We start from the raw sequence: 56463 nt of genomic DNA, 5'->3' as shown, positions 1-56463 counted from the left end.
GCCGTGGCGCCGCGAGGTGTGCGGTGACTTGACCGGCGTCTTCAATTTCGACGCCGCGGGCACGCCGCCGGTCTTGGACCACCCGGGTCCGGTTCCCGCCAAGATTTCCCGCTGGCGGCCGAACCCGCCGGCCGTGCAGGTGGCACCCATCCAGGAATCCGGAAGCCGCCCGGCCCGCCCGCTCCCCTACCGGCCACGAACATCCGCTGCGGTGACGGCCAGCGGCCTCACACTGTCGCTGGACAACAACGGCACGCAGTCTGCCCACTTCACCGTTTACGGCTACGCGGGCGAGGTCACCGAACCGCGGCACGTTGACGTGAAAGGCCCTGTCGGCCTGCAATTGCCACTTGCCGGAGGCTCTTTCGACCTGATCGTCACCGGCCCCAACCGCTACCAGTATGAGCTGAAGGGCACGACGGCGGGTGCCGCGGCCGGCGTCGACGTCACCGTCAACGGCCCGCGCGGCCAGAAGGCCGTGGAAATCGAATTGCGCAACAACGGAAGCAAGACCGTTCAGCTGAACATCGCAGCGCTGCAGTATGTCGGGGATGCGGACCAGCAGGTCTTGAAGCCGGGCCAGAAGAAGAAGATCGGGTGGCAGACCCTCCAGGGCTGGTACGACGTCGAAATCACCTCGCCGGACGATCCCTCCTTCCGTCGCCGCCTCACTGGGCGCGAAGAAGATGGCCAGGTGGGCATCTCCGGCTAGGGAAACTCCACTCCTGACCATGTTTGAACGAGGATCGGCCGGGACACGCCGCTGTGATGGCGTGTCCCGGCCGATCCGTTCACCAAAGAAGGTCAGGAATGGATGGGCTTTCAGTCGGTGATGTTGCCGATCGCCTGCTCGAGGTCCGCGATCAAGTCCTCGACGTCCTCGATGCCGCAGGAAAGCCGGATCAGGTTGACCGGCACGGCCAGCTCGGTGCCCTTGACCGAAGCGTGCGTCATCTCCGAGGGGTAGTTCATGAGGGACTCGATGCCGCCCAGGGACTCGGCCAGCGTGAAGACTTGGGTGGATTCGGCGACTTTGCGGGCCGCAGCTTCGCCGCCCTTGAACTGCACGGAAATCATGCCGCCGAACTTCTTCATTTGCTTGGCCGCGAGTTCGTGGCCCGGGTGGGAAGGCAGTCCCGGATACAGCACGGCTTCAACTTCGGGACGCTCCAGCAGCCACTCGGCCACGGCCTGGGCGTTCTCGCTGTGGCGGTCCATGCGCACGCCGAGCGTCTTGAGGCCACGCGTGGTCAGGAACGCATCCATGGGTCCGGACACGGCGCCGACAGCGAACTGCACGAAGCCGATCTTCTCTGCCAGTTCGGCGTCCTTGACCACGATCGCGCCGCCCACCACATCCGAGTGGCCACCGATGTACTTGGTGGTCGAGTGGACCACGACGTCGGCACCCAGGGCGAGCGGGGTCTGCAAGTAGGGAGACGCAAAGGTGTTGTCGACCACGAGGAGGGCACCGGCGTCGTGCGCTACTTTGGCGAGCGCCTCGATATCGGTGATCTTCATCATCGGGTTGGACGGAGTCTCCACCCAGACGACGCGGGTCTTGTTCGCCCCGACGGCTGCGGCAACGGCGTCAAGGTTGGACATGTCCACTGGTGTGTTGCCGATGCCCCACTCGCCGAGCACGCGGTTGATGAGCCGGTACGTTCCGCCGTAGGCGTCGTTCCCGAGGACGATATGGTCGCCGGGGCGGGCAACGGCGCGGATCAGGGAGTCCTCCGCGGCAAGCCCCGAGCTGAAGCTGTAGGCGTGGGTTCCGCCCTCGAGCGCGGCGAGCTGCTCCTGCAGCGCATCGCGGGTGGGGTTTCCGCCGCGTCCATATTCGTAACCGTCGCGCAAACCGCCTATGCCGTCCTGGGCATACGTCGAGCTGAAGTGCAGCGGCGGAACCACGGCGCCGGTGCGCGGTTCGAAGGCCTGGCCGGCGTGGACAGCGCGCGTGTTGAATCCTGCTTCGTTTGCAGACATATGAACTCCTAGTGTCAGTTGCTCAGGTAGGCGAGAAGGTCGTGGCGGGTGAGGATGCCCACGGGGGCTCCGACGAACGTCACCATGACGGTGTCGACGTCGGACAGCAGCTCTCGTGCGGCGGAGATGGTCTCCAGGGATCCGATCACCGGCAGGCGCTCCCCCATGTGCTCGGAGATCTTGTCGGTCAATTTGGCCTCGCCACGGAACAGCTTGGTGGTCAGCGTGCGCTCGTCGACTGCGCCAAGGACCTCGCCCATGACCACGGGCGGTTCCTGCGACAGGACCGGGATGTGCGAGACCCCGAATTCGTTCATGATGTTGATGACATCGCGCACGGTCTCGTTGGGATGGATGTGGACGAGGTCCGGCATCTCACCGGTCTTGGACTTCAATACCTCGCCCACGGAGGCTTCCTCGCCACCTGAGAGGAAGCCGTAGGAGCGCATCCACTTGTCGTTGAAGATCTTCGCCAGGTACCCGCGGCCGGAGTCCGGCAGGATTACGACGACGACGGCTTCCTCGCCAAGGTCTTTGGCCACTTGCAACGCGGCAACCACTGCCATGCCGGAGGAGCCACCCACCAGGAGGCCTTCCTCGCGGGCCAGGCGCCGGGTCATCTCGAAGGAGTCTGCGTCGCTGACGGCAATGACGTCGTCCGGCACGGTCTTGTCGTAGTTGGCCGGCCACATGTCCTCGCCAACGCCCTCCACGAAGTAGGGCCGCCCCGTGCCGCCAGAGTAGACCGAGCCTGCCGGGTCCGCGCCGATGACCTTGACGCGGCCGCCGTCGGACTCTGACCGGTTGGCGGACACATCCTTGAGGTACCTGCCCGTGCCGGTGATGGTGCCGCCCGTACCGGCGCCGATCACGACATGGGTGATTTTCCCGTCGGTGTCGCGCCATATTTCGGGCCCGGTGGTTTCGTAATGGCTGCCGGGGGCTGCGGGATTGGAGAACTGGTCCGGCTTGAAGGCTCCCGGGATCTCGGACACGAGCCGGTCGGAGACGCTGTAGTAGCTTTGCGGGCTGTCCGGGGCCACGGAGGTGGGAGTCACCACAACTTCGGCGCCATACGCCTGGAGTACGGCACGCTTGTCCTCGCCCACTTTGTCCGGGACAACGAAGATGCACTTGTAGCCCTTTTGCTGGGCCACGAGGGCGAGTCCTACGCCCGTGTTGCCCGAGGTGGGTTCCACTATGGTTCCGCCCGGCTTGAGCTTCCCGTCCCGTTCTGCTTCCTCGATCATCTTCACCGCGATGCGGTCCTTGATGGAGCCGCCGGGATTCACATATTCGAGCTTCACCAGAATGGTGGCTTTGATGTCCCCGGTCACGTGGTTGAGCTTGATGAGCGGTGTATTGCCAATGAGGTCCAGGACGGACTGGGCGTACTTCATAGGTACCAAGTTACCGCTTGGTCGGGACTGCTCCGGTGCAGCGGAGGCTCAGACCGGTGGCGGGCCGCATCTGCTTCGCTTCTAGCCAAAGGATGGCCTCGCGGGGCAAGCTAGCCGTGACACCCTCCAAGGAAAGGACATGCACCATGGATTGGACCCTCGAAGTGGTTGTGCTCCCTGTGAGTGACATTGACCGTGCCATCGAGTTCTACCGCGACAAGGTGGGCTTCAACCTTGACCACAACACCACCAACGAGCACATGCATGTGGCGCAGCTGACCCCTCCGGGCTCCGGATGTTCGATCGTCGTCGGAGACCTGCCGGCGCAGAATGAGATGGCGCCGGGTTCCATGCGGGGCCTTCAACTTGTGGTCGCGGATGCGCGCGCCGCACGCGAGGAATTGCTGGGCCGCGGCGTCGAGGCCAGCGAAATCACCGTCTTCGACGAGCGCGACGGCGGCACGTTCTTCGGCTTCAGCGATCCGGACGGCAACACGTGGGCGGTGCAGGAACTCAAGGTCCGCGCTGAGAAGCCGCTGATTCCAGCGGAGGCCCGCGGGCGCTTCGGGGAGTAGTTTCGGGGAAAGGGCCGGCCCCGCGTAAAGGGCCGGCCCGGGCAACCCACTCACTCAGCCGGTGCAGTGCCTGCCGCCGAAGAGTCGGTCTGCCAGAGGCCCAGGATGTTGCCTTCGGTGTCCTTGAAATACGCGTAGTATCCCATGCCCGGAACAGCATCCTTGCCTTTGACCACTGAACCGCCCGCACTCTCGATTTGGCCAAGCGAAGCCTCGATGTCTTCGACATCCACCGTGATGATGGGCGTCTTCAGCTCCTCTGTGCGCGGGAACAATGCACCATTGATGGCCCCGGGCGCGCTCGGCATACCCGTCTGCGGGTCCGAAGGCGTGGTGATTGCGATCGTGTAGTCCATCTCCTGCATGGGGTTGAGCATCCAGCCGAAGGCACCCTGGTAGAAAGTGTTGGCCCGCTCCTTGTCGTCCGCGGGGATTTCAAAATGCACTACACCGGCCATTGGTTCTCCTGAGATTGTCATGGAAGGCGCAGACGCCCCGCGCCACACGTGGAGTCTAGTCGGGTGGGTTTCGCGGCGTAAGGGCTTGAACGCGGCTCTTTTCGAGTGTTGTCAGGTGAGCGTGCGACCATGAATGAATGACCATCGTCGATGTCCCGCCAGCAGCAGCGGCTGCGGCCGACGCGTCCGTGCGATGGCACGCCGGCGGCCCCTTCGACCTTCTCCAGACCCTGGGGATCCTCATGCGCGGCAATGGCGACCCCTCCTTCGCGGCGCGGCAGGACGGCGTGTGGATGGCCTTCACGACGCCGGATGGCCCGGTCACATTGCGACTCACCGCCGCGGGAAACGGCCAGGACAGGCACGTCGATACCCAGGCTTGGGGCGTCGGTGCCGGCTCCGCCATCGCCTCCGTGCCTGCGCTGTTGGGGAGCGGGGACGACTGGTCCGGCTTCGACGAGGCTGCCTTTCACGCCACCCTTCCGCGCATGGTCAGGGAAGCCCGACGCCGGAACCTCGCCGTCCGTTTGCCTACCACCGGCCGTGTGGTGGACTCCCTCGTGCCCACGATTCTTGAGCAAAAGGTCACCACTATCGAGGCCCGTCGGGGCTACCGCTACCTGATGTACCGTTACGGGACCGCAGCGCCAAGCGCGGGCCGCCTTTCGACGTCGGGCCTGCCGTCGGGCCTCCTCGTCCCGCCAACCGCCTCCCAATGGTTGGCCGTTCCTTCATGGGAATGGCACAAGGCCGGCGTGGGTCCCCAGCGTTCGGCGACCGTCATGCGGGCGCTGCGATCCGCCGTCGCGCTTGAACGGCTCGCATCGCTCAGCGCAGCGGAAGCCGGGGCCAAGATGCAGACCATCCCGGGCATTGGTGTCTGGACGGCCGCCGAGGTGGTCCAGCGGACTCATGGCTGCCCGGATTCGATCGCGGTGGGCGACTACCATTTGGCCTCGTACGTCGGCTATGCGCTCACCGGCAGGAAAACGGACGACGCCGGAATGATCGCTCTCCTGGAACCGTGGAGTGGGCACCGGCAGCGGGTAGTCCGGATGCTGGGGCTCAGCGGCTTCCGCAAACCGACATTCGGTCCGCGGATGACCATCCAGGACCACCGAGGGCACTAACGCCACCAACGCGGGGTCACTTACGGCCCATGTTGCTGCCCGACATGGGCCGTAGGTGACCCCGCGTTGGGAGTTTCGCCCGCTTGATCCGGACAATAAGGCCGGCGAACCCTTCGGCCAGGTCATGGGCGTTGGCCTTGAAGTAGGACCAGCCGGCGCTCGTGAAAGCTTCGTCCCTCCGGTTGTCCCGTGTCTGCTGTTCCCGCGTGAGATGCGGTGCGCCGTCGTACTGCACGGCGATCCGGAACCGCCGGTACCCCAGGTCCGCGGACGGCGACCACGGATCGTCCGGATCGAAGCGGAGCTGCAATTCCGGTTCAGGCAATCGCGCATCCAACATTGCGAGCCGCAGGAATGTCTCCGGAAACGAGTCTGCTCCGACCCTCATGTCTTCGAGGGCAAGCCGGGCCTTCTCCACGCCCTTCATATTCGGATGCTGGCGGATCAGGAGGCGCAGCCCTTCCTTGTTCGCGTAGGGCTCCGTCCTTCCTTCAAGGCCCGGCCGGGGCATGCGGATCAACTGGTCGCCCATGGCAATCACGTACCGCAGCGGCAACTGATGCGCCAGGTCAAGCCACGTCCGGGACGGGGAGGACACCGGGATACCGTCTATCTCCGTGACTTCGCCCTGGAGGACACGGACTCGGTGCCCCGTCACTCCGGTCCGGCGGACCCGGGGAAGCTCATGGGGCTTGCTGAGGTGGACCGTCTCTTCGCCGCCCAGCCACGGAGGAAGGCCGAGCCGGGTCAATACCGCGGCGCTCTCGTGGGAGACCCAGGCACCCGGTGTTGCCGCGGCAAGGACCCGCGCCCGTTCGGCAAACGCAAACTCACGACCCGCGGGCAAATAGATCAGCCGGCCGCCGTCGGACACGTCCCTGGCCCGGAGCCGCTTCGGAGCGACGCCAAGCACACGGGATTCATAGACGGTGAAAGGACGGCTACTGATTTCCTTCGGCAGCGGATTGATGCGGACCATGGGATCCAGTTTGTCCGCAATTTGACCCCGGCAAGGAGTTATCCACAGGCTGACTTCCAAGCAAGCCAACGCGGGGTCACTTACGGCCCATGTCGGGCAGCAACATGGGCCGTAAGTGACCCCGCGTTGGAGTTAGAGTCCGAGGCGGGCGATCGCTTCTTCGCGCATGTCGATCTTGCGCACTTTGCCGGAGACTGTCATGGGGAAGCTCTCCCGGATGTCCACGTAGCGGGGGATCTTGTAGTGGGCCAATTTGCCGCGGCAGAACTCCTGAACTCCGTCCAAGTCCAACGCTGCTCCCGGTTTGAGGATGATGCAGGCCATCAGTTCCTCGCCGTACTTGGCGTCAGGCACCCCGATGACCTGGACATCCTGGATCGCGGGATGCCGGTACAGGAACTCCTCGATTTCACGGGGATAGATGTTCTCTCCTCCGCGGATGACCATGTCCTTCATGCGGCCTTCGATCACGATAAAGCCGTCGGGGTCCATCCGGGCGAGGTCCCCCGTGTGCATCCAGCCGTCGTCGTCGATTGCCTCGGCTGTCTTCTCCGGCTGGCCCCAATACCCGTCCATCACGGCGTAGCCGCGCGTGCACAGCTCGCCGATTCCTCCGCGTTCCAGGGTTTCGCCGGTGCCCGGATCCACGATCTTGGACTCGAGCCGGGGCATGGTGCGACCAACTGTCGTGGTCCTCTGCTCAATGGTGTCCGCCGCGAGGGTCATGGTGGACACGGGCGAAGTCTCGGTCATTCCGTAGCAAATGGCCACGTCCCGCATGTTCATCTCCCCGATGACACGCTCCATGACCTCGATGGGGCACAGTGAGCCGGCCATGACGCCGGTACGCAGCGTGGAGAGGTCATAGGACGCGAAATCGGGCAAAGCCAACTCGGCGATGAACATGGTGGGTACTCCGTACAGTGAGGTTCCGCCAAAATCCTGAACCGCTTCCAGGGCGGCGGCCGGGGTGAATCCGCGGCCCGGAATGATGGTGGCCGCGCCGAAGCTCAACGCGTTCAGGTTCCCGATCACCATGCCGAAACAGTGGTAGAACGGCACCGGCAAGACCACGCGGTCGCGTTCCGTGTACCCCAACAGCCTGCCGATCTGGTTGCCGTTGTTGAGGATGTTGTGGTGGGTCAACGTGGCGCCCTTGGGGAATCCCGTGGTGCCGGAAGTGTATTGCAGATTGATGGGATCGTGCGGGTCCAGTTCCGCCATGCGCGCCTTGAGCGCTGAGGGCGCGACGTCGTCCGCCCGCTTGAGTAGCTCGGCGAACGTCAGCTCGGCGTCAGTTTGCGGCTCGCCTGCGTTGAGCATGTCCAGTCCCAGATCGGGAAGAAACACGAGCTCCCGAAGCTCCGGGCAGCCGGCCAAGGCCTCCCGGGCCATGGCCACATAGTCGCTGTTCTTATCCGATGGCGCAGCCACCAGCATCCGCATGCCGTTCTGGCGGACCACGAATTCGAGTTCGTGGCTGCGATACGCCGGGTTAACGTTGACCAGGATCGCCCCCACCTTAGCCGTCGCGTATTGCAGGATGGTCCACTCGGCGCAGTTCGGGCTCCAGATGCCCACCCTGTCACCCTTGGCGACGCCCACGGCGAGGAGCGCACGCGCGAGGCGATCGACGTCGTCGTTCAGTTTTTCGTAGCTCCAGCGCCGGGCCTCATCGCCGGGCACCACGGCGGCTTCGATGAGCGCGTCCCGCAACGGAAACCGCGCCGCGACGCGTTCAAAGTTGGCGCCGATGGTCTCTTCAAGCAGCGGGACGTCAGTGTCCCCGGCTGTGTAGGAAAGCATGAACGCACGCTACCAACTCCGCCGGTCCAAGAGAAGACTTTTGCTTGGAAGTCCTACAAAATATTTCAGGGGCTTGTCGGGCCAGCCGGTAATGTGAATCCCATGAGTGCACCCATTGACCTGCAGGCCACGTTCATTCCCAACGACGGCGAATTCTTCCGCGTGAAACTCGCGTTGGAAATCGCGATCGACGAAGTAGTGAACGAACCCGGCTGCATCCGCTACGAGCTCACCGAAGCCAACGAGGACAAGCTGGTCCTGACTGAACAGTGGGCCTCGGAGGAACACCTCGACATCCATTCCAAGGGCATCGCCGTTCAGGACCTCAACGAATCCCTCAGTGCGCTGCTGGCGGAGCCGGTGAAGCTCGAGCGCCTCTAACTAGCATCGGCTGTTGCCCACTGGAAAGTGGGCAACAGCCGATGGCGTTTGCTAGGAGTTTTCGGCGCGCTGCTTTGCGATGTGCGCGTGAACCTCGTCCATGTCGAGCCCCTTGACGGCCTCGATGACCTGCTCGAGCTGGGGTCCGTTCAGTGCGCCCGGCTGGGAGAACACGAGGACCTTTTCGCGGAAGGCCATGAGCGTGGGGATCGAGGAGATGCCGGCTTCGGCGGCGAGCTGCTGCTCGGCCTCGGTGTCCACCTTGGCGAAGAAGACATCGTCATGCTTCTCGGAAGCGGCTTGGTATGTGGGGGCAAACTGCCTGCAAGGGCCGCACCACGCAGCCCAGAAGTCCACGAGGACAATGTCATTGCCCTCGATGGTCGATGCGAACTGCTCGCCGGTGATGTCAACTGTAGCCATGCTTCCACGGTACGCGACGGCGCCGCCTAAGTCGCCCTTGTTCGCTACCCGGCAAACCGGGAATAAAGCACGACGGCGGCCGGCTGGCTTGGGCCCGACCGGCACCTTCGGCTAGTGCCAGAGGTGAGGGGCGGCCTTCCGGGCGCCGGGGAGGGCGTTGTTCTCACGCCACTCGTGGATCCATTCCGGAAGCTCGAGGTCTGCGGGCGGCTCGCCGAACTCGGCCAGGATTTCCTCCTGGCTCACCGGCCGGCCGTTGGCGACAAGCCGGGTGGCAATGTGCGCGCGGGCGTAGATCTCGCCGTCCACCACCATTCGTTGTTCAAAGTAGATCGCTTTGGAATCGAGCCCGATGATCCTAGACTCGATGGTGTACTGCTGCCAGAGCTGCAACGACTTCCGGAACGCGATCGTCTCGCCGGCGGCCACGGGGCTCCAGCGGCGTCTGCGCATCTTTTGCCAGATCCCCGCGCGCACCATGAGGTCGAAGCGCCCAAGGTCCATCAGCGAGAAATACATGCCGTTGTTGACATGCATTGCAATGTCGATGTCCGTGGGCAGTACACGCATGGGCAAGGAGGACGTGCCCCAAACGTTGAGCCGGCTCCGCCTGGACGAGGTGAACAAGAGCAAGAGGGTTCGGAGAAGCAAATGCATAACCGCCATGTTACTCCGCAGTAACATCCTGGGACAGCTTCGTTTTGTGTGTCGCTACATGGCATGTCGTTTACCGCCGGTTCACATGCCGCGGGAAGAATGTCTGAAAACAAATTGCAGGAAGCACCAAGGAGATCCCGTGAGCACCACCCAAACCATCAGGGCACACGCAGATGTGTGGCCGGAACTTCCGCTCCACCAGGAGCTGGTGTTGCAGGACACCCGCGGCAACAGGATCGTAGGCACCTTGGACGGCATGACGGACGATCGCAGCACGCTCTGGATCCAGTTGTCCGGAGGCCTGGGCCGGCAACTCGTGCACCACCAGGACGGATACTGGCTGGAGCCGGGCAGCGCGAGCTAAGCCGGGCCTGGCGTGGCGCCGCCGGTGAGCACGCGCCGTCGTGGTCATCGCCGCTCAAGCGCAGCCGCAACTGCCGCGAACGATCATCCTGACGGGGAGGACAACGGACTCGCTGCCAGTGGTCTCACCCGAGCTCCGCGCAATGAGCATGTCGGCTGCCAATCGACCGATGTCGCTCATTGGCTGCCGAATGGTAGTGATGCTTGGTTGAGAAACGGCGCCGGCGACGACGCCATCGAACCCCGTGACCGCAACGTGGGCCGGAACGGAGACGCCCAAGGTGGCCAATGCGTCCACGACTTCAAGCGCGACCAGATCCGAGGCACAGACGAACGCTTGTGGAAGGGAACCGGCGTCGCTCAAGCCTGCGAGATCCTCGGTGATCGTGGCGAGGGAATGGCTCAACGGAGGCCGGGCGGCGATTCCCCTCCCCCGGAGTTCCTCGTTGAAGGAAAGCCGGCGTTCTTCGCTGTCGGCATTCGTCACCGACGAGACGAAGATGAAATCTGTCATGTTGTGCACGGAAATCAAATGATCGGCGATCATGGCCATGCCGCCTGCATTGTCCGCGGTGATGTGGCAGTAGTCGTCGGTGGTCCCGGCGGAGGCGAATTCAACCACCGGTATTCTCCTTGAGACGTGCGACAAGGTCTCCGGTGCGAGCCGTCGCGGGAAAACCGCGAGGCCATCCACGCGTCCGGCCATCTCGTTGATGATGTTCTCGCCGATTTCATCCTGTCGGCCGCCGAGGATGAGCTCGAATCCGCGCCGCCAACATTGCAATTCGAAGCCGCGCTGCACCTCGTCTAAGTACACAGGAAACAGCCGGAAATCGTCGTATGGCTCACCCTGTAACAGGTGGCTCCCGGGCAGGGACTGCCCAGGGGCGACCCGACGGTCCGGGGCATTCCACATGAAGTCATAGGCGAACAATCCCAAGGCACCCGTACGGCCCCGCGCCAGGCTCCTTGCGCTGGCGTTGGGTACGTATCCAAGCCGTTTTGCGGCTGCCAGCACAATTTCCCGGGTGGATTCCTTGACGCGGTCAGGGTTCCGGAAGGTGAAGGAAACCGTGGCAGTCGAAACACCCGCGGCGGATGCAACGTCGTAAACAGTCGGGCTTTTGGCCATTGATGAGGGCTCCATTGTGATGACGAATTTCGCTTATCCGGTCACGCGTCGCTGTGGTATTCGGCGGATTTCGCCTGTCCCTTCCAGCGCCGAAACATCGTACCCCGGCAGGATAGGCCCCGGCAGTACGCTTCACAGGCGGGCTCATAAGCGCGAGAGCACCGCGGCCACGCCGTCTTCATTAATCGAGGGAATGACCGCGGAAGCGATGGCGCGGACTTCCTCGGGGGCCTGCCCCAGGGCAAAACCCTGACCGGCCGCTCCGGCCCAGCGCAGCATTTCGATATCGTTCCGGCCGTCTCCGAAAGCGACGACGTCTGCGCGGTCGACCCCGAGAAGCCGCCGCACCTTCTCCAAGGCAATAGCCTTGTTGACCCCCTGGGGAGCCATATCAAGCCATGCTGTCTGTCCGATGGAGTAAGTGACGTGGTGCAGGCCGAGGGTTTTCATGATGTCGAAGAATTCCGCGGTCCCGGCGTCGGGAGCAACAACCACCACCCTTGTTGCCCGCCCACCAAGGAGCTCGTCGAAACGGACTCGCCGTGAGTTCGGGTCATCACCGTTTTCACCAGGAAGAATTTCCGTGTACAGGAAAGTTCCGTGCTCGTCCTCCACCGCATAGAGGGCACCGGGCAAGTGTGAGCGCAGAGTGTGGAGCGCGGACGTGGGATCGAAGGTCGCGACGAACTCCTTGCGGTAATTCTGCTCCACCGATTCGTCCCGCCGGATGATGATGGCCCCGTTGGAGCAAACGACGTACTCGGGCGAGATACCGAGGTGGCCCAGGACCCCGATCACGCTCGCAACGGGGCGGCCCGTCGCGAGCGTGATCTCGTCTCCCGAGGCGGCAATCCTCCGGACCTGTTCAACGACTGCCTCACTGATGCGTCCATCGTCGTGCATGATGGTGCCGTCGACATCGAGCGCGACAAGACGGCGTCGCGTTTCCGGACCTGTGGTGGTCATTGGAGGGTAACCGGAGCCTTTCTACTCGTGTGGTTGCAAACGCGGCCCAAGGGGTCTAGAGGGTGGTTTTGCCGTTGAAGGCCTTGGCGATGTAAGACAAGTCGACGATTCCCTTGACGTTTGCCGGCACGGGCGTCTGTCCTGCCGCCTTCATGGCAGGGAGCATTTTCGAGTCCAGCAGCGCGGTATCCATATTGAGGAGACCATGGGTCTTCGTGAAAGCGGACTGGATCAAGGGTGCCTGCAGCTCGTTCTGTCGGATCTGTTGCTTAAGATCGAGTCCGAGGTCGGCCCCATACTTTTCTACACACAGCTTGGCTGCGATGGACGGATCGGCAACGTTGTCCTGCCAGCCCCGGATGCTGGCACGCAGGAACTTGACGATCGCGTCCTCGTTCGCGCTGGCGAACTTGCCGGTGGTCACGATGACATCTGCGTAGGAGGGAAGTCCCAGCTCGCTGTAAGTAACGGTTACGTAGTCCTTGTCCTTGACGAGCCCGAACTGGGTCTCGAGGGTGGTGGGCTGGTTGGTGACGTAGCAGGTGTAGGCGTCGCCTTGGCCGTCCACGAGGGGCGAGGGGTCGAACCCGGCCGGAATGAGCTTGTAGGTAGCCGGGGGCAGGCCCGCGAGCTCAAGGATGGCGTCCAGGTAGGGTTGGGTTCCGCCTTGCCCCAGAACCTTTGCCACAGCGAGGTCCTTGGGTGTCTTCACGGGCTTCTTGGTCAGGGACACGATTCCGCCAGGACTGTCTTGGAAGACTGCACCGAGGATCTTCAAGTCGTTGCCCTTCGCCGCAGCGACAATCGTGTCGCTCATGGACGGTGAGAGCCCAATCTCGGCGTTCCCTGCCGCGAGGCTCTGCGCCGCTGATGGCGCGTTTGCTCCGCCCGGGAGGAACTCAATTTCGAGGCCCTCGTCCTTGTAGTAGCCGCGGTCATCGGCAAGAAAGTAGCCGCCGAATTCAACATTCGACACCCAGCCGAGGGTTATGCGCAGCTTCGTGGGCGATGCCGCCTCCGACGACGCCGGGCTGCTTCCGCTGCTGCTGCAGGAGCTCAGGGCGCCGGCCGTTGCGAGCGCGCCGAGGCCAAGGCCGGCGCCGAGAAGGCTGCGGCGTGAAAACTGCTGGTTCATGGTGGATCTCCTGTTCGAAAGGGAGTGTTCGAAGGTAGTAGTTGTTCGAAATTGGGGTGGGAGCAATTCCTGAGTGGTGGGACCTATTTGAATCTCACGGAAACGTGGTCTTCGAGCCTCTTGGTGAGGGCGAAGACGATGATCGACACAACTGACGTGATGCAGGCGATGGCCCAGACGGTCACAGTGTCGCTGCGGACAATCGAATCGGTAATCAGTTGCCCGAGCCCGCCGATGGAGAGCAAATACTGCGCAAGGATCACTGCGCCGATGGAAAAGGGTGCCGTCATTCGAATGGCTGCGAGCAGGCCGGGCACCGCCTGGGGCAGCAGGAGCCGAAAAAGGGTGCTCCGGCGGCTGGCTCCGAAGACGCGGAAGACATCCTCGGATGAGCCATTCGCCTGCCGGAGCCGGCCAAGGACCAGAACGAACGTGGGAAAGAACGAAAGCAGCATGACGATGACGATGATCGTGATTTCGTTGTAGCCAACAAGCCGCCCGATGACGGGAAGCATTGCAACCACCGGGATAGCTTGCAGGACACTAGTAGTGGGGGTGATGAGTCCGTCGAGGATGGACGAATACCACACCAGGATCGCCAGACCGGACCCAACGCCGAGGCCGAGCACCGTGCCCGGGACGGCGAGCGCGAGGGTGATGAGTGTCGGTTCGGCAAACGTCTGCGGGTTGTTGAAGATGTGCGCCGCAACGCTCAGCGGGCGGGGAAGGAGAAGATCCGTGTAGCCGTTGAGGACGGCGACGAGTTCCCAAAGCAGAAGCAGCGCAATGATCGGCCAGCCCAGCGTGAGGATGCGGCCGAGTGATGCCCTAACTGCCGGCGAGAGCCGTTGGCGTCGTGGGGCTCCGACGTTCGGTACGGATGCGAGGCGGGTAGCGAGAACTGGAGATTCCTTGGTCACACGAACCTCTTTCCGACCATCTTTTGAATCGCCACGATGGCGTAGAAAGCGATGAGTGAGACGAGGGCAGCTGTGAGGGCTACCACGAAGAGCAGCTTGACCTGGAAGTTCTGCATGGAGCTGATCATCAGTACGCCCAGACCGGTGGGCGCACCGAACCATTCCCCAAGAACGGCACCGAGGACAGCCCCAGAGCCGGCAAGGGTGAGGCCTCCGAGCAGGCTGGGCACGGCGCTGGGCAGGCTCAGCCGAATAATGTGCTGAAGGCGGGAAGCTCCGGAGACCCTGAACAAGTCCGAATGGGTGGCGGAGACCGCCACCAGCCCCGATGCGGTTGCTACAAACATCGCGAAACCCGAGCCGAGCGCCGCGGTAAGCACCGACATTCCCTGCGGCCCGACGAGCGCGATAAGCAGCGGCGCGAGCGCCACGAGCGGGATGGTGTTCAGAATCGAAGCGGTCTGGTCCAGGCCCGCTCGCAGGGGCGGGAGTAGGAACCCGAGGAAGCCCACGGCCGTGCCGACGAATGATCCGATGAGCAGTCCGGTTCCCGCTGAAGCCAAGGTGGCGCCAAGGGCTCGAAACAAGAGTGAGCTAGAGAGCTTGGACCCAAGGACGGACCAGACGGCGTCGATAGGTGCCGGCCAGGCCTTTCCCGCTAGACCGAGCCTGCCGACAACCTCCGAAACGAGGATCAGGGTGAGCGCACCGATGATCCCGAGAACAATCTTCTTTGTCTGGGGCCTCATGAGGCGTCCAGCATTCGCGTGAGCCGGTCGACGACGTGGTGGAACTCCGCGGTCCGTTCGAGTCCTTCGGTCTGGACTGTGTCGAAGGAAAGGACTTCCTCGTGCCGGACCCGGCCCGGGTTGGCGGCGAGAACCACCACGCGCTGTGCGAGGAAGACTGCCTCTTCGACGTCGTGCGTGACAAGCACAGTAGTGGTGCGTTCCTCGTCCCAGATCCGTGCCAGCTCCAGGTTCATCCTGCGCCGCGTGACGGCGTCCAGGGCCCCGAAGGGTTCATCTAGCAAAAGCACATCCGGTTTCAGGATGAGGGACCTGGCAATCGAGGCGCGTTGCCGCATTCCACCAGAGAGCTGCCGGGGGTGGGCATCGCGGAAATCGGCCAGGCCGACTAGTTCGAGCAGTTCCTCGATGCGGGCCGAGTCCACGGGGCGTTTGGCCAGCTGATAGGGAAGCGAGACGTTCTGGTAGACAGTCAGCCACGGAAGGAGCGCGTGGTCCTGGAAAGCTACACCGAGCCGGTGTTCGTTCACGAGCTCCTGCGGCTCGCGCCCGTTGACGGCCAGTCTGCCTGCGGAGGGCCTCTCCAAGCCAGCGATCATGCGGAGAATGGTCGACTTGCCACACCCGGAGGGGCCGAGCAAGGCGAGGAATTCGCCTTGCCCGACCTCGAGGGTGACGTCCTTGAGCGCGGTGTACATGTTCCGCTTCTTGAGGGGGAAAGTCTTTTCAACGCGGTCGAGCGATATGCCTGTTGCACTCATGACCGGTCCCTTTCGATTGCGCGGCGCGTGCCGCGGTTCGGACAAATTCAGGATGGGTAGATTCGGCCAGAGGATCAGAGGGCTCCGGCGGCCGCATTGTTATGCGCTTAGATTTTGAATCTGAAAAAATGGCCTTCCAGCCAACTGCGATTAAGCCTAGCGAGCAATTGTTTCGATCGGATGACAGGTCGGTTACCCTTCGCGGACGTGTTTTCCCGGGGTCTTCGGCTCCCCACGAAGAAGCCATGCGGTGCAGTTCGCGGGAAGTTTCCCGCCCGTGACGACTGAACTGCTGATGAGGATCTCCCCGTCCGGCAGAGCGATTGGCTGGTCTTGGAAGTTCGTGACTGACTCCCACCCGCCGTCGCGTTGGAAGTGCAGGACGTCTGAGTTCCCGGAGTCGACCCACCGCAGAGTTTCGGAAGTCCGCAGACTGCTCCGCAAGCGAAGGGCGTCCTTGTACATCCACAAGGTGGACGACCGATCGCCTTTCTGGGCGTCAACCGACAACCTCGCAAAGCCTGCGGGCTGCGGCAGATGGGCGGCCCCACGGCCGAAGCCGAATGAGGGGCCATCAGCCGACCAAGGCAAGGGGATACGGCAACCGTCGCGGCCGACGTCGACGTTCCTGTTACGGAAGAATGTGGGGTCCTGGCGCATTTCATCGGGGATGTCCGGGATCTCATGAAGACCAAGTTCCTCGCCTTGATATAGATAGGCAGAGCCCGGGAGCGCAAGCATCAGCAGCGTGGCCGCTCGCGCACGGCGGAGCCCGAGGTCACGCTTGAGGACGGGCCGGAGTCCGCCGGTGAGCAGCCACGCCCGGCCGGGCCACACGGTGCCGCCAGCATCCTTTGGGGGGAAGCCCGTAGCGGGTGGGGTGCCTGACGACGTCGTGGTTTGAAAGAACCCAAGTTGGCGAGGAACCGGACTCCCCCGAGAGCGCCAGGTTCTCGGTAATCACGGCCCGGAACTGGCCAGCGTCGAAGTCGGCACTAAGGAGATCGAAATTGAACGCCTGGCCTAGGTTGTCCTGGCTGGCGTACCGGACGCGCCGGCTCGGCTCAACCCAGGCTTCAGCGACGGCGGTGCGCGGTGGATCGTATTCGTTGAGTACCTTCCGCCATTCGGCGTAGATGGAATGAACCTCATCGCGGTCCCAGAAGGGGTGGCTTCCGTCCATCACGGTGCTGTCCACGGTTGCCCAAGCGGGAAGCCGATCGGCAGTCAGATCCTTCGCCAGCCCGTGGGCGACGTCGACGCGGAACCCGTCCACGCCGCGGTCCGACCAGAACCTGAGGGTGGTCAGGAAGTCGGCGCGGACCTCCTGGTTCTCCCAGTTGAAGTCTGGCTGCTCGCGGGCAAAAAGGTGGAGGTAGAACTGGCCGTCCCCGACAGCCTCCCAGGCGGAGCCGCCGAACATCGACTCCCAGTCGCTCGGCGGCTGCGCCCCGTCCGGACCGATGCCGTCACGGAAGATATAGCGATCGCGTTCTGGCGATCCCTTCGGCGCCGCCAGCGCCTCCTTGAACCACTGGTGCTGGTTGGAGCTGTGGTTGGGGACGATATCGACCACGAGCTTGATGCCGGAGTCGTGCAGGGCGCCAATCATGACGTCGAAGTCAGCCAGGGTGCCGAGTTTCGGGTCTACGTCACGGTAATTGTCGACGTCGTAACCTCCATCGGCGAGAGCCGAAGGGTAGAAGGGACTCAGCCAGACGGCGTCGACTCCGAGAGACGCGAGGTAGGGAATGCGCGAGGTGATCCCGGCGAGATCACCGATGCCGTCGCCGTTCGAGTCAGCGAAGCTTCGGGGGTAGATCTGGTAGACGGCGGCTTGCCGCCACCAGTTACTTTCGTCGGCCGGGCCGTCGGGGCGGTCTTCCATTGCCGTCTGCGCTGTATTCAACATGGACCTCCTTCAGCTGCCCGATTCGGAAGGCGCGTCTTTGGGCGCTGAGGCGTGTCCGATAATGGAGGAATAGACGAGTCCCGAGTCCTTGATGGTACGGACATGGGTTTCATAATCCACATGGACCATACCGAAGCGCTTTTCGTAGCCCCATGCCCACTCATAGTTGTCGAGCAAGGACCAGAGGAAATAGCCTCGAACATCCGCTCCTTCGTCAATCGCATCCGCGACGCTCTCAAGGTGATCCAGGACGTACTGGGTGCGTTCGACGTCGTGTACGCGTCTCGCATTGGTGATTTCGTCGTCGAACGCCGCTCCGTTTTCCGTCACGTACAGCGGTGGAAGGTTCGGGTATTCCCTGCCGAGCCGCGCGAGGAGATGGCGGAGTCCGTCCGGGTTGATCTCCCAGTCCATCCCTGTGCGGGCGAGCCCGCGCGACGGGAAGGTGATGTGCTCTGAGCCCACATACGGCGAAGCGATCTTGCGATCGGTTGCCATGGCGAAACCGGCGTCGCCATCCGGCAGGGGGCGTCCGGACACGTTGTCATCGTGGTAGTAATTCACGCCCAGGAAATCGATCGGCGCGGATATGGTCGCGAGGTCGCCGTCGTGGACGAGTTGCTCGAAGCCCAGGCCCGCGACATCGTCCTGGAAGTCGTCCGGGTACGTTCCAAGGACAAGGGGTTCCAGGTAGATCCGATTCTGCAGGGCGTCGAAGCGGCGGGCGGCGTCGATGTCCACCCGGTTCCCTGGATCCGCTGGAATGGCGTTCGACAGGTTGAGGGTGATGCCGAGGTTTTGGGCGCCAAATTCACGCAGGCTGCGCACAGCAAGCCCGTGCGCAAGGTTCTGGTGGTGCACCGACGCGAGCCCGTCCTCTCGGGATGTCCGTCCCGGGGCGTGAAGGCCGGCCGCATAGGACAACAAAGACGAACAGAACGGTTCGTTGAAAGTGGTCCAGTGCTGGACTCGATCGCCGAGCGCGCCGTACACCACTTCGGCATAGTCTTGGAATCGGAAGGCGGTATCGCGATTGACCCAGCCTCCTTTATCTTCAACGGCCTGGGGCATATCCCAGTGGTATAGAGTCAGCCACGGCAGGATGCCAGCTTCAAGAAGCTCGTCGACCAAACGGGAGTAGAAATCCAGCCCGGTTTGGTTGACCGCACGGTCCCCCGGCTTGATGCGCGCCCAACTCGTCGAAAATCGATAGGACCCAAGACCCAGTCTCTTCATGAGTGATACGTCTTCGGGCATCCGGTGATAGTGGTCCACGGCAACTTCGGGCGTGTCCCCATTGGCGACCGCTCCCGGGATCCGTGCAAACGCATCCCAGACACTGTCTTCCTTGCCGTATAGGTGGGCGGCACCTTCGATCTGTGCAGCCGCTGTAGCTGACCCCCAGAGGAACCCGGGAGGCCAAGCACGGCGCCGTAGGGACGCGACTTGCTCCAGCTGGGCAGCAGGGATTGTTGTGACAGTCACGAGAGAACTACTCCTTCGATGAGCCAAATGTTATGCGCTTAGATTACATATCCCGCGTTTCGCGGAAGTAACGCCGGCCAGCGACACGGAAAATCGCCACCGACACCCGAATCCGGGCGTCGAGAATCCACCAGCGCCTCGCAGGCGATTTTCCGCGTCGAACGGCCCACCCAAGAAAACACGGACATACAAAAAATCCCCGGAACCATATGGTTCCGGGGATTTAATTTTGTGGCAGATGAGGGATTCGAACCCCCGTAGGCGTTGCCAGCTGATTTACAGTCAGCCCCCTTTGGCCGCTCGGGTAATCTGCCGAACTTCAAAAGAAGTCACTCCCGTTCATCGTTTCGTTTCCGATCCGGTAGGCGCGAGCAAGACAACCTTACAGAACTTCCGCCGAAGAATCGAATCGAGCCCTCGGAGCTACAAAATCAGCGGAAATCTCAAGCATCGCCAAGTATCCGGCCGGCCAGTTTGGCCTCGAAACTCGCCGCCTGTTCAAGGGTGATCTGGTTGAGCTGCACGGCCCGCAGCAAGTCCGCGTGAACGCCGTCCATCCGCGACGCCGCATCCGGGACCGGGCTCAGGACCACGGAAGCCGCGAGCGCTGCGGCTGCAACCGCGCTTGCGGCGGTGGCGGCAGCGACTCCGATTGAACCGGCGGCGGCAGCGGCTGACTTGGTGACGTATCGGACGGCCTGGTTGCTCATGGTGCTCCCTTTCAGGACGGGCTCTTCAAACTGATACAACTCTGTCGGGGCAGTCTCAGTTCCGGCCATGCGTGTGCTGTGAGCGAACTGTGAACGTTCAGCACACGCCCGGCGCTTCCGTATTAGGCTGGTTGGCAGACAAAGCCGCCCGTTTCCGGGCCGCAACGCACCAATCAAACGCAACGCACCAATCAAAGGAGAGTCATGGCAGGCGAATCCACATTCGACGTCGTCAGCAAGGTAGACAAGCAGGAAGTCGCCAACGCGCTCCACCAGTCCCAGAAGGAAATCGCCCAGCGATACGACTTCAAGGGCGTCGGCGCGGAGATCGACTTCAGCGGCGAGAAGATCCTCATGAAGGCCAACTCCGAGGACCGCATCCTCGCTGTCCTGGACGTATTCCAGTCCAAACTCATCAAGCGCGGTATCTCCCTGAAGTCCCTCGACCAGGGCGAGCCTTACCCCTCCGGCAAGGAATTCCGCCTGGAATGCTCCATCAAGGAGGGCATCGCCCAGGACATCGCGAAGAAGATCAACAAGATCATCCGCGACGAAGCCCCGAAGTCCGTCAAGTCCCAGATCCAGGGCGACGAACTCCGCGTCACCTCGAAGTCCCGAGATGACCTGCAGGAAACCATGAACATCCTGAAGAAGTTCGAAGAGGCCGACCTCCAGTTCGTGAACTTCCGCAGCTAGGACTTCGCTGCGGCCCCGGCCGCCATCCAGAAGTACGACGACGGCGCGTTGCCCCCTGAGCGGGCAACGCGCCGTCGTCGTTAATGGAGACAGGCGCGTCACGCCACGCAACTTTTTGGGGTCGAAGCCTGGCGAAGTCCCCGGGATTCCGCGGGTACACCGATCCACGGAGGTCAAAGACTGCAGCGCGTGACAGGCACGCCCGCGTAACCTCCGGCAATTACGACACGTTCTGTTTGCGTAATCGGATCAAACGGGTACTGTACTTCCTTAGGCGAGCCTAAGTGTGGCTCCCCTAACGAAAGATTCCAGATGACCGCGAACTTCCTGATCGGCCTGCGCGAAGGCCTTGAAGCCACCCTCGTTGTGGTCCTGCTCATGGCCTACCTGGTCAAAACCGGACGCCGCTCGCTGCTCCCCAGGCTTTGGGCCGGCGTCGGCATCGCTGTGGCCGTTTCCATCGCCTTCGGGGCACTGCTCACCTTCGGTCCGCAGGGACTGACTTTCGCTGCGCAGGAGGCGATCGGGGGCGGATTGTCCATTGTCGCCGTCGCGCTCGTCACCTGGATGGTCTTCTGGATGGCGCGCACTGCCCGCAGCCTCGGCGGCGAGTTGAAGTCCCAAGTGGACAAGATGGCCGACGGCGCCGCGTGGGGCCTCGTGGTCGTGGCTGCACTCGCGGTGGGCCGCGAAGGGCTTGAGACGGCGCTGTTCCTTTGGGCTGCTGCCCAGGCCGCCGGGGAATCGTCGCAGCCGCTGCTCGGTGCGCTGCTCGGGCTGGCCGTCGCTGCCGGACTCGGATACTTACTGCACCGCGGAGTCCTTAAGGTCAATCTCTCGCGGTTCTTCGCCTGGACAGGAGTCGGCCTCATCGTGATCGCGGGCGGCGTGCTGGCCTATGGCATCCATGACCTCCAGGAAGCCGGGATCCTGCCCGGGCTCCACACCCTCGCGTTCGACGTCTCCGCAGCAATCCCGCCGTCGTCCTGGTACGGCACCCTGCTGAAGGGCACCCTCAACCTGTCCCCGGCCACCACCTGGCTCGAAGCCGGGGCCTGGCTGCTGTACGTGATTCCGGTGCTCTACTTCTACATTCGCGCCAACGGTTCCGCACCGGCGAAATCTCCCGGCAACGCCGCCGCAGAAAACGCCGCCGCTTCCCAGACCGCTTCCCAGGCCGCCAACGCCGCCTAACGCTTCCCGCACCCCCAACAGAAGGAAACCCCAATGCCTGGCACTCCCCTGCCCAAAATTGCCCTGCCCAAAAAGACCCTGCCCAAAAAGGCCTCCCGCCACCGGAAGTCCTTTGCCCTTATCGCCGCTGCCGCAGCCGTTCCGCTGGTACTCACCGGATGCACGGACAATGCAAAGACGCCCGGCTCCAGCGCCTCCGCCGGACCTATCCAGGTCACCAGCACCAAAACCGAGTGCAAGCTTTCCACCGGAAGCGTCCCCAGCGGCAACCTGAGCTTCGCGGTCAAGAACGATGGCACTGAAATCACCGAGTTCTACCTCCTCGCCGAGGACGGCTTGCGGATCGTCGGCGAAGTGGAGAACATCGGTCCGGGCCTGACCCGCAACCTGGTGGTCACGGCTCCCGCAGGCAAGTACACCACCGCGTGCAAGCCCGGCATGCAGGGCGACGGTATCCGTGCCGCCTTTGAGGTCACGGATTCCGGAAACAAGACCGGCGTCGACGCCGATTTCCAGAAGCTTGCGGACACCGGCGTCCAGCAGTACACGGCGTACGTCAAGGACCAGACCGAACAACTCGTGACCGGCACCAAGGCCTTCGCTGACGCCTACGCGGCGGGCGACACAACAAAGGCCCGCGAACTCTACTCGGCAACGCGCATGCACTGGGAGCGGATCGAACCGGTCGCGGAATCCTTCGGCGACCTCGACCCCAAGCTCGACGCCCGCGAAGCCGACCTTGAGCCCGGCCAGGAATGGACCGGCTGGCATCGCACGGAGAAGGACCTCTTCCCACCCGCCGGATACACGGCGCTGACGGCCGCTGAACGAGCCAAGATTGCCACACAGCTCGTTGCCGATACCGAGGAACTCGGCAAACGCACCCGCACCGTTGAGCTCTCCGCGGACAAGCTCGGCAACGGCGCCAAGGAGCTCCTGGACGAAGTTGCGCGCGGTAAGGTCACCGGCGAAGAAGAAATCTGGTCCCACACGGACCTCTGGGACTTCCAGGCCAATGTCGACGGCGCCCGGATCGCATTCGAGAACCTCAAGCCCGCGCTCGCGCAGAAGGACCCCGCCCTGGCCACGAGCCTCGACGGGAAGTTCGCTGCCCTGCAGGTCGAGCTCAAGAAGCACGCCAAGGGCGACGGTTTCGCGTACTACAACGAACTCAGCCCCGCCGAGGTCCAGCAGCTCGCCGCTCTGGTCGACGCCCTGGGCGAGCCGCTGTCCAAGCTCACCTCGGCAGTAGTCCTGTGAGCGGCTGCCCCTTCAACCACGAGCCCGCTGAGGCGCCCGACGGCGGGATGGCCGCCGTCGGGATGGCCGGCGCCGCGTCCGCCGCCGAATCCCCCAAGGGCGGCAAGCGGGGCATGTCCCGTCGTGGACTGTTCTCCCTCGCCGGCATAGGCGGCGCCGGTGCCGTGGCAGGTCTTGCCGCCGGATACCTTAGCCATGATGCGGTGGCAGCTCAGGCGGCCACCCCTGCAGGCGATGTGGTTCCCTTCTACGGCGAACGCCAAGCCGGCATCATCACTCCCGCCCAGGACCGCCTCCACATGGCCGCCTTCGACGTGACGGTTGAGGACCGTGCCGCGGTGATCCAGCTCCTGAAGGACTGGACTGCCGCGGCCGAAGCAATGACCGCCGGCCGTACAACGGGCGCGACCGGCGCCGTCGACGGATCCTACGACGCGCCCCCGGAAGACACCGGCGAGGCGCTGGATCTCGCGGCGGGCAAGCTGACCTTGACGTTCGGCTTTGGCCCGGGCCTCTTCGAAAAGGACGGCAAGCCCCGCTTCGGCTTGGAGGGCCGCAGGCCTGACGCACTGATTGACCTGCCGCATTTCCCCGGCGACGCCCTTGAGGCTGCGCGTACGGGCGGCGACCTTGTGGTCCAGGCGTGCGCCGACGATCCCCAGGTAGCCGTCCATGCGATCCGGAATCTCGCACGCATCGGCTTTGGGAAAGTGCGTGTCCGCTGGTCCCAGCTGGGCTTCGGCCGCACCTCGTCCACGTCCCGGGCACAGACGACCGCGCGCAACCTCTTCGGTTTCAAGGACGGCACTGCCAACCTGAAGTCGGAAGACGCGGCACTCCTCAACGAGCACGTCTGGGCCACCGCTGGAACCCGCCAGGGTGAAGCGTGGATGGCCGGCGGCAGCTACCTTGTCTCCCGACGGATCCGAATGCACATCGAGATCTGGGACCGGACGTCACTGCGGGAACAGGAAGGGCTGATCGGTCGCACCAAAGGGTCGGGAGCGCCCTTGTCCGGAGGAGAGGAATTCACGGCGCCGGACTTTTCAATCAAGGGGCGCGACGGCGAGCCGTTGATCGCCCTGGATTCCCACGTCCGCCTCGCCCACGCGGACCAGAACAACGGCGTGAAGATGCTCCGCCGAGGGTACAACTACACGGATGGTTCGGACGGACTCGGCCACCTCGACGCCGGGCTGTTCTTCATAGCTTTCGTCAAGGACCCGCGGACGCACTATGTGCCGATGCAGATGGCCATGGCAAAGAGCGACAAGCTGGCTTTGGAGTACCTCAAGCACACGGGCTCCGGCCTGTTCGCAGTGCCTCCGGGCATCAAGCCGGGCGGCTTCATCGGCGAGGGCTTGTTCGCATGAGCACTGCCGTCGTCGAACCCGGCGGCGGCACCAGCAAGACAGAAGACACGGCCAGCATTGCAGAGGGGGACGGCATGATGCCGTCCCCCAAATCTTCCCCGCATCCGGGCCGCAGGAAGACCGTCGTCCTAGGAGGCGCCTGCACTGCTGCTTGGGCGGGATCGGTGTCGGCTGGCGCCCTGGTGGACTGCGGTCCAGACCTTCACCGTGTCGGCCTGGCATGCCAAATCATTGCGCTGGTGCTGTCCTTCGGCGCCATCCTGGTTGTCGATTGGGTGGGCTTCCTGTGGCTCGTCGGCAAGCGGGACATCCACGACACCCGACGCCTCAAGGCCGCCGCCCAGCCGCTGATCTGGGGTGGATTGGTCGTGTTGCTTGTCTCCGGCGCCATGATCAGGCCGGACATCACCGGCCACGTCACCCAGGTCAAGCTGCTGTGTGTTTTGGTGCTCATGCTGAATGGGATCGCCATGGCTCCCATAATGCGCCGGCTCCATGCGCTCCCGGTTGGAACGCATTTCAAAGTCCGTGGCGGGCCGACTGCGTGCGCGGCTGCTCGTGGCCTTGTGCATTTCCCAAGGCTGCTGGTGGACGGCGGCGCTGGTGGGGCTGGTAAACAGCACCCTGCGGCGCTGGGCGGGCGATTAGCTCCCGTCGAAGCGCTCTGGCTTGTTCGCGGTGCCTCCGGGCACTAAGGCGGGCGGCTTCATTGGTGAGGGCTTGTTCGCATGAAGCCGCCCGTCGTCGGACGCGGCCGGCAGGCTGACCTACGGGACCGCTGGCTAGGAAAGCGGCCGTCCGGCCATCCGCTCGAGCCGCTCGATGCGCTCGCGCATGGGCGGGTGGGTGGCGAACAGCTTGGTCATGGCACCGCCGCGGAACGGGTTGGCGATCATGAGGTGCGAAGTGTTCACGAGGCGCTGATCCTGTGGCAGTGGCACCTGCTTCACGCCGGCCTCGATCCTGCGGAGGGCTGAGGCGAGCGCCAGCGGATCGCCGGTGAGCTCCGCGCCGTCGTGGTCGGCGTCGTACTCCCTGGTCCGGGAAATGGCGAGCTGGATCAGCGAGGCGGCAAACGGCGCCAGGAGCGCCATGGCGATCATCGCAATCGGATTGGCGTTCCGCCGGTCCCCGCCACCGAAGAACAGCAGCATCTGGCCCACCGAAGTAATGACGCCGGCGACGGCGGCCGCAATGGACGAGGTGAGGATGTCGCGGTTGTAGACGTGCATGAGCTCATGCCCGAGCACGCCGCGGAGCTCGCGGGCGTCGAGCAAGTTCAGGATGCCCGCGGTGCAGCACACGGCGGCATTCTTCGGGTTGCGTCCCGTGGCGAAGGCATTGGGTGTCATGGTCGGCGAAACGTAGATCCGCGGCATGGGTTGGTTCGCCCGCACGGAGAGTTCCCGGACGATCTGGTACAGCTGCGGAGCCTCCGCTTCCGAAACCGGGTAGGCGGCCATGGAACGGATGGCGATCTTGTCGCTGTTCCAATATCCATAAGCCGTTGTCGCGACGCCGATCACTGCCATGATCCAGATGGGCGACGCACTGCGGGTGCCCACACCGATCACGGCACCAAGACCCAGCAGCACCGCCCAGAGCACACCGAAGAGCGCTGCGGTCTTCAGGCCATTGTGATGATTATGCACTTCACTACTTTCTTGCAGTCCGGCTTTTGTCTTGCATTGCATGCTGGTTCTGTTCCGATTAACGCCGACGGCGGCCCGGACGTTCCTGCTCTGCCCACCCAACTGACTCGCATTTAATGTCGTTCTGAGCCGCCATAACGACAACAACTGTCAGTTAGTTGGGCGTGGGGCTGGGTCTGGGCTAGGGCACCGGGTGGAGCGAATCGTACTGGAGGAATCCACGTTGCCCGCGCGCCACGAGCCACGCCAGTACCGCGCACAGCACGCCGCCAAGGAGCAGCACCCAGCCTTCGCTGAGAACCTTGGTGACGCCACCGGCGAGCATGTCCCCCACTCGTGGACCGCCCGCAACCACCACGATGAACACGCCTTGCAACCGTCCCCGCATGTGGTCCGGGGTGGCCGATTGCAGGATGGTGGTCCGGAAGACCGCGCTGATTGAGTCCGAGATCCCGGCAAAGGCACAACACATGGCCGCCGGGATGATCCAAGGCGTCACGCCGTCGCGCCCACTGTCCCCGGCCAGGACCACCACGAGGCCGAAAGCTGCGATCGAGAAACCCCATCCGGCCACGGACCATACCACCGCGCTGCCTTGGCGCCGCACCCTCCCCAGAGGCCCGGAGAATAGTCCCGCCAGGAAGGCACCGACAGCTACAGAAGCGAGCAACACACCCACGGTGGTGTCGCCACCTCCGATCATCGTGGCTCCGATCGCGGGCATGAGGGCGCGCGGCTGGGCGCAGATCATCGCGATGAGGTCGATGATGAACGTCATGCGGAGGTTGGGCCGGGTGCCCAGGAAACGGAAGCCCTCGACGACGGAGCGCAGGCCGGGTGCCGACGCGTTCTCGGCCGCGGGAAGGGCCGGTAGCTTGAAAAGGCTCCACAGTGCGAAGGCGAAGCTCAGGGCATCGATCGTGTAGGTCCAGCCGAAACCGCTCGAAGCAACCAGCACACCTGCCAGCAAGGGGCCGGCCGTCATCGAAATGCCCATGTTCAGCATGCTCAACGCGTTGGCCGCGGGCAGCAGTTCCTTCCGGACCAGCAAGGGAATAATGGCGCTGCGTGCCGGCCCGTTGATGCCCTGCGCGCCGCTCTGGATCGCGACGAGGACGAACAGGATCCAGACATTGTTCAGCTGGAACCACGCTTGGAGTGCCAAGGCCACGCTGCAGCCCCACAAAAGGAGGGACGCAACAATAGCGACTTTCCGCCGGTCATAGGCATCCGAAAGGGCGCCGCCAAACAAGCCCGCGATCACCAGCGGAACTAAGGCAAAGATACTGAGCAGGCCCACATAGAGGCTCTGTTGGGTGATGCTGTAGACCTCGAGGCTCACGGCAACCAGGGTCAGCTGGGATCCGACCATTGACACCGAAGACCCGAGCCACAGGCGGCGGAATGCGGGGCTTTCGCGAAGCGGGGTCATATCAGCCAGGAGTTTTGCCACCGTCCAACCCTACCCACCCACGCGCCCGCCCTCCCGTAGCGCCGCGTCAGCGCTCGTCCGCTGCTGCGGCCGCCGCCGTCGCGCCCGAGTCCCAGGCCGCCGGGCCGCCGGCGTCCGCTGCTGCGGTGGCCGCCGTCGTGCCCGCGAGTCCCAGGCCGCCGTCGGCGGGTTCATCCGAAGTTAGCCTCACCTTATTGTGAAGTACTCATAATAAGTGCTTCAATGGGCGTATGGCAGATCACACGGCAGACCAGGAAGCGTGGGCTTCCGCCCTGCATTCCCACGGACGCCGCGTGACCAAGCAGCGTCTTGCGGTCCTCGCGGCCGTTCAGCACAATCCGCATTCCCCGGCCGAAGGCATCCTGGCTGCCGCACGCAAGGATCTTCCCGAACTGACAGCGCAGTCTGTTTATGTGGTGCTGAGCGACCTCACGGACCTACAGATGCTGCGGCGGTTCGAACCGCCCCACTCTCCCGCGCTGTACGAGACGCGGGTCGGCGACAACCACCACCACGCCGTGTGCATCAGTTGCGGCCGGGTGGAGGATGTCGACTGCGCCGTAGGCCATGCCCCTTGCCTCACCCCGCACTGGGATGAGCATTCCAAACCCATGACCATCCAGATCGCAGACGTCCTGTACCAAGGCATCTGCCAGGACTGCCAGGCCAAACAACAGCTTCCTACTCAAACGCAAGTAACCCACGAAATAGGAGAACGATGACCGCGAACATCTCGACCACCCAGTCGGGCGCCCCCGTCACCTCGGACGCGCATTCCAAGTCCGTTGGCGCCGACGGTGCCATCATCCTGACCGACCACTACTTGGTGGAAAAGCTCGCACAGTTCAACCGCGAGCGCGTCCCGGAGCGCGTTGTCCACGCCAAGGGCGGCGGCGCTTTCGGTACCTTCAAGACGTCCTCGGACGTTTCCAAGTACACCAAGGCAGCTTTCCTCCAGCCCGGCGTCCAGACGGACATGCTCATCCGTTTCTCCTCCGTTGCGGGCGAGAACGGCTCCCCGGACACCTGGCGCGACCCCCGCGGCTTCGCCGTCAAGTTCTACACTTCCGAGGGCAACTACGACCTCGTGGGCAACAACACTCCGGTGTTCTTCATCCGCGACGGCATCAAGTTCCCGGACTTCATCCACTCCCAGAAGCGCCTCCCGGGCACCCACCTGCGTGACGCCGACATGCAGTGGGATTTCTGGACCCTCTCCCCCGAGTCCGCACACCAGGTCACTTGGCTCATGGGCGACCGTGGCCTGCCGGCTTCCTGGCGCGAAATGCAGGGCTACGGCTCGCACACCTACCAGTGGATCAACGCCGAGGGCGAGCGCTTCTGGGTCAAGTACCACTTCAAGTCCAACCAGGGCGTCAAGTCGATCACCGGCGACGAAGCCGCCGAGTTGGCCGGCTCGGACGCGGACTTCTACATCCGCGATCTCCAGGAGAACATTGCCGCCGGCAACTTCCCGTCTTGGGAACTGCACGTCCAGGTCATGCCTTACGAGGACGCCAAGACCTACCGCTTCAACCCGTTCGACCTCACCAAGGTGTGGCCGCACGCGGACTACCCGCTGATCCACGTGGGCACCATGGAGCTCAACAAGAACCCGGAGAACTACTTCGCGCAGATCGAGCAGGCCACCTTTGCGCCGTCGAACTTCGTTCCGGGTATCGCCGCCTCCCCGGACAAGATGCTGCAGGCCCGCATCTTCTCCTACGCTGACGCGCACCGCTACCGCGTGGGCACCAACCACGCCCAGATCCCGGTGAACCAGCCGAAGAACCAGGTCAACAACTACAGCCAGGACGGCGCGGGACGCTTCCTGTTCAACGCTCCTTCGGTTCCGGTCTATGCACCGAACTCCGTGGGTGGCCCGGCTGCTGTTGAGCCGCAGAACCCGGCCGGCGGCTGGGAGAACGACGGCGAGCTGACGCTTTCCGCACACTCCCTGCACGCCGAGGACGGCGACTTCGTCCAGGCCGGCGCGCTGTACCGCGAGGTTTACGACGACGGCGCCAAGGCCCGTCTGCTGGACACCATCACCGGCGCCGTGGGTGGCGTCAAGAGCGCCGACATCAAGGAACGCGCCATCCAGTACTGGACCAACGTCGACGCTGAACTCGGTGCCAAGTTGCGCGCCAATCTCGGCGCGGGCGAAGGCGAGTCGGCTGCGGAAGCAGCCAACAAGCTGTAACAACGTCCACCAACGAAGCAACCCCGCTGCGGATTCTCCGCGGCGGGGTTGCTGTTTAATGCGCATGAATGCCTGGACTTGTTTGCGATTCCTGAGCTTGTATCTCGTGGAATGCGAAACAAGGTACCGACCCAGCGGCGAGGTTCCGCGGCGGGTTTTCCACATGGCCGACAATGGCTCTGGCTAGCCCGGCATTGTCATCCATAGGATCCTTACATGAGCACATTTACCGGGATCCCCGCAGAGGCCATCGCCTTCTATGCCGAACTTGAAGAGAACAACAACCGCGAATGGTGGTTGGCGCATAAAGACATCTACGACTCCGCCGTGAAGGAGCCATTGACGCTGTTGCTGGAAGAGCTTGAGCCGCGATTCGGGCCGGGCAAGGTTTTCCGTCCCAACCGCGACATCCGGTTCTCCCAAGACAAGTCCCCCTACAAGACGGCACAGGGAGCCTTTGCAGCGGATAACGAGGGTGTGGGCTTCTACCTCCAGCTCAGTGCAGACGGCTTGTTAGTCGGCGGTGGATGCCACTCGCGCACCCCCGAGCAGATTGCCCGGTTCCGCGCCGCCACCGATTCGCCGGCCAGCGGGGAGGAACTCCAGAAAATCGTCGATGCCATCGCCGCCGCGGGCTTCGCAGTGGAAGGCGAGAAGCTCAAGACCGTGCCGCGCGGTTTCGACAAAGACCATCCACGCGCCGAGCTCTTGAAGCACAAGTCGTTGTCTGCCGGAGTGACCTTGGGCGAACCGGAATGGATGTCCCAGCCCTCAGCCAAGGAAGAGATCGCCAAGCGTTGGGAGGTACTGCGCCCGCTCGTGGAGTGGGTCAACGAGCACGCGTCGCCGTAATCGTGGGGGTGAGTCTAGCCGGGGGCGTGAGCCCGGTCGCTGGCTAGACCCTAGTGAGGTTGTCTTCGTCGTCGCTCTTGTCGGAAACAGCCGCGTTCCCGGACACCGCGGCCTTTGCCGAAGCGAACTTCTCGTTCAAGCGGGAGTGGCGCTGCCCGTAGGCAAAGTAGATGGCGAGTCCGATTGCCAGCCAGATGGCGAAGAAGACCCAGGTCTCCACGGCGAGGTTTGTCATCAGGTAGACGCACAGGACGGCCGAGACCACCGGAAGGACCTTGCCGAACGGAACCCGGAAAGCCGGCTTGAGATCCGGGCGCTTCTTACGCAGCACCAGGATGCCCAGGCTCACCATGACGAAGGCCGAGAGGGTACCGATGTTGATCATTTCTTCGAGAAGATCCACGTTGGTCAGTCCGGCAACGATTGCCACGGCAGCGCCACAGATGATCTGGAGGCGGACCGGCGTCGAACGCTTGGCACTGGTCTTGGACAGCGCGCGCGGAAGCAGTCCGTCGCGACTCATGGCAAGGACCACCCGGGCCAGGCCCATGAGCAGCACCATGATGACGGTGGTCAAACCGATGAGCGAGCCAAAGGCAATGACCTTGGCCGCGTCGGTGTTTCCAACCGCTTCGAAAGCCGTGGTCAGGGTGGGGTTCTTGGCTTCGGCCAGTTGGGTGTAGGACACCATGCCGGTCAGGGCGAGGGAGACCAGGATGTACAGCAGCGTCACGAGCGCCAGGCCGCCGAAGATGCCCCGGGGCAAGGTCTTCTGCGGGTTCTTGACCTCTTCCGCGGAGGTGGCAACCACGTCGAAGCCGATGAAGGCAAAGAACACCAAGGCTGCGCCGGCAAAGATGCCCAGCGTTCCGTACTGGGCCGGAACCGCACCTGTGAGGAAGCCGAAGAAGGACTGCTTCATGACATCCGCGCCGTCGTTGCCCCCGGTAGGCTGCGATGCCGGGACGAAGGGCGTGTAGTTGGAGAATTTCACGTAGGTGAAGCCGACAACGATCACGAACAGCACCACGGCGATCTTGATCAGCGTGAAAACGTTGCCCACGCGGGCAGAGAGCTTGGTGCCGAGCACCAGGAGCACCGTGAAGATGGCAACAATCAGGAAAGCGCCCCAATAGAGATCCACACCGGCAATGTTCACGGCCGGCGGCATATCCACACCCATGAGCGCAAACACTTTGCTCAGGTAGATTCCCCAGTACTTGGCGATCACCGCAGCAGCGGTAAAGAGTTCAAGGATGAGGTTCCAACCAATGATCCAAGCGAGGACTTCGCCCATGGTGGCGTAGGTGAAGACGTAGGCGGACCCAGCGACCGGGATCGCGGTAGCGAATTCGGCGTAGCACATGATTGCCAAGGCACACGTGACGGCTGCGACGGCGAAGGAGATGGTCACGGCGGGCCCGGCGAAGTTCGCAGCGGCCTTGGCGCCGACAGAGAAGATCCCGGCACCGACGGCAACGGCGACGCCCATGATCATCAGATCCCAGGTGCTGAGGGAACGCTTGAGCTTGCGTCCGGGCTCATCGGCGTCCGCAATGGACTGCTCGATCGATTTGGTCCGGAAGAGGTTCATAGAAGAGTCCACAATCTTGATGAGGTGGTAGAAACAGACTCATCAAGAGTAGTGTCCAGCCAATGGACCCCCACATTTGTCCCGAATCGTGAGACACATGCATGGCCCATCTTCAGAGCGCGGGGACGTTCCAATCCATCAAGGTCGAGCGGATAAGGAAGCGTTTCCCCTCAGGCGATTCGACCGAGAATCCACTCCCGCGGCCGTCCACCACATCCACCGTCAGATGGGTGTGGGACCAGTAATTGAACTGCTCCCGGGACATCCAGAACTCCAAAGGCTGCGGCCGTTCGGGCTCGCCGATGTCGAATAGCCCGAGCAGAACGTCCGAATCACCGGTAATGAATTCGCCGGCCGGGTAGCACATCGGGGAGGAACCGTCGCAGCAACCGCCTGACTGGTGGAACATGAGCGGACCATGCTGCTCCCACAACTTCCGGAGGAGTTCGATGGAAACGGCGGTGAGCGCCACCCGGGAAAAGTCTTCCGCGGGCAGCGTCACTGCGGCGTCAAGCCTGTTGTGGGGCATTAGAACCTCAGCACCACGCGTCCGTCGATCTTGGCATGCTTCATTTCGTCAAAGACCGCGTTGACCTCGGAGAGCTCCCGCGTGGACACGGTCGGGTGGATCTTGCCCTGCGCGTAGAAGTCCAGCGCTTCCTCCAGGTCCTGGCGAGTTCCCACGATCGAACCACGGACGGTCAGGCCCTTGAGCACAATCTCGAAGATCGGCGCGGGGAAATCTCCCGGCGGGAGTCCGTTGAAGACGATGGTCCCACCACGGCGGGCCATGCCGATCGCCTGCCCGAAAGCCGAGGGGTGCACCGCCGTGACCAAGACGCCGTGGCAGCCTCCGGTTTCCCGCTGGATGACTTCCGCCGGATCTTCGTGCAGCGCGTTGACCGTGAGCTCGGCGCCGTGTTTCTTGGCGAGGGCGAGCTTGTCGTCGGCGATGTCCACCGCGGCAACCCGCAGGCCCATGGCCACGGCGTATTGGACCGCGATGTGACCCAGGCCGCCGATGCCGGAAATGGTGACCCATTGGCCCGGCCTGGCCTCGGTCATCTTCAATCCCTTGTAGACGGTGACTCCGGCGCACAGCACCGGGGCGACCTCCACGGGGTCCGAACCTGCCGGAATCCTCGCGGCGAACCGGCTGTCCACCAGCATGTACTCCCCGAACGAACCGTCCACGCTGTAGCCGGCGTTCTTCTGGGCTTCGCACAGCGTCTCCCAACCGGTCCGGCAGAACTGGCAATCGCCACAAGCGGACCAGAGCCAGGCGTTGCCCACCAGGTCCCCGACGGCCAGGTCGGTGACGCCCTCGCCGAGGGCAACCACTTCACCCACGCCTTCATGGCCGGGCACGAACGGCGGGGAAGGCTTGACCGGCCAGTCCCCCTCGGCGGCGTGCAGGTCTGTATGGCAGACGCCGCTGGTGATGACCTTGACCAGCGCTTCTCCTCGGCCAGGCGTGGGAAGGGGAAGGGACTGGATTTGAAGGTCTTTTCCGAATTCTGTTACTACGGCTGCTTGCATTGTCGTCGTCATTGGCGAAATCCTTGCGTCGTTAAAGCGTTGTTTGAGGCGGGGTGCTGCTTTCCTGAGGGGTGGCCAGGGTGGGTCGGCGGGGAGGGGTCTGTGCTGATCCCTCCCCGCCGGGTCAAGTGCGGCTTAGAAGAAGCCGAGTTTGTTTTCGTTGTAGCTGACCAGGAGGTTTTTGGTCTGCTGGTAGTGGTCGAGCATCATGGCGTGGTTTTCGCGTCCGATGCCGGAGGACTTGTAGCCGCCGAACGCGGCGCCGGCGGGGTAGGCGTGGTAGTTGTTGACCCAGACGCGGCCGGCCTGGATCTCCCGGCCTGCCCGGTAGGCGACGTTGCCGTTGCGGGACCAGACCCCGGCGCCGAGTCCGTAGAGGGTGTCGTTGGCGATACCGATGGCGTCGTCGTAGTCGCTGAACTTCGTCACGGACACCACGGGGCCGAAGATCTCTTCCTGGAAGATCCGCATCCGGTTGTGGCCTTCGAAGATGGTCGGCTGCACGTAGTAGCCCCCGGCGAGGTCGCCGTCGAGCTGGGCGCGGGCGCCGCCGGTGAGGACCTTGGCGCCTTCCTGCTTTCCGATGTCGATGTAGGAGAGGATCTTCTCGAGCTGGTCGTTGGAAGCCTGGGCGCCGATCTGGGTGTCGGTGTCCAGCGGGTTGCCCTGGATGATCTTGTTGGTGCGGGCCACGGCGTCGGCGATGAAGGAGTCGTAGATGCCTTCCTGGACCAGGGCGCGGGAGGGGCAGGTGCAGACTTCGCCCTGGTTGAAGGCGAAGAGCGTGAAGCCTTCCTGGGCCTTGTCGTAGAACGCATCGTTCTGCGCGGCGACGTCGTCGAAGAAAATGTTCGGGCTCTTGCCGCCCAGCTCCAGGGTCACGGGGATCAGGTTCTGGGACGCGTACTGGCTGATCAGCCGTCCCGTGGTGGTCTCGCCGGTGAAGGCGATCTTGCGGATCCGCGGGCTGGACGCCAGCGGCTTGCCAGCCTCGACACCGAAACCGTTGACGACGTTCACGACGCCGGCGGGCAGCAGATCGGAGATCAGTTCCATCAGGACCAGGATCGAGGACGGGGTCTGCTCGGCGGGCTTGAGCACGACGGCGTTGCCCGCGGCCAGTGCCGGCGCGAGCTTCCACACGGCCATGAGGATCGGAAAGTTCCACGGGATGATCTGGCCCACCACGCCCAGCGGCTCGTGGAAGTGGTAGGCGGTGGTGTCGTCGTCCAGCTGGGACAGGTGGCCTTCCTGGGCGCGGATCGCGGAGGCGAAGTAGCGGAAGTGGTCCGCCGCGAGGGGGATGTCCGCGTTCAGGGTTTCGCGGACCGGTTTGCCGTTGTCCCAGGTCTCGGCGACGGCCAGCAACTCGACGTTCTCATCGATCCGGTCGGCGATCTTGTTCAGGATCGCGGCGCGTTCGGTGGCCGAGGTCTTGCCCCAGGACGGGGCCACCTTGTGCGCAGCGTCCAAGGCCAGCTCGATGTCCTCGGCCGTGCCCCGGGCAACCTCGCAGAAGGCCTTCCCGGTCACCGGGGTGATGTTCTCGAAGTACTGCCCCTTGACCGGGGCAACCCACTCCCCGCCGATCCAGTTCTCGTAACGGTCCTTGAAAGTGACCTTCGAACCCTCGGCACCCGGCTGTGCATAAACAGTCATCTGTAGCTCCTTTGCTGCGCATGATGGTGGCTTTGCTGTGCCATCAGCGTAGGAGCGGGAAGGTTGCAAGCAGGTTGCAACCATGTGGTTCAGATCACTTCGGGGCAGGACTCCCCCGGCCGCGCCCAGGAAGCTATAGACCCGCGGGGAAAGCGTACGAGCTCGGAACCGGCGAGGGCGCGGCACCGTAGGAGAGCACGACTTCGTCGTGGGCCTTGAGAACCACGTCTGACACTGGCGCATTCTGCTTTGCGCCGTTCACGTAGGCGGTCCAGCCGCCGGTTCCGCCATGCGGTGCTCCCGTGGCGTCCTTGCCGTCGAGAACTCCCCATTCGCTGAGGACCTGGCCGAGCGTGTACTTCTGGCCGGCCGTGGGCGCTTCGATGTGGATGACGCCGGACGTGTCGTGGGTGTGGAGTGCCGAGATTCCGTTGGGCTGCCCGTCGGCCCCGAAACTGAAGCCAATTTCGGCCGGGACGGTGACGGCTTTGCCGTCTACCAGGACATCCAGATGGGCGTGATAGTGCTCGGCTGTGCCTTCGGCGGTCAGGATATCCAGGCCCGCGGCCTTGATTCTCTGGGCGCCCGCCGTGGGATCGAGTTCCCACGCGGCGGCGGCAGCCGTGGTGGCCGAAGTCGAAGGCGTCGCCGATACGGGTGCTGTCTGTGCGGGTGCCCCGCAGGCTGTGACTCCGGCAAGGAGTCCGGACACGGTTAGGGCAACGGCGAGGCGTTTGTTCAACACGGAGGAAGCTTCTTTCGTTTGGCTCGCTTCTACGATACGGGCCGAAACTCCGTATTTCCCGAGTGCCACACGAGGGGCCCTCCTCAGGCCGACAGTTCGCTTTCCAAGCGTTCAAGCTCGGCGACGACGGCGGCCCGCTTGGGCGAACGCGGCGGCAGGAGCCTGAGCGCGGCAAGCCGGACGTCGACGTCGTTCTTCGCCTCAGGCAGCCCGGCATACTTGAGCAGCGCCTCGGCACTGCCGTCGTTGAGGACCGCCTCGCGCAAGAGCGCCGAGACCTTTTCGCGGAGCTCCACAATGCCGGGTGCTTCCGAATGCGGAAGGACGGCGCCTTTGTAGATCTCCAGCGCGATGCGGTGGGCTCCCCGCTGCAGGCAGGAGAGAACCTGGGCCGCATCCTGGCCGAGGTCGATCGGGAGCCGGTACGGGCGGGATTCCGGGACCGCAGCTGGGTCGAGCTCGTGGAGTACCTTCCGCAGGCGCACCATTTCGGCCCGCAATGTCACGCTTGAGCCGTCCCCCGGATACAGGGCCAGGGCGAGTTCCTCGGCGCTGAGCCCCTCGGGACGGGTCCCCAGCAAGGCCAGGATCTCGCTGTGCCTCGCGGACAGCGGAATGCTGCGCCCTCCCATGCTCAACAAGGCCTGGTCCCGGCCGAGCAACTGGAGGCTGTTCCGATACAGTCCGGTCCCCTGGCGTGAGCCGACCGCGGAGGGCGAGTTCCGACGTCGGGCAGGCGCAGAGTGCTTAGTTGCCGCGAGCTGGAGCCTCTCCACGCGCAATTGCGCCTGCGCAGCCGCCACAGTTGCTTCAACGAGGGAAAGCGTGTGGGGTGCGACGGCGGCTTCCGTGCCTGTGATGTCGACGACGCCGAGCAGGGCCCCGGAGTCAGGGTCATGGAAAGGCACGGCGGTGCAACTCCACGGGTGGACGGAGCGTTTGTAGTGCTCGGCGCCGGAAATCTGGATGCCGCGGCCCAAGGCGAGCGCCGTGCCGGGCGCGCTCGTGCCGACCGCGCCTTCGGACCAGTCCGCGCCTGCCACGAACATCATGCCTTCGGCGCGGCGTCGCATCGCGGGATTTCCGTCCACCCACAGCAAGCGGCCCAGCTCATCCCCCACGGCGACCAGCAGCCCGCTCTCATAGCTGGGCTGGATGAGGAGCTTCTGGATGACGGGCATGATGGTGGCCAGCGGGTGTTGGCGCCGGTACTCCTCGAGCTCGTCGAGGTCTATGACCAGCGGCGCCTCGGGTTGGTCCGGGTTCGCCTTGAGCTGCACGGATCGTTGCCAGGATTCCTTGATCAGGCTGCGTAGACCCGGAAGCTCCGTGGCATCGGGAAGCCCGAAACGCCACGATTCCAGTTGCTCGTGCCCGGCCCGGGCATGATGCTGCAGCAGCTCGGCGGGGTCATTGACCGAAGCTGCCGGATGGATCGGATTCTTCATCGAACTCCCAAAACCGGACGCAGCACAGTACGGGCCAGTCTAGTTGCGACGCGAGGCTTTGTGTACCCGCTCACTCCGGATGGAATTCGTACGACTCGACCTCGCCCAACGCTTCGATCCGGGGTTCGGGCAGTCCAACTTCCGCGACGAGTTCCGCGAAACTGTGGCCGCTGCTGAAGCGATCGAATGTTGCCCTATCCGGGCAAGTGTCGTAGACCGAGATGCCGCCCTCGGTGGAAAGACATACATGGATCTTCAACGCGCCCGGCGGCAGGAGGCCCACCATGCGCTTGTGGCCTTCCAGCAGTTGAGCGGGATCCCCGTCGAAATGGTAGACGCCCATGAACATTGCTTCTCTCCTGTCTTGCTTCAGCTTCAGTGCGGGGCCGCCAACGCCCGCGCGAGGGCGTCGGGTTTGCGGTCCGCCCAGGGTGCGGCCTTCTCGAGCTGGCCAGCCAAGCGAAAGAGCGTGGCCTCGTCCCCGAAACGGCCAAGGAAGGACATGCCCACGGGCAGGCCGGCCGAGTCGGCTCCGAGTGGCACCGACATGGCGGGGTTGCCCGAGATGTTGGCATACTCGCCGTCGAACATGAGGAAACGGCCGGCTTCGCGCTCGCCCCGCAGCGGTTCTTCCTCGGTTCCATTCAGCGTTCCGAGGGGCAACGGTGGCCAGCCGACCGTGGGTGTCATCCAGACGTCGAATTCCTCGAAGAATCCAGCCAGGCGGCGGCTGAAACGCTGCAATTCCTCCATGCCGAGGAGGTACTGGCCACCCGTCACAGCCCGCGAGCGCTCGAAGTCGGCCGCGGTGAACGGCTCGATCTCGCCGGCTTCCGGCGGCCTGCCCGTCCGCTGCGTCCAGTACGCCTCTATCCACGCGATTGCGCCACCGTAGACAGCCCTGACCGCCCGGTGCCCGGCCCTGCCTAGGCCCTCGGGGTGCGCTTCGGTGACACTGTGGCCCAGCCCGGCGAGCAATTCCACGGTTTCCTCGAACACCCGAACGTAGTCCGGATGCACTTGTTGCCCCGAGTTGGGCGTCGCGGTTGCGGCGATGCGGAGCTTTCCGGGGACAGTGCCGGCCTCAAGCAGGAAGGGCCGGGCCTGGGGCGGCGCCCAATAGGGATCGCCGAGCGACTGACCGGCCGTCGCGTCGAGGAGTGCCGCCGAATCGCGCACGCTCCGGGTCAGCGCGTGTTCCACGGCGAAGCCCCCGGCCACGTCGCCATACTCTGGACCCATGGGAACCCGTCCGCGGGTCGGCTTGAACCCGAAAACCCCGCACCAAGCAGCCGGGTAGCGCAGGGATCCGCCAAGATCGTTTCCGTGCGCCATGGGGACCATTCCGGAGGCGACGGCGGCGGCGGACCCGCCGCTGGAGCCGCTCGTGGAAAGCGCCAGGTCCCAAGGGTTTCGGGTGGCACCATGCAAGGCCGGCTCGCAATGCGGGCTGAGCCCGAATTCCGGAGTGTTGGTCTTCCCGAGGATCGCAAGTCCGGCTTTGCGGTACCGGCGCGCAAGCTCCTGGTCCTGGTGTGAGACGTTGTCCTTCAACCAGCGGGAGCCTTCCTTGAAGGGCGCTCCGGCGATCTCAAGGGACAGGTCCTTCACGAGGAAGGGAACCCCGGGAAACGGTGCGTCAGGAGCCGGGCCTTCTGTCCCGGGTTCCAAGTGCGCGACGATGCAATGCAGGACCGGATCGATCTGCCGGATACGGTCCCGGCCGGCGTCGAGCAGTTCGTTCGGCGAGATCGCGCCGCTCCGCACCAGTTCTGCCTGCCCGACGGCGTCAGTCCAGCGGAGCTCCTCGTCCATGGCTCATTTTAGGACCGGGCGTCACGTGCCGCTAGCCGCGGGAGACCTCAATCATGTCCTCGCGCGGAACCACCTTGATGCGTTCGCGTACGACGCCGGCCTCCGGGTTTTCGGCGGTCCATTCGGCGCCGAGGGCTAGTTCGTGCGCATCGAGCTTGTTCCAGCCTTCCCAGGTGGTGTACTCGATGCCCCGCTCTTCCAGGAGGTTGATGATGGCCTGCGGGTCCGGGTTTTCGGCCGGGGGCAGGGTAAGGCGGTCCTCCAGGAGGCAGCCGATGGTCTCCAGCGCGTCACCCTTGGTGTGCCCGATCAGGCCGACGGGTCCGCGCTTGATCCAGCCCGTGGCGTAGATGCCGGGTACCGGCTTGCCGTCGGCGTCCAGCACCCGTCCGCCGTCGTTCGGGATGACACCGCGGCGGGCGTCGTACTCAAGCTCGTCCAGCGGCGAACCGTGGTAGCCGATGGCGCGGTAGACGGCCTGGATCGGATAGTCCACGAACTCGCCGGTGCCCTTGACGTTGCCCGTGCCGTCCAGTTTCATGCGCTCGAACTTGATGCTGGAGACTTTCCCGGAACCGTCTTCCGAAATGATCTCCACCGGGCTGTGCAGGAAGTGCAGGTGCAAGCGGCGGGACGAGGGCTGCTCAGCTTCCGCATGTTCCTCGACGAGCCAGTTGGTCAGCGTGTTGACCATGGTCTTGATCTGGTTGTTGCTGCGGATGGCTTCGTCTGAGGCTTCGTCAAACTCGAAATCTTCCGGGTACAGCACAATGTCCACGTCGTTGGAGTGCGAGAGCTCGCGCAGTTCCAGCGGAGTGAATTTGATCTGGGCCGGGCCGCGGCGGCCGAAGACGTGCACATCCGTGACCGGGGAGGCCTTGAGGGCGGCATAGACGTTGTCCGGGATTTCGGTCACCAGGAGGTCGTCGGCGTGCTTGGAGAGCATGCGGGCCACGTCCAGCGCGACGTTGCCGTTGCCGATGACTGCTACTTCCTTGGCATCCAGCGGCCATTCGCGGGGCACGTCGGGGTGGCCGTCGTACCAGGAGACGAAGTCGGCGCCGCCGAAGGAGCCTTCGAGTTCGATTCCCGGGATGTTCAGGTCCGCGTCCTTGATGGCCCCCGTGGAGAAGATCACCGCGTCGTAGAAGGAGCGGAAGTCGTGCAGGGTGAGGTCGCGGCCATACGTCACGTTGCCGAGGAAGCGGATGTCTCCGCGGTCCAGGACCTTGTGAAGCGCGTTGACGATGCCCTTGATGCGGGGGTGGTCCGGGGCCACGCCATAGCGGATCAGGCCGTACGGCGCGGGGTATGCCTCGAAAAGGTCGATGCTGACCTCGACGTCGCCATCCTTGACCTCGTTCGATTTGGTCAGGATATCCGCGGCGTACACGCCGGCCGGTCCTGCGCCGACAATGGCGACGCGCAGTGGACGTTTTGAGGTGGTTTCGGCCGAGTTGGACACCGTGAACCCTTCTGAGACGGGAATCCGCCCCGCGTGGTGGGGCGCGCAGTTTCCAATTCTAGTTCTCAGTTGTGGCCGGAGTGTCAGTACGTGGCGGGAGGTGACACAACTGGGCGAGGAAACTCACAATAACTTTCCGGCCGTACGGTCAGGAATACCCTCGCAATATGTGATGTTCTTGACTTTGTGTCTACGCCCGAGCAAACCGCGCCCGCCCCGTCCGCCACCGCCGCTTCAACTGCAGCTTCCGCCGCTGCTGCCAAAGCAAAGAAGGAGACGACGGCGGGCGTCGTCTTCGGTATCGGGGCGTACGGCTTGTGGGGGCTGCTTCCGCTCTACTTCCTGGTGCTGCACCCCGCAGGAGCGGTGGAAATCGTTGCCAACCGGGTGGTGTGGTCCCTCATTTTCTGTGCCCTGCTCATTACCATCACCCGGGCATGGCGGCTCCTTGGCAACGCCTTCAGGGACCGGGCGGTCCTTGGCCCGCTCGCGATAGCTGCCGGGCTGATCGCCGTCAACTGGCTGACCTACACTTTCGGCGTTACCACCGGACACGCGGTCGAAGCCTCGCTCGGCTACTTCATCAACCCGCTCGTGTCGGTGCTCCTTGGGGTGTTCGTCCTGAAGGAAAAGCTCCGCCCGCTCCAGTGGGCCGCCGTCGGGATCGGCTTCATCGCCGTCGGGGTCCTGACGGTCTCCTATGGCAAGCTGCCGTGGATCGCCCTGGTCCTGGCGTTCAGCTTTGGACTCTACGGTTTCGTGAAGAAGCGCGTCGGGCCGAAGGTCAACGCCATCACGAGCCTCACTGTGGAGACCGTGGTCCTCGCTCCGATCGCCGGCGCCACCATGATTGTCCTCGGCCTCACGGGAGCCGGAACTTTGGGAAGCAACGGCCCGGGCCACTTCTGGCTGCTGGCGGCTTCAGGCATCATCACGGCCGTGCCGCTCCTGTTCTTCGGTGCCTCCGCGCGCCGACTGCCCATGACCACCATCGGCCTGCTGCAGTATTTCGCGCCGGTCCTCCAGTTCATCGTGGCCCTTGCCGTCTTCCACGAGGCCATGACGCCGGACCGCTGGGTGGGCTTCGGCATTGTGTGGCTGGCGCTGCTGCTCCTGACCCTCGACATGCTGCGCACGGCACGCAAGAACTCGGTCATCAGGAAAAGCGCACGGCTCAGCGCGGCCTAAACAACGTCCCCTTCGCCCCCTCCCACGAGGGGAGATGCCCCGCGTTAAACGCCAAGGATGGACATAGTCACACTATGTCCATCCTTGGTGCGTAGAGGTGGGCATGTCCACCTGAAGCTTGTGGCTAAGCGTTGGCCTTGATGGCCGCTGCCAGGACCTCGAGGCCGTCCAGGAGCAGTTCGTCGCTGATGACCAGGGGCGGCAGCAGACGGATCACGTTGCCGTAGGTACCGCAGGTCAGGATGATCACGCCTTCCTGGAGGCACGCGGCCGCAACGGCCTTGGTCAGTTCCGCGTTCGGTTCCTTGGAGCCGGCCTGGACCAGTTCGATCGCGAGCATGGCACCGCGTCCACGGACGTCGCCGATGACCCCGCCTGCAGAAGGATCAGCCGCGAGCTCACGCAAGCGGCCAAGTGCGACTTCCTCGATGTGGCGGGCGCGGGCGTTGAGGTCGTGCTGCTCCATGGTGCCGATCGCAGCAAGGGCTGCGGCACATGCAACCGGGTTGCCACCGTAGGTGCCTCCCAGGCCGCCCGGGTGGACGGCGTCGAGCAGGTCAGCGCGGCCGGTGATCGCGGACAGCGGGAGGCCGCCGGCGATGCCCTTGGCCATGGTGATGATGTCCGGGACAACACCCTCGTGGTTGACGGCGAACCATTCACCGGTGCGGCAGAAACCGGACTGGACCTCGTCGGCAATGAAGACGATGCCTTTTTCCTTGGCCCATGCGGACAGTGCCGGCAGGAAGCCTTCGGCCGGGACAATGAAGCCGCCCTCGCCCTGGATCGGCTCGATGATGATCGCGGCAACCTGGTCGCCGCCGATCTGCTTCTCGATCATGGTGATGGCGCGCTTGGCGGCCTCTGCACCGGTGATCTCCGGGTTTTCCTCGCGGAATGGGTAGCTCATCGGCATGCGGTAGACCTCGGGCGCGAACGGGCCGAAGTTGGTCTTGTACGGCATGGCCTTGGCCGTGAGTGCCATGGTCAGGTTGGTGCGGCCGTGGTAGGCGTGGTCGAAAGCGACGACGGCATCGCGGCCGGTCGCCAGGCGAGCCACCTTGACGGCGTTCTCCACTGCTTCGGCGCCGGAGTTGAAGAGCACGGTGCGCTTCTCGTGGTCGCCCGGCGTGAGGCGGTTCAGCTGCTCGGCGACGGCGACGTAGCCCTCGTACGGGGTGACCATGAAGCAGGTGTGGGTGAAGTGCGCTGCGGCGTCCTGGACAGCGGCGACGACGGCGGGATCCGAGGCGCCCACGCTGGTCACGGCGATGCCGGAGCCGAGGTCGATGAAGGAGTTGCCGTCGACGTCGCGGATGATGCCGCCGTCGGCGTCCTCAACGTAAACCGGCACGCCCGAGGACACACCGGCGGCGACGACGGCCGCGCGGCGCTCGTTCAGGGCCTGGGACTTGGGACCGGGGAAGGCGCCGTTGATGCTGCGCTTCTGGTCCAGGCGGTAAGTGATTTCATGTGCTGTTGCGGTCATGATGGTTCTTTCTTTCTTATGCTTGCGTGCCGTGTGCCGGCTAAGGGGCCACGCCGGCAGGGTTCCCTGGCCGAAGCGGAGCGAGGTTAGGGTGSCGGTGGGGATTAGGAGTCCAGCGCACTCATCACGTGCTTGATACGCGTGTAGTCCTCGACGCCGTACATGGACAGGTCCTTGCCGTAACCGGACTGCTTGAAGCCGCCGTGCGGCATTTCAGCGGTCAGCAGGATGTGGGTGTTGATCCAGACCGCGCCGAAGTCCAGGTCGCGGCTCATCCGCATCGCGGTGCCGTGGTCCGTGGTCCAGACGCTGGAGGCCAGGGCGTATTCGACGTCGTTGGCCAGCTCGAGTGCCTCGGCCTCGGTGGTGAACTTCTGGACGGTGATGACAGGGCCGAAGGTTTCCTTCTGCACGACGTCGTCAGTCTGCTTGGCGCCGGTGATGATGGTGGGCTCGAAGAAGAAGCCCTTGTCACCCGCACGGTGGCCGCCGGTTTCGATCTTGCAGTTGGCCGGCAGGTGCTCGACCACCGAGTTCACGGCGTTGAAGTGGTTCACGTTGTTGAGCGGGCCGAAGTAGTTCTCGTCGTCGTTCTGCGAACCGGTGTGCAGCGTCTTGGTGTGCTCCACCATCGCGGCAACCATGTCGTCGTGGATGGAGTCCTCGATCAGTACGCGGGTGATGGCCGTGCAGTCCTGGCCGGCGTTGAAGAAGGCGAATTCGGCGATGGCCGCTGCGCTCTTCTTGATGTCGGCATCCTTGAAGACGATCGCCGGGGCCTTGCCGCCGAGCTCCAGGTGGGCACGCTTGAGGCCCTTGGCCGCTCCGCTCGCCACTGCGATGCCGGCACGGACGGAACCGGTGATCGAGACGAGGCCCGGGACCTTGTGCTCGACCATCATGGAGCCTGTGGCCCCGTTGCCGAGGACCACGTTGAGGACGCCGGCCGGGAAGATCTCCCCCGCAAGACGTGCCAGGACCAAGGTGGATTCCGGAGTGGTGTCGGAGGGCTTGAGGACAACGGTGTTGCCTGCGGCGAGGGCGGGGCCGATCTTCCAGATGCCCATGAGGAACGGGTAGTTCCACGGTGCAACCTGGGCCACGACGCCGATCGGTTCGCGGCGGACGTACGAGGTGTGGCCCTCGAAGTACTCGCCGGCGGACTTGCCTTCCATGATGCGCGCGGCGCCCGCGAAGAAGCGAAGCTGGTCTGCGCCAGCGGCAACTTCCTCGGACGCGATGAGGGCGCGGACCTGGCCGGTGTTGCGGTGCTGCGCCTCAACGAGCTCGTCGCTGTTGGCCTCGATGGCATCAGCGAGCTTGAGCAGCATGAGCTGGCGCTGGCCCGGCGTGACATGCTTCCAAGACTTGAAGGCTTCCTTCGCCGCGTTCATGGCAGCATCGACGTCGGCCGCCGTGGAGATGGGCGCATGGGCCACAATCTCCCCGTTGGTGGGGTTCACGATGTCGAGCAGTTCGGTGCCTGCCGGCGTGACGAACTCGCCGTTGATGAAGTTCTGCAAGGTTTGGACCACGGTGTACAACCTCTTTCGGTGTCTAGGCATTGGTTGCAGCTGCTCCGAGCCTATGCCAGCACCCCGCGACGCGGAATAGTCAGGTGCACACCCCGACCACCCCGACTTAGTGCGAATGACCAGTGCGGGGATATCCTTTTTGGCATGGCAATGTCACTCGCCGCGCTCGTCGCCGTCCCCTCCCTTCGGCTCCGCAAAGCCGGCCTCGCGGAAACCACCTGGAACGAAGATATCCGCTGGGTGGCCGTGACCGAGCAGGAGGATCCCCAACGCTTCCTCAATGGCGGCGAGTTGATCCTGACCACCGGGCTCAGGCTCAACGGGGCAGCTGAACAACGCCGCTTCGTGCGCCAGGTCCAGCGCGCGGGAGCCGTTGGCATCGGCTTCGGCACCGGACTGACCCACGAGTCCGTGCCCCCGGCCCTCATCGCGGAGGCGAACCGCTGGGGCCTTCCCCTCGTGGAAGTCCCCTACGAGACCCCCTTCATCGCCATCGGCAAACTCGTGGCCGACTCCCAATCAGCAGACCACTACTCCAAGCTGGAGCGCCTCATCGCCGGCCACCAGATCCTGGCCCGGGCCCTGCTGACCGGCGGCGGGCTTGGCGAATTGCTCAAACAGTTGGGCAGCATGCTCCGGTCCGACATCGCGCTCACGCAGTTCAGCGCCCAGCTCTACAACAGTGTGGCCGGCAGCCCCGCGCCGACGGCTGACGACTGGGCGTCCTTCCCCATCCCGACAGGCCGCCGCGACGCGTGCACCCTCTGGATCAAGCAACCCTTCGGCGACACCGGAATTGTCAGTTACGCCCAGAACCTGATCAGCGTGGAACTCAACAACATGGTCAAGCAGCGCCAGAGCCAGCGGGCGTTGGCGGGCCAGGTGCTGGACGATGTCATCCACGGAACCCTGGACAGCGTGGAGGGCGCCCGCCGCCTGGCCGGCGTCGGAATCAACAGCACGCGCAAGAACGTGGTGCTTCTGGTGGTCTCTGCCGCCCACCACAAACAACTCAGCAGCACATCGCTACCGCAGTCGCTCGACGGCGGGGTGACCGCCGTCGTCGGGAAGGACCTGGTGACGGTAGTGCCCGACGACGGCAGTTCCGCGAGCGCGCTCGCCAAGGACCTCAGCGACCACCTTTTGGAAGCGGGGATCCATGCGGTGATCGGGATCGGCGGCGCGTACACCAAGCCGAACGGCGTGCGCTGGAGCTACTTCGAAGCGCGCGACGCCGTGGCGCACGGCCTGCCGGTCAACGAACCTGAGCGGCTCAGCCTGACGTCGCTGTTGCTGGCAAGCGAGGATGTGCCGTTGGCCGACATGGCCAGCGAGGCCCTCACTCCCCTGCGCAAGTTCGACGCCACCCACGGTTCCGAGCTCGTTTCGACCCTGGAAAGCTACCTCAACCACAACGGTTCTGTGGCCGCCGTCGCCGAAGCCCTGACCTTGCACCGCAACACCGTGCGCTACCGCTTGGCCCAAATCACCGACCTCACCGGCTACGACCCCGCCCAGACGCCGGACCGGGTGCAGCTGTGGCTGGCTCTGGCCGTGCAGCGACTGGGAGCGCGCAACCCGCGCTGAGGATTCTTCGCCGCGGGCCCAACTAGCTCGCATTTGTTGTCGTTTTCGGGGCTGAAAACGACATTAAGTGCGAGTCAGTTGGGCTCCTGCGCAGCGTGGAGAGATTCACCACAAAAGTTCGCGCAGCAAACGTCAAACGTCTAACCTTTAAGCATGGCCTCGACTCACCCGACTCCCCACGCAACGGAAGCAACAACTGTGCCCACCACCGGCGGTACGGTGGCGCCGAAATCCCGGGTGGTCGCCGTCGTCGGGATCATCGCCGTCATCCTGATCGGCCTGAACCTGCGCGCCGGCATCACCAGCGCGGCGGCACTGTTCCACGATTTGCAGGCATTCCTCGGCTACGGGGCGCTCGTCGCGTCGATTCTTCCGTCCATCCCCTTGCTGTGCTTCGCCGTTGCAGGATTGGGCACCTCGTGGCTGTCGCGCCGGATCGGCGTCGAGAAGTCGATCTTCGTGGCGCTGGCCATGCTGGCCGCCGGGCTCCTGGTCCGCAGCGTCCCCGCGACCGGCGCCCTCCTCGCCGGAACAGTGCTGGCGATGTCCGGCCTCGCGGTGTGCAACGTGGCCATGCCGTCGTACATCCGGGAGCACTATGCGAGCAAGACATCCATGATGACCGGCCTCTACACCTTCACGATGTCCGGCGGCGCCACCTTCGCCGCGGCAGTCAGCGTGCCCCTGGCCCAGCAACTGGGCTCACCGTCGATGGGACTGGCCGCGTGGGGCATCCTCGGAGTCGCAGCACTTCTCGGCTTCCTCCCGATGGTCCTCCACACCCATCGCCGTTCACGCAAGGCCGGCCAGGAGCACGTGTCCATGTGGCCCCTCCTGCGCACCCGGCTGGGATTCCTCATCACTTCCATCTTCACGTTGCAGGCCCTCCTTGCGTATGCCGTGATGAGCTGGTTTGCCTACATCCTGACAAGCCAAGGACTGAGCGCTTCAGAGAGCGGCCTTCAGTTCGGGCTCATGCAACTGGTCTCGGTGGCCGCTGGCATGATCCTCCTGGTCATCGGCTCGCGGCCCGGCATGATGCGGCCCGCCCTGTACCTGGGAAGCGGAACCACCCTTCTGGCAATCCCTGCGATGCTGTTGCTGCCGACGTCGTTAGCGGCCGTTCCCGCCGTGATGTTCGGTTTCGGCCTGGGCATCTTCCCGCTGGTCCTGGTGATCATCAGCCGCAGCGGGCGTACGACGGCGGAGACCACCGCCATGTCCACCGTCGCCCAGTCCGTGGGGTACTTGATTGCGGCGTTGGGTCCGTTCGGCATGGGCCTGCTCCATAGTGCCACCGGTGCTTGGACGCTCCCCTTGGCGCTCCTTGCCGCGGTTGCCCTGGCCCTCATGGTCACCTGCCACCAGTTGACCAGCAAGCGGACGCCGATCAAGGCCGGACCAAGGCCCGTGGCATGAGCCTGGTCCCCTCGCACCGTCCCGTCCTGGCCGATGAGGTCACCCGCCAGCTGCGCGGCATGATCCAGTCCGGAGAGTGGCCGCTTCAGGAGAAGATTCCGGCCGAGCCGGAGCTCATGGCCTCGCTCGGAGTCTCGCGAGGGACGCTCCGCGAAGCCATCAAAGCTTTGGCGCACAGTGGCATGTTGGAGGTTCGCCGCGGTGACGGCACCTATGTCCGGGCCACGAGCGAGATCTCCGGCGCGGCCCAACGAATGTACAAGGAACATACGCAGGAGCATGTAGTCGAGGTCCGGGTGGGGCTCGACACCCAAGCCGCCCGACTGGCAACGAAGCATGCCACCGCCGAGGACATCGCCGCGATGCGGGCCCTTCTCCAAGTACGCCACGACGCCTGGCTCGCGGCCGACTACCCCGCCTGGGCCCGAGCGGACTGGGATTTCCACGAGCGAGTGGCCCTGGCTTCGGGCAACCCGTTGCTGCACCAGTTGTATGTGTCTTTCGGCGGGGTCTTCCACGACGATCTCCTGCGCCAACAACGCAAGGCCGGCTTCAACGGCATCCCCCACGAGGGCCACGACGAGCTCGCCGACGCCATCGAGGCACGCGACGAGGCCGCCGCCGTCGCGAGCGTGTACCGCAACCTGGACTTCGCCGCGGAATGGCTCAACAACTGACGCTCGCTCACATCTGACCGGCTTTCCCCCGACGCTCGCTCACATCTATCGCGGTTTTGACCGACGCTCGCTCACATCATGTGAGCGACCGTCCGCCGGAAACGCCCCATAGGTGAGCGAGCGTCTGCCGTGGGCCGGGCGGTTTAGGCCGGAGCGGAGCTTGTCAGCTCGACACCGGCATCAGCTGCCTCGCGGAAGAGTGCGTCGATGAGCACCACGTCGCGGCCTCCACGATGAAGCAGGCTTGCGGCGACGCTGGCCCGGTAGCCGGAAGTGCAATGCACCCAGATCCTCGCCATCGGCAACTCGTCCAGCCGGAGCAGAAGCTCGTGCAGCGGAACATTCACTGCCCCGGACACATGGGAGGCGCCAAATTCTTCGGTTCGGCGTACGTCCAGGACCGTTTCACCCGGGGCCCGGTCCCGCACCAGCCCCGCCCAGCCGCTGATCGGATATTGCACCAAAGACGTTCCTGGTGCCAGAGCCCCGGGATCCTCGCCGACGGCGGTATCCGGGGAGTCGATCCCGATCCTCACGAGGTCGCGAATGGCCTTTTCGACGTCGTCATGGGCGCCGAGCAGGGTCAGCGGCTGGTTCCATGGCAGGACCCAACCAAGGTAGCTCGTGAAGCTCGATCCCGACCCGTATTCAAAGGCCACACTGCCGCGCAGGTGGCTCGCAGCGAATGCGACCCGGTTGCGCAGGTCCACCACCCATTCCCCGGCCTCGAGCCTGCGCTCCAGCTCAGCGGATTCCACCGATTCCGGGACTTCCAGCAACGCGGGCCCCGGGCCCAGGGCGTTGAGCGGACTCATGTGGGCGTAGTAGCTCGGGTAGGCCGTGATATTCGCCAGGAGGTGCCTGACAAAGTGGTCTTCGTCCGGGTCGGTGAGCGCATGATTGGTGGCGGCCTGCTCCCCGATCGTCGATGCGGGGATCCTGCTCGCGGGACCGATGGAGCAGAACGAACCGAAGCCATGGGTGGGATACAGGATCGCGTCCGGTGCTGACTCAGCTACGAGCCTCCGAACCGAGGCGTATTGGTCACGAGCCAGTCCAGCAGTATCGTCCGGGCCAATCAAATCCGTCCGGCCCACCGAACCGTAGAGCAGGCTGCCACCGGAGAACACCGCTTGCCGGACGCCCGCCCCGGGGTCGGGGTCCGAAACGACATAGGCCAGGTGCGTGTGCGTATGGCCCGGCGTGGCCACCGGTTTGACTGAAAGCCGGCCTACCTTGAACGCCTGCCCCGGAACAACCGGCTCACGCTCAAACGCCACGTTGTCCGCGGCATTCACCAAGTAGCGGGCGCCGTGGTCACGGGCGAGGATGAGGCCACCCGTGAGGTAGTCGTTGTGGAGGTGGGTCTCTGCGACGTGCGTGATGGCCACTTCCGCAGCACGAGCTGCTGTTTCGACGCGGTCGGTGTCACGCTGGGGGTCGATCACGAGCGCCACCGTGCCGTCATGAACGAGGTAGCTGCGGTCCCCCAGCGGGGTGGTTTCAATGACCACGACGTCCATGCGGAGAGTTTAGCCCCGAAAACGCGCAACGCGGGGTCACTTAGCGCCCATTCCGATGCTCCGGATGGGCGCTAAGTGACCCCGCGTTGTAGAACTAGACCTGTGCGGCTACGCCATCGCGGGAGATGTCCACCATGTCCTCACGCGGCACAACCTTGATGCGTTCGCGCTGGACCTCGACGCCGTGCGAGGTGCCGGCGTCGGAAGCGGCGGCACCCAAAGCGAGCTCGTGGGCGTCCAGGGCCAGCCAGCCTTCCCAGCTGGTGAACTTCACGCCGCGGGCGTCCAGAAGTTCGACGACGGCGTCCGCCTCGGGAACGGCGGCGAGCGGCAGGTTTTCGCGGTCTTCCAGGAGGTACGTGACCGTCTCCAGTGCGTCACCCTTGGTGTGGCCGATGAGGCCGATGGGGCCCCGCTTGATCCAACCCGTTGCGTACAGGCCCGGAACGTGCTCGCCGGAAGCGTCCAGCACGCGGCCGCCGTCGTTCTGGACGACCCCGCGCCGGTGATCGAACTCGACGTCCGGCAGGGCGGAGCCGAAGTAGCCGATGGCGCGGTATACGGCCTGGACAGGGTAGTCGACGATCTCGCCGGTACCGCGTGCGTTGCCCGTGCCGTCCAGTTCGGTGCGCTCGAACTTGATCGCGGCAACCTTGCCCGGGTTCTCTGCCGAGTCGACGATCTCCACCGGGCTGTGCAGGAAGTGCAGGTGCAGGCGGCGGGAGGCCTTGAGCTCGGAGAGGTCCTCCGGCTGCTCGGCGATCCAGTTGGTGAGGGTGCCCACCATGGTCTTGGTCTGATTGTTCGTCTGGATCTGGCGGTCCGACTCTTCGTCGAACTCGAAGTCCTCGGCGTAGAGGATGATGTCCACGTCCTTGGAGTGGGACAGCTCGCGGAGTTCCAGCGGGGTGAACTTCACCTGCGCCGGACCGCGGCGGCCGAAGACGTGAACATCGGTAACCGGGGAAGCCTTGAGGCCGGCGTAGACGTTGTCCGGGATTTCGGTCACCAGGAGGTCGTCGGCGTGCTTGGAGAGGACGCGGGCAACGTCCAGTGCCACATTGCCGTTGCCGAGGACCGCCACGGAGGTGGCTTCCAACGGCCACTCGCGGGAAACGTCGGGGTGGCCGTCGTACCACGAGACGAAGTCGGCGCCGCCGAAGGAGCCCTCCAGTTCGATGCCGGGGATGTTCAGGTCCGCGTCCTTGATGGCGCCGGTGGCGAAGATGACGGCGTCGTAGTGCGTGCGCAGGTCTTCGATGGAGATGTCCGTGCCGTAGTCGACGTTGCCGAAGAAGCGGATGTCGCCGCGGTCCAGGACCTTGTGCAGGGCGTTCACGATGCCCTTGATGCGGGGGTGGTCCGGGGCAACGCCATAGCGGATCAGGCCGTAGGGGGCCGGGTAGCGGTCGAAGAGGTCGATGCTGACCGTCAGCTCGCCGCTCTTGACGGCCTCGCTCTTGGTCAGGATGTCAGCTGCGTAGACGCCGGCCGGGCCGGAGCCGACGACGGCGACGCGCAGCGGACGTGCGGCGGTTCCTACGGTGGTGCTAGATGACACGGCTGTGTTCCTTTTCAGTGTGCTTCCCAACTAGCTCGCATTCGTTGTCGTTTTGAGGGCTCATAACGACAACAACTGCGAGCTAGTTGGGTGAGGGGCTAGGGGGTAACGACGCGGGGCTTGTTGGGGCTCAGGGTGCTGTAGTCAGCGGTCTTGAAATGTTCGGGGGCAAACGGGCTGACACGCACCACATCGCCGATCACAATGACTGCGGGGTTTGCGACGCCGGCGGCCTCGGCTTGATCGGCAATCGTCGCCAGAGTGCCGATCGTGACGCGCTGTTCGGGCATGTAGCCGTTCTCTACGATACCTACTGGCGTGTCCAAGGGCATTCCGGATTCCGCGAGGGCAGCGGCGGATTCGCGAAGTTTGGCAACTCCCATGAGCAGGATCACGGTGTGGTCGGGCCGGGCCGGGACTTCGGACAGTTCCTCGTGGCCTGTCACCACGCTGAAGCCCTTCGCGAGTCCGCGGTGCGTCACGGGAATGCCTGCTGCCGCCGGTACGGAAATCGCCGAGGTCACACCGGGAACCACTTCTACCTCGACGCCGTTCTGCCGGCAGAATTCGGCTTCCTCGCCGCCGCGGCCCAGGACGTAAGGGTCGCCGCCTTTGAGCCGGACCACACGGTGGCCGGCCAAGGCTTCCTCCACGAGGATCCGGTTGATCTCCAGTTGCGGCACGGGGTGGTGCCCTGGAGTCTTCCCGACCTCGATCACGCGGACGTCCGGAGCGAGTTCCTGCAGCAAGCCGCGCGGTCCGAGGCGGTCCGCGACGACGACGTCGGCCTGGCCCAGGAGGCGACGGCCGCGGACGGTGATGAGTCCGGAGTCACCAGGGCCGCCACCCACGAGGGCTACGCTTCCGGTGGAGGCACGACGACGGCGCAGCGGGAGGTCTCCCGTCTCAAGTGCGGTGGCAACTGCGTCGCGCAAGGCCATGGCACGGCGTGGGTCTCCCCCGGCGTTGATGGCGATCTTGACGTCGTCGACTACGGCGACGGCGGGCGTCCAGGCTGCCGAGGATTCGTGGTCCGAGGCGTTGACGCACCAGACGCGCTGCACCTCGGCGTCGGCTGCTACCTGGGCGTCCACAGCGGCAACGCCAGTGGCCGTCTGGACGAACCAGACGCCGTCGACGTCGGAGGAAAGGTAAGTGCGCGGCTCCCACGTGAGCAGGCCGGAGGCGGCGAGTTCGCGGAGCGCGTCAGAGGCAACGGGGGCAACCACGGTCACCCGGGCGCCGGCGTCGAGCAGTCCTTTGGCGCGTCGGGCAGCCACTGGTCCGCCGCCCACCACCAGCACCGGGCGGCCGAGCAGCCGCAGGGCTGTGGGGTAGATGTCCTGTATTGCCATGAAAAAACTGTAGGGCCGGGCCGTAACATGCTTCAAAGGTCCGGAAACACCAGTTCACGCTAGGTAACCCGGCGTCACATTACGCTTGCTCGGCGGGGGCCTCCCAGCCGATCGCCGGGGCGACGTATTTGGCGATGTTGCCCAGCAGCTTGGCGTTGTATTCCACCCCGAGTTGGTTGGGCACGGTAATCAGCACGGTGTCCGCAGCCTGGACCGCGGCGTCCTGCGCGAGGTCCTCGGCCAAGGCATCGGGCGCGCCGACGTAACTCTTGCCGAAACGTGACAGGGCACCGTCGAGCATGCCCACCTGGTCCCGGTTTTCCACCTGCGCACGGAGCCCGAAATAGTGTTCGTCCTCGTCGTCCACCACGGGAATGATGCTGCGGCTGACCGAAACACGGGGCTCGAAACCGTGTCCGGCTGCCGCCCAAGCCTCCCGGAACATGCTGATCTGTTCGGCCTGGAGCTGGTCGAAGGGAACCCCTGTGTCCTCGGTGAGGAGGGTGGAGCTCATGAGGTTCATACCTTGTTCCGCGGCCCAGACGGCGGTCTTGCGGGTGCCTGCGCCCCACCAGATGCGCCGTGGCAGCCCGGGCGACGACGGCTGGATCGGCAGGAGGCCGCGGCCGCCGCCCATGAAGGAGGGATCGGCTTCGGCCACTCCATGGCCTGCGATGGCATGCCGGAAGACGGCAGTGTGGCGTCGGGCCATCGCGGCGTCGTCCTCGCCCTCGGCGGGTGCGTAGCCGAAGTATCGCGAGCCGTGCAGGGCCGGCTCGGGTGAACCACGGCTAACGCCCAACTGGAGCCTGCCTTGGCTGATGAGGTCGGTCGCTGCTGCTTCTTCTGCCATGTAGAGCGGGTTTTCGTAGCGCATGTCGATCACGCCCGTGCCCATTTCGATCCGGCTGGTCCGGGCCGCGATGGCCGCCAGCAAGGGGAACGGCGAGGCTTGCTGGCGCGCAAAGTGGTGCACCCGGAAGAAGGCCCCGTTGATGCCGAGTTCCTCCGCCGCAACCGCAAGGTCGATCCCTTGGAGCAAGGCGTCGCCGGCCGAAGGAGTGCGCGAGCCTTGGACGGGTCCCCAATGGCCGAAGGAAAGAAAGCCGATTCGTTTCATGCCCGCGTCAACCACGGGGCGGGCCGGGGAATTCCTTGGGCGCTTTCACGGTGAGGCGCGCCTGCCGAAAGAAGAAGCGCCCGACGGCGGGAGTCGCCGTCGGGCCCGTTCGACAGCTGGCGCCCCGCTCAGGTGAGCCTGGTGATCTGGACCTGCACGCTCAAGACCGATCCGCCGCCGCCGGAAAGAATCCCCCGAACCGGCGCAACGTCACGGTAGTCCCGGCCGCGAGCCACCGTCACGTGGAGGTTGCCTGCAGGCTTGTGGTTGGTGGGATCCCAGCTGCGCCATTCGCCGTCCCACCACTCGAGCCACGCGTGGGACTGTCCCGCAACGGTCTCCCCCACAGCCGCATCGGGGACCGGGTGGATGTAGCCCGACACGTACCGCGCCGGAATGCCCAGGCTGCGCAAAGCCGCAATCCCGAGGTGGGCCAGGTCTTGGCAAACCCCCTTGCGCTGTTGCCAGACCTGCTCGGCATTGGTGGTGACGCTGGTGACTCCCTTGACATACTCCAGGTTGGCCCGCATCCATTCCATGACGGCGGGGGCCGCTTCCGCCGGTTCCAGGCCCGCCGCCACACCAGCCACCGCCTTGCGGATCTCCTTGCCGATCGCCGTGAGCTGAGAAGGCGCAAGCCACTCGCTGAAGGCGTCGGTGGTGGTGCTGGATCTGATCTCGTCCCAGCCAAGTCCCGACGACGACGGCGGCCCGGCGCCGCGGTCCACCTCGACGGTGGACACAGCAGTCACTTTCATCTCGCCATGCCGGTGCTGCATGTCGAACGTGCTCACCCGGGAACCCCAGTAGTCCCGATAGCTCCCGACGGCGGCCTGCGATGGCGACACTTTCAGCCTGGATTCCAGCACCACCTGCTGGGCATCGCTGAGCGGCGTCAACCTCGCTTCGTTGTAGGACCGGGTCACGCTCTTCTTGTATTTGTATGCCGTGGTGTGCACGATGCTGAGCCGGGTCATGAGACTTCCCCTATCCATTCGAGTTCAGAGGCCTGGTTGAAGTATTTGCGGGAGACGGCCTCGGAGGCTTGACTGACCGCCCTCTGCACGCGGTCCATATGCTCGGGCAGTTCCTCAAGGAGATTGTCCGTGCGATGGAACTCCAGGAAGGTGCGGGCCTGCCCCACCACCCGCCGGGCGTCGTCGATGAAACCCACCCGTTGCGCGGAGGGGTCCAGCTTGGAAAGGCACTCTTCGGCGTCCCGCAGCGCGTACACGATGGAGCGGGGGAAAAGCCTGTCCAGGAGAAGGAATTCGGCAGCGTCCTGGTCTCCCGAGGATCCACCCCGGTTCCGCAGGAATGATTCGTAGGCCCCGGCACAATGGAGCATGTTCACCCATGAGAGGCTGCCGGAGAGCAAGTCCCTTGTGGAGAGCATGCGCGCCGTCATATCGGCGCGTTCCAGGGAACGCCCCAACACCATGAAGAGCCAACTGTCATCGTGGCTGACGGTCGAGTCGGCAGAGCCGGAGACCATGGCGGTGCGTTCAAGCACCCAATGGCAGAAGCGGTATGTTCCCACCAGGTCCTTGCGTTGTTTCTTGAGTCCGTTGTGGGTGGTGTTCAGTCCTTCCCAGAGGCTTGACGACACCGTTTCCCTGGCGCGCCTCGCGTTCTCCCGGGCCGCGGAGAGCGATCCCGCGATGGACGTGGGGTTCGCCTTGTCATGGGCCAGGCATTTGAGGAGCCGATCCAGCGTCACGGCCTCCGTCCCGGGGTCAGAGCCCATCAGGGCCAGAAGGTTCCTCGAGACGCGGTTCTGCTCGTCTTCGCCCAGGCCATTGAGGCGTTCGAGGTGGACGTCCAGGATTCTGGCCGTTCCGTCGGCCCGCTCCACATAGCGGCCGATCCAGAACAGCGATTCAGCGATACGGCTGAGCATGTTTCTACCTCCTGTGGCTACGGATTGATGTGGTGGTACCTTCATTCACTGGTCAGCCCCGCGGTTCACTGGTCAGCCCCGTCCCGCCAGTTGCTTTCGACGGGCCAGACCGAGACCTGTTCCCGGACCGTGATCGCGGACCGCGGCAGCTCGACGGCGGGCAGCCGCGGGGAGTCCGAGAGCACCCAGGTGTCCTTGGACCCGCCGCCCTGGGAGGAGTTCACGATCAGCGA

General features: G+C 64.3%; 52 protein-coding genes, 1 tRNA gene and 1 pseudogene (1 of these 54 only partly in view). 17 read left to right on the top strand and 37 right to left on the bottom strand.

Annotated features, from left to right (window positions below; genetic code table 11):
* Positions 1-712, top strand: partial view of a phosphocholine-specific phospholipase C gene (locus tag AC1DJW_RS15680; protein WP_476901821.1) — the 3' end only. Its footprint begins 1421 nt before the window's first position; only the last 712 of its 2133 coding nucleotides appear in the window; its start codon lies off the left edge, out of view; the stop codon is at positions 710-712.
* A gap of 110 nt (positions 713-822) precedes the next feature.
* On the opposite strand, the gene AC1DJW_RS15675 is transcribed toward AC1DJW_RS15680, so the two are convergent.
* Together AC1DJW_RS15675 and AC1DJW_RS15670 are read right to left on the bottom strand one after the other, a co-directional pair.
* On the bottom strand, positions 823-1986 hold the full coding sequence (locus tag AC1DJW_RS15675; protein ID WP_476901820.1) for a cystathionine gamma-synthase: 1164 nt from the start codon (positions 1984-1986) through the stop codon (positions 823-825).
* A 14-nt stretch (positions 1987-2000) separates the two neighbouring features.
* Positions 2001-3386 carry a cystathionine beta-synthase gene (locus tag AC1DJW_RS15670; protein ID WP_284753342.1) on the bottom strand — a complete coding sequence of 462 codons (1386 nt, stop codon included), beginning with the start codon at positions 3384-3386 and terminating at the stop codon, positions 2001-2003.
* A 146-nt stretch (positions 3387-3532) separates the two neighbouring features.
* Here AC1DJW_RS15670 and AC1DJW_RS15665 point away from each other — a divergent pair, with 146 nt between their 5' ends.
* Positions 3533-3961 carry a VOC family protein gene (locus AC1DJW_RS15665; RefSeq protein ID WP_366176323.1) on the top strand — a complete coding sequence of 143 codons (429 nt, stop codon included), beginning with the start codon at positions 3533-3535 and terminating at the stop codon, positions 3959-3961.
* A 50-nt stretch (positions 3962-4011) separates the two neighbouring features.
* On the opposite strand, the gene AC1DJW_RS15660 is transcribed toward AC1DJW_RS15665, so the two are convergent.
* Positions 4012-4419, bottom strand: coding sequence for a VOC family protein (locus tag AC1DJW_RS15660; RefSeq protein ID WP_284753340.1), 408 nt, complete (start codon positions 4417-4419; stop codon positions 4012-4014).
* Between the two features lie 137 nt (positions 4420-4556).
* Between AC1DJW_RS15660 and AC1DJW_RS15655 the strand changes: the two genes are divergently transcribed.
* Entirely contained in the window at positions 4557-5549 is a 993-nt protein-coding gene (locus tag AC1DJW_RS15655) for a DNA-3-methyladenine glycosylase family protein (protein ID WP_390278600.1), read from the top strand.
* Positions 5550-5565: 16 nt separating this feature from the next.
* Here the strand turns inward: AC1DJW_RS15655 and AC1DJW_RS15650 are convergent, their stop codons facing one another.
* Both AC1DJW_RS15650 and AC1DJW_RS15645 read right to left on the bottom strand, forming a co-directional pair.
* A complete protein-coding gene (locus AC1DJW_RS15650; RefSeq protein WP_390278598.1) occupies positions 5566-6528 on the bottom strand; it encodes a hypothetical protein in 963 nt (320 codons plus the stop codon).
* Between the two features lie 132 nt (positions 6529-6660).
* A complete protein-coding gene (locus AC1DJW_RS15645; RefSeq protein ID WP_476901819.1) occupies positions 6661-8334 on the bottom strand; it encodes an AMP-binding protein in 1674 nt (557 codons plus the stop codon).
* Positions 8335-8436: 102 nt separating this feature from the next.
* On the opposite strand from AC1DJW_RS15645, the gene AC1DJW_RS15640 reads away from it, so the two are divergent.
* Positions 8437-8715: a putative quinol monooxygenase gene (locus tag AC1DJW_RS15640; protein ID WP_284753335.1), complete on the top strand. Its 279-nt coding sequence runs from the start codon at positions 8437-8439 to the stop codon at positions 8713-8715.
* Between the two features lie 51 nt (positions 8716-8766).
* Here AC1DJW_RS15640 and AC1DJW_RS15635 read toward each other — a convergent pair whose 3' ends face one another.
* Positions 8767-9138: a thioredoxin family protein gene (locus AC1DJW_RS15635; protein ID WP_059387274.1), complete on the bottom strand. Its 372-nt coding sequence runs from the start codon at positions 9136-9138 to the stop codon at positions 8767-8769.
* A 111-nt stretch (positions 9139-9249) separates the two neighbouring features.
* A complete protein-coding gene (locus AC1DJW_RS15630) occupies positions 9250-9795 on the bottom strand; it encodes an acyl-CoA thioesterase (protein WP_390278593.1) in 546 nt (181 codons plus the stop codon).
* A gap of 139 nt (positions 9796-9934) precedes the next feature.
* On the opposite strand from AC1DJW_RS15630, the gene AC1DJW_RS15625 reads away from it, so the two are divergent.
* Positions 9935-10159, top strand: coding sequence for a hypothetical protein (locus AC1DJW_RS15625; RefSeq protein WP_390278592.1), 225 nt, complete (start codon positions 9935-9937; stop codon positions 10157-10159).
* 54 nt (positions 10160-10213) lie between these two features.
* On the opposite strand, the gene AC1DJW_RS15620 is transcribed toward AC1DJW_RS15625, so the two are convergent.
* The 10 genes and pseudogenes from AC1DJW_RS15620 to AC1DJW_RS15575 all read right to left on the bottom strand — a co-directional run bounded on the left by AC1DJW_RS15620 (position 10214) and on the right by AC1DJW_RS15575 (position 19928).
* Complete coding sequence (locus tag AC1DJW_RS15620; protein WP_476901818.1) at positions 10214-11290, bottom strand: LacI family DNA-binding transcriptional regulator; 1077 nt, start codon at positions 11288-11290, stop codon at positions 10214-10216.
* A 144-nt stretch (positions 11291-11434) separates the two neighbouring features.
* Positions 11435-12256, bottom strand: a complete 822-nt coding sequence (locus tag AC1DJW_RS15615; RefSeq protein ID WP_476901817.1) for an HAD family hydrolase — start codon at positions 12254-12256, stop codon at positions 11435-11437.
* Between the two features lie 55 nt (positions 12257-12311).
* Positions 12312-13391: an ABC transporter substrate-binding protein gene (locus AC1DJW_RS15610; RefSeq protein WP_476901816.1), complete on the bottom strand. Its 1080-nt coding sequence runs from the start codon at positions 13389-13391 to the stop codon at positions 12312-12314.
* An 83-nt stretch (positions 13392-13474) separates the two neighbouring features.
* On the bottom strand, positions 13475-14311 hold the full coding sequence (locus AC1DJW_RS15605; RefSeq protein WP_476901815.1) for an ABC transporter permease: 837 nt from the start codon (positions 14309-14311) through the stop codon (positions 13475-13477).
* Positions 14308-15060 (bottom strand): ABC transporter permease, encoded by a 753-nt coding sequence (locus AC1DJW_RS15600; RefSeq protein ID WP_476901814.1) that lies wholly within the window; start codon positions 15058-15060, stop codon positions 14308-14310. Before AC1DJW_RS15600 ends, AC1DJW_RS15605 begins: the two co-directional genes overlap by 4 nt.
* Positions 15057-15821, bottom strand: coding sequence for an ABC transporter ATP-binding protein (locus AC1DJW_RS15595; protein ID WP_476901813.1), 765 nt, complete (start codon positions 15819-15821; stop codon positions 15057-15059). The genes AC1DJW_RS15600 and AC1DJW_RS15595 overlap by 4 nt, the downstream gene beginning before the upstream one ends.
* A 192-nt stretch (positions 15822-16013) precedes the next feature.
* Positions 16014-17733: pseudogene (locus AC1DJW_RS15590) on the bottom strand (glycoside hydrolase family 13 protein).
* A gap of 9 nt (positions 17734-17742) precedes the next feature.
* On the bottom strand, positions 17743-19218 hold the full coding sequence (locus AC1DJW_RS15585; RefSeq protein WP_476901812.1) for a GH1 family beta-glucosidase: 1476 nt from the start codon (positions 19216-19218) through the stop codon (positions 17743-17745).
* Between the two features lie 232 nt (positions 19219-19450).
* Positions 19451-19532, bottom strand: a tRNA-Tyr gene (locus AC1DJW_RS15580).
* 129 nt (positions 19533-19661) lie between these two features.
* Complete coding sequence (locus AC1DJW_RS15575) at positions 19662-19928, bottom strand: hypothetical protein (RefSeq protein ID WP_284753323.1); 267 nt, start codon at positions 19926-19928, stop codon at positions 19662-19664.
* A 204-nt stretch (positions 19929-20132) separates the two neighbouring features.
* Here AC1DJW_RS15575 and AC1DJW_RS15570 point away from each other — a divergent pair, with 204 nt between their 5' ends.
* The 5 genes from AC1DJW_RS15570 (at position 20133) to AC1DJW_RS15550 (ending at position 25146) form a co-directional block, all read left to right on the top strand.
* Positions 20133-20624: a YajQ family cyclic di-GMP-binding protein gene (locus tag AC1DJW_RS15570; RefSeq protein WP_059387254.1), complete on the top strand. Its 492-nt coding sequence runs from the start codon at positions 20133-20135 to the stop codon at positions 20622-20624.
* A gap of 312 nt (positions 20625-20936) precedes the next feature.
* Positions 20937-21818 carry an iron uptake transporter permease EfeU gene (gene efeU / locus AC1DJW_RS15565; protein ID WP_476901811.1) on the top strand — a complete coding sequence of 294 codons (882 nt, stop codon included), beginning with the start codon at positions 20937-20939 and terminating at the stop codon, positions 21816-21818.
* Between the two features lie 33 nt (positions 21819-21851).
* Positions 21852-23078: an iron uptake system protein EfeO gene (gene efeO, locus AC1DJW_RS15560; protein WP_284753319.1), complete on the top strand. Its 1227-nt coding sequence runs from the start codon at positions 21852-21854 to the stop codon at positions 23076-23078.
* Between the two features lie 47 nt (positions 23079-23125).
* A complete protein-coding gene (efeB, locus tag AC1DJW_RS15555) occupies positions 23126-24451 on the top strand; it encodes an iron uptake transporter deferrochelatase/peroxidase subunit (RefSeq protein WP_476901830.1) in 1326 nt (441 codons plus the stop codon).
* On the top strand, positions 24448-25146 hold the full coding sequence (locus tag AC1DJW_RS15550) for a hypothetical protein (RefSeq protein WP_476901810.1): 699 nt from the start codon (positions 24448-24450) through the stop codon (positions 25144-25146). Before efeB ends, AC1DJW_RS15550 begins: the two co-directional genes overlap by 4 nt.
* 87 nt (positions 25147-25233) lie before the next feature.
* Here AC1DJW_RS15550 and htpX read toward each other — a convergent pair whose 3' ends face one another.
* The 3 genes from htpX to AC1DJW_RS15535 all read right to left on the bottom strand — a co-directional run bounded on the left by htpX (position 25234) and on the right by AC1DJW_RS15535 (position 27746).
* Positions 25234-26103 carry a zinc metalloprotease HtpX gene (gene htpX / locus AC1DJW_RS15545; protein ID WP_284753316.1) on the bottom strand — a complete coding sequence of 290 codons (870 nt, stop codon included), beginning with the start codon at positions 26101-26103 and terminating at the stop codon, positions 25234-25236.
* A gap of 181 nt (positions 26104-26284) precedes the next feature.
* Positions 26285-27556: an MFS transporter gene (locus AC1DJW_RS15540; RefSeq protein ID WP_284753314.1), complete on the bottom strand. Its 1272-nt coding sequence runs from the start codon at positions 27554-27556 to the stop codon at positions 26285-26287.
* Between the two features lie 46 nt (positions 27557-27602).
* A complete protein-coding gene (locus tag AC1DJW_RS15535) occupies positions 27603-27746 on the bottom strand; it encodes a hypothetical protein (RefSeq protein WP_476901809.1) in 144 nt (47 codons plus the stop codon).
* A 40-nt stretch (positions 27747-27786) separates the two neighbouring features.
* Between AC1DJW_RS15535 and AC1DJW_RS15530 the strand changes: the two genes are divergently transcribed.
* The 3 genes from AC1DJW_RS15530 to AC1DJW_RS15520 all read left to right on the top strand — a co-directional run bounded on the left by AC1DJW_RS15530 (position 27787) and on the right by AC1DJW_RS15520 (position 30611).
* Positions 27787-28278: a Fur family transcriptional regulator gene (locus AC1DJW_RS15530; RefSeq protein ID WP_184738401.1), complete on the top strand. Its 492-nt coding sequence runs from the start codon at positions 27787-27789 to the stop codon at positions 28276-28278.
* Positions 28275-29759, top strand: a complete 1485-nt coding sequence (locus tag AC1DJW_RS15525) for a catalase (protein WP_284753311.1) — start codon at positions 28275-28277, stop codon at positions 29757-29759. Before AC1DJW_RS15530 ends, AC1DJW_RS15525 begins: the two co-directional genes overlap by 4 nt.
* 216 nt (positions 29760-29975) lie before the next feature.
* Positions 29976-30611: a DUF2461 domain-containing protein gene (locus tag AC1DJW_RS15520; protein ID WP_284753310.1), complete on the top strand. Its 636-nt coding sequence runs from the start codon at positions 29976-29978 to the stop codon at positions 30609-30611.
* 43 nt (positions 30612-30654) lie between these two features.
* On the opposite strand, the gene AC1DJW_RS15515 is transcribed toward AC1DJW_RS15520, so the two are convergent.
* From AC1DJW_RS15515 to AC1DJW_RS15475, 9 genes are all read right to left on the bottom strand, one after another.
* Positions 30655-32205: an amino acid permease gene (locus AC1DJW_RS15515; RefSeq protein ID WP_284753307.1), complete on the bottom strand. Its 1551-nt coding sequence runs from the start codon at positions 32203-32205 to the stop codon at positions 30655-30657.
* 112 nt (positions 32206-32317) lie between these two features.
* Entirely contained in the window at positions 32318-32734 is a 417-nt protein-coding gene (locus tag AC1DJW_RS15510; protein ID WP_284753306.1) for a DUF779 domain-containing protein, read from the bottom strand.
* Complete coding sequence (adhP, locus tag AC1DJW_RS15505) at positions 32734-33756, bottom strand: alcohol dehydrogenase AdhP (RefSeq protein ID WP_390278512.1); 1023 nt, start codon at positions 33754-33756, stop codon at positions 32734-32736. Before adhP ends, AC1DJW_RS15510 begins: the two co-directional genes overlap by 1 nt.
* Before the next feature lie 123 nt (positions 33757-33879).
* Complete coding sequence (gene exaC / locus AC1DJW_RS15500; protein WP_476901808.1) at positions 33880-35403, bottom strand: acetaldehyde dehydrogenase ExaC; 1524 nt, start codon at positions 35401-35403, stop codon at positions 33880-33882.
* 133 nt (positions 35404-35536) lie between these two features.
* The gene (locus AC1DJW_RS15495) at positions 35537-36148 is read right to left on the bottom strand and encodes a hypothetical protein (RefSeq protein ID WP_284753300.1); all 612 of its coding nucleotides are present in this window, start codon (positions 36146-36148) and stop codon (positions 35537-35539) included.
* 83 nt (positions 36149-36231) lie between these two features.
* Complete coding sequence (locus tag AC1DJW_RS15490; protein WP_284753299.1) at positions 36232-37596, bottom strand: GAF domain-containing protein; 1365 nt, start codon at positions 37594-37596, stop codon at positions 36232-36234.
* Between the two features lie 70 nt (positions 37597-37666).
* A complete protein-coding gene (locus AC1DJW_RS15485; protein ID WP_284753298.1) occupies positions 37667-37945 on the bottom strand; it encodes a hypothetical protein in 279 nt (92 codons plus the stop codon).
* A 26-nt stretch (positions 37946-37971) separates the two neighbouring features.
* Positions 37972-39411: an amidase gene (locus AC1DJW_RS15480; protein WP_476901807.1), complete on the bottom strand. Its 1440-nt coding sequence runs from the start codon at positions 39409-39411 to the stop codon at positions 37972-37974.
* Between the two features lie 31 nt (positions 39412-39442).
* The gene (locus AC1DJW_RS15475) at positions 39443-40876 is read right to left on the bottom strand and encodes an FAD-dependent oxidoreductase (RefSeq protein WP_284753295.1); all 1434 of its coding nucleotides are present in this window, start codon (positions 40874-40876) and stop codon (positions 39443-39445) included.
* 186 nt (positions 40877-41062) lie between these two features.
* On the opposite strand from AC1DJW_RS15475, the gene rarD reads away from it, so the two are divergent.
* The gene (rarD, locus tag AC1DJW_RS15470) at positions 41063-42064 is read left to right on the top strand and encodes an EamA family transporter RarD (protein ID WP_476901806.1); all 1002 of its coding nucleotides are present in this window, start codon (positions 41063-41065) and stop codon (positions 42062-42064) included.
* 124 nt (positions 42065-42188) lie between these two features.
* Here the strand turns inward: rarD and gabT are convergent, their stop codons facing one another.
* Both gabT and AC1DJW_RS15460 read right to left on the bottom strand, forming a co-directional pair.
* Positions 42189-43553 (bottom strand): 4-aminobutyrate--2-oxoglutarate transaminase, encoded by a 1365-nt coding sequence (gabT, locus tag AC1DJW_RS15465; RefSeq protein WP_306959036.1) that lies wholly within the window; start codon positions 43551-43553, stop codon positions 42189-42191.
* Between the two features lie 104 nt (positions 43554-43657).
* Positions 43658-45088 carry a gamma-aminobutyraldehyde dehydrogenase gene (locus AC1DJW_RS15460; protein ID WP_284753291.1) on the bottom strand — a complete coding sequence of 477 codons (1431 nt, stop codon included), beginning with the start codon at positions 45086-45088 and terminating at the stop codon, positions 43658-43660.
* Between the two features lie 144 nt (positions 45089-45232).
* Here AC1DJW_RS15460 and AC1DJW_RS15455 point away from each other — a divergent pair, with 144 nt between their 5' ends.
* The 3 genes from AC1DJW_RS15455 to AC1DJW_RS15445 all read left to right on the top strand — a co-directional run bounded on the left by AC1DJW_RS15455 (position 45233) and on the right by AC1DJW_RS15445 (position 48771).
* Positions 45233-46675: a PucR family transcriptional regulator gene (locus AC1DJW_RS15455; protein ID WP_284753289.1), complete on the top strand. Its 1443-nt coding sequence runs from the start codon at positions 45233-45235 to the stop codon at positions 46673-46675.
* Positions 46676-46828: 153 nt separating this feature from the next.
* Complete coding sequence (locus tag AC1DJW_RS15450) at positions 46829-48094, top strand: MFS transporter (protein ID WP_476901805.1); 1266 nt, start codon at positions 46829-46831, stop codon at positions 48092-48094.
* On the top strand, positions 48091-48771 hold the full coding sequence (locus tag AC1DJW_RS15445) for a FadR/GntR family transcriptional regulator (protein WP_284753287.1): 681 nt from the start codon (positions 48091-48093) through the stop codon (positions 48769-48771). Before AC1DJW_RS15450 ends, AC1DJW_RS15445 begins: the two co-directional genes overlap by 4 nt.
* A gap of 143 nt (positions 48772-48914) precedes the next feature.
* Here the strand turns inward: AC1DJW_RS15445 and AC1DJW_RS15440 are convergent, their stop codons facing one another.
* From AC1DJW_RS15440 to AC1DJW_RS15415, 6 genes are all read right to left on the bottom strand, one after another.
* A complete protein-coding gene (locus AC1DJW_RS15440) occupies positions 48915-50294 on the bottom strand; it encodes an MBL fold metallo-hydrolase (protein WP_476901804.1) in 1380 nt (459 codons plus the stop codon).
* A gap of 94 nt (positions 50295-50388) precedes the next feature.
* Positions 50389-51855, bottom strand: a complete 1467-nt coding sequence (locus tag AC1DJW_RS15435) for an FAD-dependent oxidoreductase (RefSeq protein WP_284753284.1) — start codon at positions 51853-51855, stop codon at positions 50389-50391.
* Positions 51856-51953: 98 nt separating this feature from the next.
* Entirely contained in the window at positions 51954-53210 is a 1257-nt protein-coding gene (gene cobA, locus AC1DJW_RS15430; RefSeq protein WP_476901803.1) for a uroporphyrinogen-III C-methyltransferase, read from the bottom strand.
* Between the two features lie 79 nt (positions 53211-53289).
* Entirely contained in the window at positions 53290-54330 is a 1041-nt protein-coding gene (locus AC1DJW_RS15425) for an LLM class flavin-dependent oxidoreductase (protein ID WP_476901802.1), read from the bottom strand.
* A 128-nt stretch (positions 54331-54458) separates the two neighbouring features.
* Entirely contained in the window at positions 54459-55307 is an 849-nt protein-coding gene (locus tag AC1DJW_RS15420) for a transglutaminase family protein (RefSeq protein WP_284753279.1), read from the bottom strand.
* Positions 55304-56230 carry an alpha-E domain-containing protein gene (locus AC1DJW_RS15415; protein ID WP_284753277.1) on the bottom strand — a complete coding sequence of 309 codons (927 nt, stop codon included), beginning with the start codon at positions 56228-56230 and terminating at the stop codon, positions 55304-55306. Before AC1DJW_RS15415 ends, AC1DJW_RS15420 begins: the two co-directional genes overlap by 4 nt.
* Positions 56231-56463: the final 233 nt, after the last annotated feature.

This window comes from Arthrobacter sp. 05L417 (assembly GCF_056397865.1).
This window is presented reverse-complemented; position numbering and strand designations above follow the sequence as displayed.

Bases quoted from the DNA above. Each gene is read 5' to 3' on its own strand.
- AC1DJW_RS15675 (WP_476901820.1), bottom strand. From the start codon at position 1,986: ATGTCTGCAAACGAAGCAGGATTCAACACGCGCGCTGTCCACGCCGGC.
- AC1DJW_RS15670 (WP_284753342.1), bottom strand. From the start codon at position 3,386: ATGAAGTACGCCCAGTCCGTCCTGGACCTCATTGGCAATACACCGCTC.
- AC1DJW_RS15665 (WP_366176323.1), top strand. From the start codon at position 3,533: ATGGATTGGACCCTCGAAGTGGTTGTGCTCCCTGTGAGTGACATTGAC.
- AC1DJW_RS15660 (WP_284753340.1), bottom strand. From the start codon at position 4,419: ATGGCCGGTGTAGTGCATTTTGAAATCCCCGCGGACGACAAGGAGCGG.
- AC1DJW_RS15655 (WP_390278600.1), top strand. From the start codon at position 4,557: ATGACCATCGTCGATGTCCCGCCAGCAGCAGCGGCTGCGGCCGACGCG.
- AC1DJW_RS15650 (WP_390278598.1), bottom strand. From the start codon at position 6,528: ATGGTCCGCATCAATCCGCTGCCGAAGGAAATCAGTAGCCGTCCTTTC.
- AC1DJW_RS15645 (WP_476901819.1), bottom strand. From the start codon at position 8,334: ATGCTTTCCTACACAGCCGGGGACACTGACGTCCCGCTGCTTGAAGAG.
- AC1DJW_RS15640 (WP_284753335.1), top strand. From the start codon at position 8,437: ATGAGTGCACCCATTGACCTGCAGGCCACGTTCATTCCCAACGACGGC.
- AC1DJW_RS15635 (WP_059387274.1), bottom strand. From the start codon at position 9,138: ATGGCTACAGTTGACATCACCGGCGAGCAGTTCGCATCGACCATCGAG.
- AC1DJW_RS15630 (WP_390278593.1), bottom strand. From the start codon at position 9,795: ATGCATTTGCTTCTCCGAACCCTCTTGCTCTTGTTCACCTCGTCCAGG.
- AC1DJW_RS15620 (WP_476901818.1), bottom strand. From the start codon at position 11,290: ATGGCCAAAAGCCCGACTGTTTACGACGTTGCATCCGCCGCGGGTGTT.
- AC1DJW_RS15615 (WP_476901817.1), bottom strand. From the start codon at position 12,256: ATGACCACCACAGGTCCGGAAACGCGACGCCGTCTTGTCGCGCTCGAT.
- AC1DJW_RS15610 (WP_476901816.1), bottom strand. From the start codon at position 13,391: ATGAACCAGCAGTTTTCACGCCGCAGCCTTCTCGGCGCCGGCCTTGGC.
- AC1DJW_RS15600 (WP_476901814.1), bottom strand. From the start codon at position 15,060: ATGAGGCCCCAGACAAAGAAGATTGTTCTCGGGATCATCGGTGCGCTC.
- AC1DJW_RS15595 (WP_476901813.1), bottom strand. From the start codon at position 15,821: ATGAGTGCAACAGGCATATCGCTCGACCGCGTTGAAAAGACTTTCCCC.
- AC1DJW_RS15575 (WP_284753323.1), bottom strand. From the start codon at position 19,928: ATGAGCAACCAGGCCGTCCGATACGTCACCAAGTCAGCCGCTGCCGCC.
- AC1DJW_RS15570 (WP_059387254.1), top strand. From the start codon at position 20,133: ATGGCAGGCGAATCCACATTCGACGTCGTCAGCAAGGTAGACAAGCAG.
- efeU (WP_476901811.1), top strand. From the start codon at position 20,937: ATGACCGCGAACTTCCTGATCGGCCTGCGCGAAGGCCTTGAAGCCACC.
- efeO (WP_284753319.1), top strand. From the start codon at position 21,852: ATGCCTGGCACTCCCCTGCCCAAAATTGCCCTGCCCAAAAAGACCCTG.
- efeB (WP_476901830.1), top strand. From the start codon at position 23,126: ATGGCCGCCGTCGGGATGGCCGGCGCCGCGTCCGCCGCCGAATCCCCC.
- AC1DJW_RS15550 (WP_476901810.1), top strand. From the start codon at position 24,448: ATGAGCACTGCCGTCGTCGAACCCGGCGGCGGCACCAGCAAGACAGAA.
- AC1DJW_RS15530 (WP_184738401.1), top strand. From the start codon at position 27,787: ATGGCAGATCACACGGCAGACCAGGAAGCGTGGGCTTCCGCCCTGCAT.
- AC1DJW_RS15525 (WP_284753311.1), top strand. From the start codon at position 28,275: ATGACCGCGAACATCTCGACCACCCAGTCGGGCGCCCCCGTCACCTCG.
- AC1DJW_RS15520 (WP_284753310.1), top strand. From the start codon at position 29,976: ATGAGCACATTTACCGGGATCCCCGCAGAGGCCATCGCCTTCTATGCC.
- AC1DJW_RS15515 (WP_284753307.1), bottom strand. From the start codon at position 32,205: ATGAACCTCTTCCGGACCAAATCGATCGAGCAGTCCATTGCGGACGCC.
- AC1DJW_RS15510 (WP_284753306.1), bottom strand. From the start codon at position 32,734: ATGCCCCACAACAGGCTTGACGCCGCAGTGACGCTGCCCGCGGAAGAC.
- adhP (WP_390278512.1), bottom strand. From the start codon at position 33,756: ATGACGACGACAATGCAAGCAGCCGTAGTAACAGAATTCGGAAAAGAC.
- exaC (WP_476901808.1), bottom strand. From the start codon at position 35,403: ATGACTGTTTATGCACAGCCGGGTGCCGAGGGTTCGAAGGTCACTTTC.
- AC1DJW_RS15490 (WP_284753299.1), bottom strand. From the start codon at position 37,596: ATGAAGAATCCGATCCATCCGGCAGCTTCGGTCAATGACCCCGCCGAG.
- AC1DJW_RS15485 (WP_284753298.1), bottom strand. From the start codon at position 37,945: ATGTTCATGGGCGTCTACCATTTCGACGGGGATCCCGCTCAACTGCTG.
- AC1DJW_RS15480 (WP_476901807.1), bottom strand. From the start codon at position 39,411: ATGGACGAGGAGCTCCGCTGGACTGACGCCGTCGGGCAGGCAGAACTG.
- gabT (WP_306959036.1), bottom strand. From the start codon at position 43,553: ATGACCGCAACAGCACATGAAATCACTTACCGCCTGGACCAGAAGCGC.
- AC1DJW_RS15455 (WP_284753289.1), top strand. From the start codon at position 45,233: ATGGCAATGTCACTCGCCGCGCTCGTCGCCGTCCCCTCCCTTCGGCTC.
- AC1DJW_RS15450 (WP_476901805.1), top strand. From the start codon at position 46,829: ATGGCCTCGACTCACCCGACTCCCCACGCAACGGAAGCAACAACTGTG.
- AC1DJW_RS15445 (WP_284753287.1), top strand. From the start codon at position 48,091: ATGAGCCTGGTCCCCTCGCACCGTCCCGTCCTGGCCGATGAGGTCACC.
- AC1DJW_RS15440 (WP_476901804.1), bottom strand. From the start codon at position 50,294: ATGGACGTCGTGGTCATTGAAACCACCCCGCTGGGGGACCGCAGCTAC.
- cobA (WP_476901803.1), bottom strand. From the start codon at position 53,210: ATGGCAATACAGGACATCTACCCCACAGCCCTGCGGCTGCTCGGCCGC.
- AC1DJW_RS15425 (WP_476901802.1), bottom strand. From the start codon at position 54,330: ATGAAACGAATCGGCTTTCTTTCCTTCGGCCATTGGGGACCCGTCCAA.
- AC1DJW_RS15420 (WP_284753279.1), bottom strand. From the start codon at position 55,307: ATGACCCGGCTCAGCATCGTGCACACCACGGCATACAAATACAAGAAG.
- AC1DJW_RS15415 (WP_284753277.1), bottom strand. From the start codon at position 56,230: ATGCTCAGCCGTATCGCTGAATCGCTGTTCTGGATCGGCCGCTATGTG.